Origin of the sequence: Micromonospora sp. NPDC047812 (assembly GCF_040704175.1) — a bacterium.
GTDB lineage: Bacteria > Actinomycetota > Actinomycetes > Mycobacteriales > Micromonosporaceae > Micromonospora.
Map to the genome: position 1 here is coordinate 1566339 of NZ_JBEYRY010000001.1, position 56488 is coordinate 1622826.

The 56488-nt window shown below is 74.0% G+C and carries 54 protein-coding genes, 1 tRNA gene and 1 pseudogene (2 of these 56 only partly in view); 20 read left to right on the top strand and 36 right to left on the bottom strand.

Translation table 11 applies throughout. The features are described 5' to 3' along the window. The 19 genes and pseudogenes from AB0883_RS07250 to AB0883_RS07340 all read right to left on the bottom strand — a co-directional run. Positions 1 to 331, bottom strand: partial view of a gas vesicle protein K gene (locus AB0883_RS07250; RefSeq protein WP_366640091.1) — the 5' portion only. The gene continues 122 nt to the left of window position 1, outside the view; the window shows 331 of its 453 coding nt (coding positions 1-331); the start codon lies at positions 329 to 331; its stop codon lies beyond the left edge, outside the window. After that, entirely contained in the window at positions 328 to 582 is a 255-nt protein-coding gene (locus AB0883_RS07255; protein WP_366640092.1) for a gas vesicle protein, read from the bottom strand. Before AB0883_RS07255 ends, AB0883_RS07250 begins: the two co-directional genes overlap by 4 nt. Next, a complete protein-coding gene (locus AB0883_RS07260) occupies positions 579 to 1418 on the bottom strand; it encodes a GvpL/GvpF family gas vesicle protein (RefSeq protein WP_366640094.1) in 840 nt (279 codons plus the stop codon). The genes AB0883_RS07255 and AB0883_RS07260 overlap by 4 nt, the downstream gene beginning before the upstream one ends. Next, complete coding sequence (gvpJ, locus tag AB0883_RS07265; protein ID WP_366640096.1) at positions 1402 to 1770, bottom strand: gas vesicle protein GvpJ; 369 nt, start codon at positions 1768 to 1770, stop codon at positions 1402 to 1404. Before gvpJ (AB0883_RS07265) ends, AB0883_RS07260 begins: the two co-directional genes overlap by 17 nt. A gap of 1 nt (position 1771) precedes the next feature. Continuing rightward, positions 1772 to 2119, bottom strand: a complete 348-nt coding sequence (locus tag AB0883_RS07270; protein ID WP_366640098.1) for a gas vesicle protein — start codon at positions 2117 to 2119, stop codon at positions 1772 to 1774. After that, complete coding sequence (locus AB0883_RS07275) at positions 2079 to 2558, bottom strand: gas vesicle protein GvpG (RefSeq protein WP_366640100.1); 480 nt, start codon at positions 2556 to 2558, stop codon at positions 2079 to 2081. Before AB0883_RS07275 ends, AB0883_RS07270 begins: the two co-directional genes overlap by 41 nt. Positions 2559 to 2561: 3 nt before the next feature. Then, positions 2562 to 3317: a GvpL/GvpF family gas vesicle protein gene (locus AB0883_RS07280; protein WP_366640102.1), complete on the bottom strand. Its 756-nt coding sequence runs from the start codon at positions 3315 to 3317 to the stop codon at positions 2562 to 2564. A gap of 212 nt (positions 3318 to 3529) precedes the next feature. Beyond that, a pseudogene (gene gvpJ, locus AB0883_RS07285) lies at positions 3530 to 3745 on the bottom strand (gas vesicle protein GvpJ); the annotation flags it as partial. Then, positions 3742 to 4971 carry an SRPBCC family protein gene (locus AB0883_RS07290; protein ID WP_366640336.1) on the bottom strand — a complete coding sequence of 410 codons (1230 nt, stop codon included), beginning with the start codon at positions 4969 to 4971 and terminating at the stop codon, positions 3742 to 3744. The gene AB0883_RS07290 and the pseudogene gvpJ (AB0883_RS07285), both read right to left, overlap by 4 nt. Positions 4972 to 4973: 2 nt before the next feature. Continuing rightward, positions 4974 to 5438 carry a hypothetical protein gene (locus AB0883_RS07295; RefSeq protein ID WP_366640103.1) on the bottom strand — a complete coding sequence of 155 codons (465 nt, stop codon included), beginning with the start codon at positions 5436 to 5438 and terminating at the stop codon, positions 4974 to 4976. 274 nt (positions 5439 to 5712) lie between these two features. After that, complete coding sequence (locus AB0883_RS07300; RefSeq protein ID WP_366640105.1) at positions 5713 to 6222, bottom strand: GNAT family N-acetyltransferase; 510 nt, start codon at positions 6220 to 6222, stop codon at positions 5713 to 5715. Between the two features lie 253 nt (positions 6223 to 6475). Then, the gene (locus AB0883_RS07305; RefSeq protein ID WP_366640106.1) at positions 6476 to 7372 is read right to left on the bottom strand and encodes a hypothetical protein; all 897 of its coding nucleotides are present in this window, start codon (positions 7370 to 7372) and stop codon (positions 6476 to 6478) included. Continuing rightward, positions 7341 to 8102 (bottom strand): DUF3618 domain-containing protein, encoded by a 762-nt coding sequence (locus AB0883_RS07310; protein ID WP_366640108.1) that lies wholly within the window; start codon positions 8100 to 8102, stop codon positions 7341 to 7343. The genes AB0883_RS07305 and AB0883_RS07310 overlap by 32 nt, the downstream gene beginning before the upstream one ends. 22 nt (positions 8103 to 8124) lie before the next feature. Then, the gene (locus AB0883_RS07315; RefSeq protein WP_366640110.1) at positions 8125 to 8517 is read right to left on the bottom strand and encodes a phage holin family protein; all 393 of its coding nucleotides are present in this window, start codon (positions 8515 to 8517) and stop codon (positions 8125 to 8127) included. Next, the gene (locus tag AB0883_RS07320) at positions 8514 to 9248 is read right to left on the bottom strand and encodes a hypothetical protein (RefSeq protein WP_366640111.1); all 735 of its coding nucleotides are present in this window, start codon (positions 9246 to 9248) and stop codon (positions 8514 to 8516) included. Before AB0883_RS07320 ends, AB0883_RS07315 begins: the two co-directional genes overlap by 4 nt. Before the next feature lie 234 nt (positions 9249 to 9482). After that, positions 9483 to 10013 carry a DUF3263 domain-containing protein gene (locus tag AB0883_RS07325; protein ID WP_366640112.1) on the bottom strand — a complete coding sequence of 177 codons (531 nt, stop codon included), beginning with the start codon at positions 10011 to 10013 and terminating at the stop codon, positions 9483 to 9485. 239 nt (positions 10014 to 10252) lie between these two features. Then, positions 10253 to 11269, bottom strand: a complete 1017-nt coding sequence (locus AB0883_RS07330; RefSeq protein WP_366640113.1) for an ABC transporter permease subunit — start codon at positions 11267 to 11269, stop codon at positions 10253 to 10255. Continuing rightward, positions 11266 to 12276: an ATP-binding cassette domain-containing protein gene (locus AB0883_RS07335; protein ID WP_366640115.1), complete on the bottom strand. Its 1011-nt coding sequence runs from the start codon at positions 12274 to 12276 to the stop codon at positions 11266 to 11268. Before AB0883_RS07335 ends, AB0883_RS07330 begins: the two co-directional genes overlap by 4 nt. Positions 12277 to 12445: 169 nt before the next feature. Continuing rightward, positions 12446 to 13231 (bottom strand): DeoR/GlpR family DNA-binding transcription regulator, encoded by a 786-nt coding sequence (locus AB0883_RS07340; protein ID WP_091626905.1) that lies wholly within the window; start codon positions 13229 to 13231, stop codon positions 12446 to 12448. Positions 13232 to 13425: 194 nt separating this feature from the next. Between AB0883_RS07340 and AB0883_RS07345 the strand changes: the two genes are divergently transcribed. From AB0883_RS07345 to nagA, 3 genes are read left to right on the top strand one after another with little or no spacing between them, the layout of a single operon-like run. Then, positions 13426 to 14355 carry an SIS domain-containing protein gene (locus AB0883_RS07345; RefSeq protein ID WP_366640116.1) on the top strand — a complete coding sequence of 310 codons (930 nt, stop codon included), beginning with the start codon at positions 13426 to 13428 and terminating at the stop codon, positions 14353 to 14355. Continuing rightward, on the top strand, positions 14352 to 15272 hold the full coding sequence (locus tag AB0883_RS07350; protein ID WP_366640118.1) for an ROK family protein: 921 nt from the start codon (positions 14352 to 14354) through the stop codon (positions 15270 to 15272). Before AB0883_RS07345 ends, AB0883_RS07350 begins: the two co-directional genes overlap by 4 nt. Then, the gene (gene nagA / locus AB0883_RS07355) at positions 15272 to 16381 is read left to right on the top strand and encodes an N-acetylglucosamine-6-phosphate deacetylase (RefSeq protein WP_366640120.1); all 1110 of its coding nucleotides are present in this window, start codon (positions 15272 to 15274) and stop codon (positions 16379 to 16381) included. Before AB0883_RS07350 ends, nagA begins: the two co-directional genes overlap by 1 nt. Positions 16382 to 16408: 27 nt before the next feature. On the opposite strand, the gene AB0883_RS07360 is transcribed toward nagA, so the two are convergent. Further along, entirely contained in the window at positions 16409 to 17620 is a 1212-nt protein-coding gene (locus AB0883_RS07360) for a DUF4032 domain-containing protein (protein ID WP_366640121.1), read from the bottom strand. A gap of 113 nt (positions 17621 to 17733) precedes the next feature. Between AB0883_RS07360 and AB0883_RS07365 the strand changes: the two genes are divergently transcribed. Together AB0883_RS07365 and AB0883_RS07370 are read left to right on the top strand one after the other, a co-directional pair. Next, on the top strand, positions 17734 to 18501 hold the full coding sequence (locus AB0883_RS07365; protein ID WP_366640123.1) for a phosphatase PAP2 family protein: 768 nt from the start codon (positions 17734 to 17736) through the stop codon (positions 18499 to 18501). Positions 18502 to 18510: 9 nt separating this feature from the next. Continuing rightward, the gene (locus AB0883_RS07370; protein ID WP_366640124.1) at positions 18511 to 19749 is read left to right on the top strand and encodes an APC family permease; all 1239 of its coding nucleotides are present in this window, start codon (positions 18511 to 18513) and stop codon (positions 19747 to 19749) included. 40 nt (positions 19750 to 19789) lie between these two features. On the opposite strand, the gene AB0883_RS07375 is transcribed toward AB0883_RS07370, so the two are convergent. Continuing rightward, a complete protein-coding gene (locus AB0883_RS07375) occupies positions 19790 to 21580 on the bottom strand; it encodes an NAD-binding protein (protein ID WP_366640126.1) in 1791 nt (596 codons plus the stop codon). Positions 21581 to 21671: 91 nt separating this feature from the next. On the opposite strand from AB0883_RS07375, the gene AB0883_RS07380 reads away from it, so the two are divergent. The 4 genes from AB0883_RS07380 to AB0883_RS07395 all read left to right on the top strand — a co-directional run bounded on the left by AB0883_RS07380 (position 21672) and on the right by AB0883_RS07395 (position 25720). After that, positions 21672 to 22163 (top strand): MSMEG_6728 family protein, encoded by a 492-nt coding sequence (locus AB0883_RS07380; RefSeq protein ID WP_366640128.1) that lies wholly within the window; start codon positions 21672 to 21674, stop codon positions 22161 to 22163. A gap of 89 nt (positions 22164 to 22252) precedes the next feature. Continuing rightward, positions 22253 to 23785, top strand: a complete 1533-nt coding sequence (locus AB0883_RS07385) for an FAD-dependent oxidoreductase (RefSeq protein ID WP_366640129.1) — start codon at positions 22253 to 22255, stop codon at positions 23783 to 23785. Between the two features lie 49 nt (positions 23786 to 23834). Continuing rightward, complete coding sequence (locus AB0883_RS07390; protein ID WP_366640131.1) at positions 23835 to 25037, top strand: hypothetical protein; 1203 nt, start codon at positions 23835 to 23837, stop codon at positions 25035 to 25037. A gap of 239 nt (positions 25038 to 25276) precedes the next feature. Then, positions 25277 to 25720: an HNH endonuclease gene (locus AB0883_RS07395; protein ID WP_121401520.1), complete on the top strand. Its 444-nt coding sequence runs from the start codon at positions 25277 to 25279 to the stop codon at positions 25718 to 25720. Between the two features lie 72 nt (positions 25721 to 25792). On the opposite strand, the gene AB0883_RS07400 is transcribed toward AB0883_RS07395, so the two are convergent. Beyond that, positions 25793 to 26566 carry an enoyl-CoA hydratase/isomerase family protein gene (locus AB0883_RS07400; protein WP_366640132.1) on the bottom strand — a complete coding sequence of 258 codons (774 nt, stop codon included), beginning with the start codon at positions 26564 to 26566 and terminating at the stop codon, positions 25793 to 25795. 119 nt (positions 26567 to 26685) lie between these two features. Further along, positions 26686 to 29079: a M4 family metallopeptidase gene (locus tag AB0883_RS07405; RefSeq protein WP_366640134.1), complete on the bottom strand. Its 2394-nt coding sequence runs from the start codon at positions 29077 to 29079 to the stop codon at positions 26686 to 26688. 182 nt (positions 29080 to 29261) lie between these two features. Here AB0883_RS07405 and AB0883_RS07410 point away from each other — a divergent pair, with 182 nt between their 5' ends. Continuing rightward, complete coding sequence (locus AB0883_RS07410; RefSeq protein WP_366640135.1) at positions 29262 to 29753, top strand: protealysin inhibitor emfourin; 492 nt, start codon at positions 29262 to 29264, stop codon at positions 29751 to 29753. Between the two features lie 191 nt (positions 29754 to 29944). Here AB0883_RS07410 and AB0883_RS07415 read toward each other — a convergent pair whose 3' ends face one another. From AB0883_RS07415 to AB0883_RS07425, 3 genes are all read right to left on the bottom strand, one after another. Beyond that, positions 29945 to 30364 carry a VOC family protein gene (locus AB0883_RS07415; RefSeq protein ID WP_121401524.1) on the bottom strand — a complete coding sequence of 140 codons (420 nt, stop codon included), beginning with the start codon at positions 30362 to 30364 and terminating at the stop codon, positions 29945 to 29947. Positions 30365 to 30374: 10 nt separating this feature from the next. After that, positions 30375 to 30821, bottom strand: coding sequence for an AraC family transcriptional regulator (locus tag AB0883_RS07420; protein WP_366640136.1), 447 nt, complete (start codon positions 30819 to 30821; stop codon positions 30375 to 30377). A gap of 241 nt (positions 30822 to 31062) precedes the next feature. After that, positions 31063 to 31139: transfer RNA gene (locus tag AB0883_RS07425), tRNA-Thr, on the bottom strand. A gap of 332 nt (positions 31140 to 31471) precedes the next feature. Here AB0883_RS07425 and ugpC point away from each other — a divergent pair. Further along, entirely contained in the window at positions 31472 to 32563 is a 1092-nt protein-coding gene (gene ugpC / locus AB0883_RS07430) for a sn-glycerol-3-phosphate ABC transporter ATP-binding protein UgpC (RefSeq protein WP_121401528.1), read from the top strand. Positions 32564 to 32685: 122 nt separating this feature from the next. Here the strand turns inward: ugpC and rlmB are convergent, their stop codons facing one another. Both rlmB and cysS read right to left on the bottom strand, forming a co-directional pair. After that, on the bottom strand, positions 32686 to 33819 hold the full coding sequence (gene rlmB, locus AB0883_RS07435) for a 23S rRNA (guanosine(2251)-2'-O)-methyltransferase RlmB (protein ID WP_366640138.1): 1134 nt from the start codon (positions 33817 to 33819) through the stop codon (positions 32686 to 32688). Beyond that, a complete protein-coding gene (gene cysS / locus AB0883_RS07440; RefSeq protein ID WP_366640139.1) occupies positions 33819 to 35234 on the bottom strand; it encodes a cysteine--tRNA ligase in 1416 nt (471 codons plus the stop codon). The genes rlmB and cysS overlap by 1 nt, the downstream gene beginning before the upstream one ends. A gap of 63 nt (positions 35235 to 35297) precedes the next feature. Between cysS and AB0883_RS07445 the strand changes: the two genes are divergently transcribed. Continuing rightward, positions 35298 to 35945 (top strand): helix-turn-helix domain-containing protein, encoded by a 648-nt coding sequence (locus AB0883_RS07445; RefSeq protein ID WP_121401531.1) that lies wholly within the window; start codon positions 35298 to 35300, stop codon positions 35943 to 35945. A gap of 209 nt (positions 35946 to 36154) precedes the next feature. Beyond that, the gene (locus tag AB0883_RS07450) at positions 36155 to 37330 is read left to right on the top strand and encodes a hypothetical protein (protein ID WP_366640141.1); all 1176 of its coding nucleotides are present in this window, start codon (positions 36155 to 36157) and stop codon (positions 37328 to 37330) included. A 98-nt stretch (positions 37331 to 37428) separates the two neighbouring features. Here the strand turns inward: AB0883_RS07450 and AB0883_RS07455 are convergent, their stop codons facing one another. Both AB0883_RS07455 and AB0883_RS07460 read right to left on the bottom strand, forming a co-directional pair. Further along, entirely contained in the window at positions 37429 to 39117 is a 1689-nt protein-coding gene (locus tag AB0883_RS07455; protein ID WP_366640142.1) for a S8 family serine peptidase, read from the bottom strand. A 136-nt stretch (positions 39118 to 39253) separates the two neighbouring features. Beyond that, complete coding sequence (locus tag AB0883_RS07460; protein WP_366640143.1) at positions 39254 to 40219, bottom strand: EamA family transporter; 966 nt, start codon at positions 40217 to 40219, stop codon at positions 39254 to 39256. 75 nt (positions 40220 to 40294) lie between these two features. On the opposite strand from AB0883_RS07460, the gene AB0883_RS07465 reads away from it, so the two are divergent. After that, complete coding sequence (locus AB0883_RS07465) at positions 40295 to 40840, top strand: CGNR zinc finger domain-containing protein (RefSeq protein WP_366640144.1); 546 nt, start codon at positions 40295 to 40297, stop codon at positions 40838 to 40840. 458 nt (positions 40841 to 41298) lie between these two features. Here the strand turns inward: AB0883_RS07465 and AB0883_RS07470 are convergent, their stop codons facing one another. Further along, positions 41299 to 42708 (bottom strand): class II fumarate hydratase, encoded by a 1410-nt coding sequence (locus tag AB0883_RS07470; protein WP_366640145.1) that lies wholly within the window; start codon positions 42706 to 42708, stop codon positions 41299 to 41301. Positions 42709 to 42819: 111 nt separating this feature from the next. Here AB0883_RS07470 and AB0883_RS07475 point away from each other — a divergent pair, with 111 nt between their 5' ends. After that, a complete protein-coding gene (locus AB0883_RS07475; RefSeq protein WP_366640147.1) occupies positions 42820 to 45261 on the top strand; it encodes a hypothetical protein in 2442 nt (813 codons plus the stop codon). 165 nt (positions 45262 to 45426) lie between these two features. Continuing rightward, entirely contained in the window at positions 45427 to 47274 is a 1848-nt protein-coding gene (locus AB0883_RS07480) for a hypothetical protein (RefSeq protein ID WP_366640149.1), read from the top strand. Between the two features lie 60 nt (positions 47275 to 47334). Here AB0883_RS07480 and AB0883_RS07485 read toward each other — a convergent pair whose 3' ends face one another. The 3 genes from AB0883_RS07485 to AB0883_RS07495 all read right to left on the bottom strand — a co-directional run bounded on the left by AB0883_RS07485 (position 47335) and on the right by AB0883_RS07495 (position 51089). Further along, complete coding sequence (locus AB0883_RS07485; RefSeq protein WP_366640151.1) at positions 47335 to 49002, bottom strand: fumarate hydratase; 1668 nt, start codon at positions 49000 to 49002, stop codon at positions 47335 to 47337. A gap of 67 nt (positions 49003 to 49069) precedes the next feature. After that, positions 49070 to 50494, bottom strand: a complete 1425-nt coding sequence (locus AB0883_RS07490) for a PQQ-binding-like beta-propeller repeat protein (protein ID WP_366640153.1) — start codon at positions 50492 to 50494, stop codon at positions 49070 to 49072. Positions 50495 to 50600: 106 nt separating this feature from the next. Beyond that, the gene (locus tag AB0883_RS07495; protein WP_366640154.1) at positions 50601 to 51089 is read right to left on the bottom strand and encodes an Lrp/AsnC family transcriptional regulator; all 489 of its coding nucleotides are present in this window, start codon (positions 51087 to 51089) and stop codon (positions 50601 to 50603) included. Between the two features lie 149 nt (positions 51090 to 51238). Between AB0883_RS07495 and hppD the strand changes: the two genes are divergently transcribed. From hppD to hisC, 4 genes are read left to right on the top strand one after another with little or no spacing between them, the layout of a single operon-like run. Continuing rightward, positions 51239 to 52444, top strand: coding sequence for a 4-hydroxyphenylpyruvate dioxygenase (gene hppD / locus AB0883_RS07500; RefSeq protein WP_366640155.1), 1206 nt, complete (start codon positions 51239 to 51241; stop codon positions 52442 to 52444). An 11-nt stretch (positions 52445 to 52455) separates the two neighbouring features. Further along, positions 52456 to 53181 (top strand): RDD family protein, encoded by a 726-nt coding sequence (locus tag AB0883_RS07505; protein ID WP_366640156.1) that lies wholly within the window; start codon positions 52456 to 52458, stop codon positions 53179 to 53181. Positions 53182 to 53203: 22 nt separating this feature from the next. After that, positions 53204 to 54208, top strand: coding sequence for an RDD family protein (locus tag AB0883_RS07510; RefSeq protein WP_366640158.1), 1005 nt, complete (start codon positions 53204 to 53206; stop codon positions 54206 to 54208). Next, entirely contained in the window at positions 54205 to 55308 is a 1104-nt protein-coding gene (hisC, locus tag AB0883_RS07515) for a histidinol-phosphate transaminase (protein WP_121401543.1), read from the top strand. Before AB0883_RS07510 ends, hisC begins: the two co-directional genes overlap by 4 nt. 50 nt (positions 55309 to 55358) lie before the next feature. On the opposite strand, the gene AB0883_RS07520 is transcribed toward hisC, so the two are convergent. Continuing rightward, complete coding sequence (locus AB0883_RS07520; protein ID WP_366640160.1) at positions 55359 to 56363, bottom strand: hypothetical protein; 1005 nt, start codon at positions 56361 to 56363, stop codon at positions 55359 to 55361. 109 nt (positions 56364 to 56472) lie between these two features. Beyond that, positions 56473 to 56488, bottom strand: the final stretch of a protein-coding gene (locus AB0883_RS07525) for a hypothetical protein (protein ID WP_366640161.1). Its footprint extends 527 nt past the window's final position; 16 of the gene's 543 nt are visible here — the last part of the coding sequence; its start codon lies off the right edge, out of view; it ends in the stop codon at positions 56473 to 56475.

A 56488-nucleotide genomic window follows, 5' to 3' on the forward strand; every position in this document is an offset into this window, starting at 1 on the left:
TCCGTTCGACCTGCTCCTCGGTGAGGTCGCCGAGGTCGACCCGGCGCAGCGCCTGTCGCTCCATGAGCTGCCGCAGCAGCTCGATCACGGTGAGCACGAGGCTGGCCAGCCCCCGCTCGACGGAGTCCCGGTCGACGGCCAGCCGGCGGTCCAGCGGCGTCACCCGGGGCGGCTGCCAGCGGGTGTCGCCGAGCGCGGCGGCGAGTTCGGCCGCCTCGTCCCGGCGGGTGCCACCGCCGCCCGCCCGGCCCACGCCCGCCGTCCCGACCCCGTCGCCCGGGCCGTCCGCGTGCCTGCCCGGGCCGACCGCGCGGTCGCCGGGGGCGGTCATGCCGACGTTCCCGCCGGCCAGGGGACCTCGGCCGGGGCGGCGTCCCGCAGCTCCGGCGGGGCGAGCGCGCCGACGGAGGCGACCAGTGCCCGCAGGGAGATCCGGACGAGGTCGACGTCGGCGATGGCGATGGTGATGTCGCCGCTGATCACCACGCCGGTGGCGAGGACCCGGTCGAGCAGGTCGACCAGGGCCACCGGCCGGTAGGCCAGCGGGTCGTCGGCGCTGCTGGCCGCGAGCGACGTGGTCACCACGCCGGCTCCCGGACGGTGAGCGCCGGCCCGGGGGGCCGTTCCTCGGCGAAGGAGTACGGCGGCCACGGGCCGGTCAGCTCCAGCCGGATCTCCGGGTGCCGCCCGGCGAGCGCGCCGACCAGTTGGCGGAATCCGGCGACCGATCCGTGCCCGACCAGGTACGCCCCGTTGAGCACCATGGCGGTGGGGGCCCCGGAGAGCCGGCGGTCCTGCGGCGGGTGCCGTCGGGCGGCCGTCGTGTGCCCGGCCAATGCCCCGTGCACGGCGGAGGCGGCGTCGGCGGCGATCCGCTGCCCCTCCTCGCGGGCGGTGAGCTGGGCCCGGCGCCGCCGCAGGTACGCCGCCCCGGCCCCGCCCGAACCGGCGGGTGCCGCCGGACGGGGCGTCGCGCCCGGCACGACGTAGCCCTTGACGCCCCACTCGTCGTGGCCGGCGAGCCGCTCCAGGACGGCGGTCAGCTCGACCCGGCGGGCGGTGAGCTGGCCCGCCACCCGGGCGTCGTCGTGGTGGACGGTGGCGAGCCGGGCGGGCACCACGGCACCGCCGCGGGACAGGGCCGCGACCACCGCGTGGTGCGTCCGGGCCGCCCGCTCCAGCCAGGCCAGGTCCTCCAGGTTGCGGCGCAGCGCCTCCTCGCCGTACTCGGCCAGCGGCGCGGCGCTGACGACGGCGACCAGGCCCGCGGCCCGCACCGCGCGCACCGGAGCGCCGTCCATCCCGGCGGTCGTGGCGAGCAGGGCCGGGTCGACGTCCCGCGCCACGCCGTGCAGCCACACCCCGACGCCGAGGCTCGCCGGCCCGGTGGCGGGTACGAGGTCAGCCGTCGAACTCATCGCGCTCCTCCCTGCGGGCGGCCTCCCGGGCGACCCGGGGACGGCGTTCCGCCTCCACCTGCTCCGGGTCCCGGGGGCCGGGCTCCACCGGCGGCCTCGCCCGGGAGCTGAGCCACGGGTCGTGCTCCCACCAGTCGATGCCGATCTGCCGGGCCGTGTCGACCGAGGCGATGACCAGTCGCAGCTTGAGCGTCAGCAGCTCGATGTCGAGCAGGCTGACCCGGATGTCGCCGGCGATCACGATGCCCCGGTCGAGCACGCGTTCCAGGATGTCGCCGAGATTGGCCGGCTCGTGCCCGGCGGGCAGGACCTGGCCGGAGTTCTGCACCACCGGCGGCGGCTGCACGCTCACCTCAACCCACCTCGCCCTTCCCGCGCTGGTAGCGCCGCACCCGCCGGTAGCCGAGCAGGCCGCCCTCCAGGTCCAGCTCCACCTCGTAGAGGCCGAGCAGGTCGGTGGAGCTGGGGATCCGCCGGTCCTCGATGACCTCCACCCCGATCAGCCAGCCGTCCCGCGACGACTTCAGCGAGGTGGTCCCCACCGGATCCCGGCCGGTCAACTCGACGATCTGCCGCATCCCCTCGCGCGCCGCCTCGGCGGCCGAGATCGGTTCGAGGTACTCCTCCTCGTCGTCGTACCGGTCGTCGACGGGTTCACTCCTACGCGCCCGACCGCCGTCGCCGCGGATCAGATCCACCACCGCGCTCACCTCCCTCGCCGCCGCCGCGCGACACCCGCCGCGCCCGTTCCGTACCGGCCTGCCGAGCCCGTTCCGTGGCGCCCTGCCGCGCCCGGCCCGTGCCGGCCTGCCGAGCCCGTTCCGTGCCGGGCTGCTGCCCGGTCCCGCCGTTCTCCCGACGGGACGCGGGGCCGTTCCGGGCCGGGGTCCGGCCCCGGGCCGGCGCCGGCCGTCGGGCACCGCCGGTCAGCCGCTCCAGCACCTGCTGCTGTCCCCGGTCCCGTTCCGCGGCGCTGATCTCGCCGGCGGCCGCCGCCGCGTCCAGCGCCTCCAGTTCACGCCGGACGTCGACGGGGTTGTGCTGCCGCGACTCCGCCTCCCGGGCGATGACCTTCACCACCGCGGTCAGCCCCCGCACGGGCGCGTACGGCAGGGTCAGCAGCGTCCACAGGATGTCCACCGGTCACCCCGTCAACTGGTGGGCGCTGACGAAGTCGTACGGCGCGAGCGGGCCGAGCAGGCGCATCCGGATCAGCTCGCGGCGCTGCTCGGCGTACTCCTCGACCGCCGAGACGAACTGGTCCTCCCGGTCCCGGTCGACCAGGAAGGCGGCGTTCGACGCGTCCAGCTCGTTGCTGGGCGGCCGGGGCGCGCTCGCCACGACGAGCGGACCGAGGGTGTCGACCAGTTGCCGGTTCTCCGCCTCCCGGCGCAGCTCCACCGCCTGGCTGATGATCTCGCCCAGCCGGATCCGCTGCGGGCGGGTGGCCGCCTCCGGCTGCCCACGCACCTGGTCCGCCAGCTCGGCGGCGGCGGGATTCTCCGCCAGCACCGCCGCGATCAGGTTCGCCTCGTCGTAGCGCCCGTGCACCGTGTACTGGATCCGGCCCTCGAACTCGTCGAGGGCGGCGGCGAACCGGTCGTGGTGCGCGTCCAGCAGGTCGGCGACCGCGTCGGACCCGGTGACGACCGTGCCGAAGCGCACCGGCAGCACCGGCGCCACGGCCGCCGTACCGTCCACCAGTTCCTGGTACGCGGTCAGGTCCGCCGGCCGGCCGATCGGCTCGGTCAGGCTCACCTCGCTGACCAGCGCGGCCAGGTCGCCGTGCCGGACCGCCGCCACCTCTCCGGGCGGGTCGCCGACCCCGGCGGCGTCCGGGGTCGGCTCCACGTCGGAGGGCACGATGCCGTAGATGAACATTCCGGTCTCCTCGGCCATGTTCAGCGCTCCTCGTCCCGGCGCCGCCGGGGCCGGTCACGGTCCCGGTCGTCCGAGCCCAGCTCGTCGACGGCGTCCTTGACCGCGCCGCCGATCGCGCCCACCGTCCTGCCGATCCCGGACGCCGCCTTGCCTGCGCCGACCGCCCCGGAGGCTCCCTCGATGAGGTCCGGCAGCCCCTTCTGGTTCTTCGGCGTGATGTCGAACCGGTCGACCGCCTCGGCGAAGCGCAGATAGGTCTCCACGCTGGCGATGACGATCCGGGCGTTGATCTCCAGTAGCTGGATGCCGACCACGGCGACCGAGACCTGGGCGTCGATCACCACGCCCTTGTCCAGCACGGTCTCCACCACGTCGGCCAGGCCGGAGCCCGCACCGCCGCGTTCCAGGGCGCCGCCGGCCTGACCCTCACTCGTCGCGAGCGTCACTCCCGCTCCTCCCGTCGACGGCGCACCACGGGTCGCCGGGGTGCCTCCGGTGACCGGCGGGCGCGGGGCTCCTCGCGGGAACGGGGCTCCTCGCGGGGCTGCGGACGGCGGGCCCGCTCCGGGGCACGGCGGCGCGGCGGGGGCTGCTCCTCCTCCGGCTCCTCGTCCTCGTACTCGTCGTAGTCGCCCTCGTCGTACTCGTCCTCGTACTCCTCGTCCTCGGCCGGGCGACGGCGCTGGGGCGGTCGGCGGCGGCCACGCTCGGCGGGCCGACGCTCCTCGCGCGGCTCCTCCTCGGCCTCCTCCTCGGGCTCGGGCTCACGCCGCCCGCGCGGCGCGCGCTCCTCCCGCCCCTCGCCCTCCCGCTGCTGCTCGCGCTCCTCCTGCTCCTCGCGCAGCGCGGTCTCGTGGTCGCGGACCACCTGCGAGTCCTCGATCTCGCCGCGCCAGCCCTGCACCGATTCCGGATCGAGGACGGTCTGGGTCATCACGTGCCGGACGAAGTGCTTCAGCTCCAGCCGGACGCGGCGGCCCTGGGCCCGCCACAGGTTGCCGGTGTGCTCGAAGAGACCCTGCGGGTGGTACTCCAGCACCACCAGGATCCGGGTCAGGTCGGGCGACAGCTCGTGGAAGCTGACCGTGCCGTCGACGGAGCCCTTCTCGCCCTTGGAGCGCCAGTGGATCAGCTTGTCCGGGATCTGCCGGACGATCGTGGACTCCCAGGTGCGGTGCGACCAGAAGACCTGCGCCTTCCAGGTCAGCTTCTCGTCCGACTCGGTGTCGACGTTCTCGACCTTCTTCATGAAGCTCGGGAAGTCGCCGAACTGGGTCCACTGGTCGTACGCGACCCGGACCGGCACGCCGACCTCGATCGCCTCCACGATGTTGGTGACCTTGAGCTTCTTGCCGCCGCCCTTGCCACGCTTGCCGCCCTTGCCGAGCGCCGACATGACCTTCTCCTTACCGCCGGCCAGTCCGGCATGGACCATCGCCTTCACCGGTGAACCGCCCTCGGCGAGCTTCTGCGTGCCGGTGGCGGCGGCGATCAGGCCGGGACCGCCGCCCTGCTTCGCGTAGTCGCTGAGCCGGCCGGTCGCGCCCGTGATCCGCTCGGTCACCACCTGCATCGCGCGTTCGCCGATGGCGTTGGCCAGGTTGCGCGCCTCGCCGGCGAGTTGGCCCCGGAGCTTGTTCCCGAGGCCGCCGGGGTTCGTCGTGTCCGGCATGGTCACCGCCCCCGCTGCTCGTTGTCGGCGTCGGCGTCGCGGCCCTGCTGCCCGCCGTCGGCGTCGCGGCCCTGCTGCCCGCCGTCGGCGTCGCGCTTCTGCTGCCCGGCGTCCGTGTTCCGGTCCGGCCGGTCGCCGTCGTCGGGGGTGCCGGCCCCGCCCTTGCGGCGCAGCGCGTCGGCCGAGCCGCGCAGCTTGCCGCTGACGGCATCGATGCCGCTGCCGGCGGCGGCGGTCGCGGCCGCCTTGGAGGCGGCGGCGAGCGGGCCGCCGAGGCGGCCGACGTTGCTCAGGTGGGGGGACTTCTGAAGCAGGTTGCCGCCCGCCTTCAGCAGTCCGCCGGGCTCCCGACTGGCCCGACCGGCCGCGACCGCGGCGGCCAGGGTGAGAGCGGTACGCAGCTTGCGCCGGCGGCCCAGCAGGTAGCCGAAGCCGACCGCGAGCCCGATTCGTGCTCCGCTGTTCATCAGTTCTCCTCCGCTCCCCGGAGCGCCGGACACCTGACGGCAATGGTCGAAAGAATGGCCGCCGGGGATCAGCACGCGCCGGACCGCACATCAGGTGTCCCGTTTAATCGGACCCGACGGGCAGTACCCGTTGACCTATCGGCGAAACACTCCGCCGATTCTGCCGGACCATTCACAGGGACCGGAGCAGCTTCTTGGCGATCCGCGCAAAGCGGACAGCCAGGCAGCGCCGAGCAGGAAGAACGTCAGAAAGGAAAGAATTGGGGAATGGGCGTCACAGGGCCGGCAGCGTCGAATCGAGGCATATCTCGGCGTGCACCCTGCCGCCACTCTCGTGCAATTTTGCGCCGCACTTCTCGAGCACGGAAACGGCGCCGTGGTTGTCGGCGGTGGTCTCCGCGACCACCAGTCGCATTCCGGCCGCCGCCGCCTCGTTCAACAGTTCACGCAGGGCGACCGCGCCGATTCCCTGACCCCGGGCGGAGCGGCCCAGCCACATCCCGGTCTCGACCGTGCCCGGCTCGTCGCGGCGGGTCATCCGGATCATGCCGACCACCTCGCCGCCGGCCAGGATCGCGTACATGCAGGTGCCGGTCGGGCCGTCCAGACCCCCGAAGCTCGCCCGGTGGAACTCCCGGAACGCCTCCCGCCGGGCGCACGACCACCCCGCAGGGGCCTCCACCGGCGGCATCACGTCGCCGGGCTCCGCTTCCGCAGCCGCTACGGAGAGCAACGGTTCCAGATTCTGCTCGTCCACCGGCTCCAGCCGCACCGTTCCCGCCACGTGCCGCAGTCTGCCGGCCCCACCGGCCCAAGTCCACCCCATCGGGCCCCGACTGGCGGTCCGGCGGAAGGTACCGGCCGGTCGGACCGCATCGTGTTCCGCCTCACGCTCCGCTGTCGACCGCCCGTCCGGCCAGGGCAACGGGCCGGGCGGGAGGCGTGCGGGTCCCGCTCGTCGGTGGCCCCGACGCGGCGACTACCCGCCGAGGCCGAGCAGCCGCCTCGTGCGGCGGACCCGCCCACCCGGAGGCCGGTCAGGGCGTCTCGGCGTCGAACTCGCAGAGCACCACGGAGGCGTCGTCGGCCGGCTTGTGCCGGCGCAACCGGTCCGGGTGGTCACGCTCGGCGACGCGTACCCGGTCGATCAGCGCGCCCGGGCCCTCGGCGGTCGCCACGTCCAGCAGCCCCGCCCAGTCGAGGACACCGAACTGCTCCACCAGGGACGCGCCGTCACTGAGCAGCGCCGCCCGGCGTACCGCGCCCGGCCCCCGCAGCGGCAGGGTCCCGGTCACCGCGTGGAACGCCGCGTCCGGGTCGGCGGCCGCCACCCAGTAACCGTGGGTACGGTTCATCCGCGCCCGCTGCGTCTCGACCGCCTGCCGGAACCGGGCGCCCCGGTCGACGCCTCCGGCCGGCAGGGCCGCGACCATGGCCCGCAGCTCCGCCGTCGCGGCGTCCAGCCGGTCGTCGGTGACCACGGCGACCCGACCGCCGGCGTCGAGCACCAGCGGGCTGTCGCAGAGCACCAGGTGGTCGACGTGGTCGCCGCCGTCGCGGAGCAGACAGACCGTGCTCGACGGGGTGCCCGGGTGGTCCAGGTCGCACTCGTCGCCGTGGTCGGCCCGCACCGCGAGGATCGCCGCCGCCAGGTTGCTCATCAGGGTCGCCGTCGGGCGGACCGCCTCCGCCAGCCCGAGCCGGGCCGCGAGGTGCCGGACGTACCAGGCGGTGCCGTGCACGCAGCCCGTGTCGAACCCCTCCGGCACGGTGGCGCCGTCCAGCACGCCGACCAGCGGCCCGAACCGGAAGACCAGGTCCTCGTTGACCGCCCGGCCGGGGGGCGGCGCGGACGCGGAGCGTACCCGCATCGTCCGCGCCGCCCCGACCACCCGGGTCGCCTCAGCGGCGACGGAGGTCGTCGGCGGCCTCATGCGCCTGCCCCTGCATCTGGTGGGCGGCCGACCGGCCCTCGTCCCGGACGGCGGATGCGCCACTGACGGCCGTGGAACCGACCGCCCGGGCCGCCTGCTGCGCCGGCTCGCGCAGGTTGTGGCCCATCTCGCGGCCCATCTCGCGGCCGACCTGGCCGGCCTGCTCCCGCAGGTGTCCGGCCTGCGCCCGCAGCTGGTCCGCGTGCTCGCCGACCATGTCCCTGGCCTGCCCGGCCCACTGCCGTTCGGGGCGGCTGGGCGGAATCAGCGACGAGAGCAGCAGCCCGGCGCCGAAGGCGATCAGGCCGGCCGCGAGGGGGTTGCCCTGCGCCTGCTGGCGGGACTGCTGCCCGAGCGAGCGGGCCTCCTCCCGCACCGACCCGGCCATGTGCGACACCTGGTCCCGGGACTGCTCCCCGAACCCCCGCACCGACCCGGCCATGTGCGACATCTGGTCCCGGGACTGCTCCCCGAGCCCCCGCGCCGAATCAGCCGCGTGCGAGATCCGCTGACCTGTCGCGTGCGACATCCGCTGTGCGGTGCCGTGCCCGTCCGACTGCACGCCCATCACCTTCTCCCTGGCCCGGGTGAACGCGCCGCGGGCCTGCCCGACGCGCTCACCGGCGATCCGCCGCGGATTGACCTTGTCGGCCAGCGCGTCGACGTCGCTGCTCAGTTCGTTTCGGGTGTTCTCGATCTCCGACCGGATCCGGTCCGGATCGTTGGACATGATCTGCTCCCTCCCGGCTGGTTCACCGGCCTCGCATCGCGTCCGGTATCTCCCGCGCGGTCTGTTGCGTGCGGGGCAGCACCGAGCGGAGCTGCGCCATCTCCTTGCGCGCCCTGCTGAGCAGGCCACCCGTGACGGCGGCCCAGATGACGGCCACGATCAGCGCCGCCCAGCCCTGGTCCATCACGTTGGACAGCCCCCACCACAGCGCGTACGACACGAACAGCACCGTCAGGAAACCGGCCAGCGCCGCCCCGCCGAACATGCCGCCGACCTTGCCGGCCCGACCCGCCTCCTCGCGCAGCTCCGCCTTGGCCAGTTCGACCTCCTTGCGGACCAGCGTGGAGAAGTCCCGGGTCACCTCGACCAGCAGGTCGCCGACCGACTGCGTCCGTTCCTTCTCGGGGGCGCTCACGGCGCCACCCCGCCGGGGATGTCCGGCCCCTGCCGACCGGGCGGCGAGGCGTTGCGCACCCGGGCCGTCCCGGTGTACGCCTCCTCCGGCAGGTACGGCGCCTCGACACTCCGCTCGTACGGCTGCGGCCCGGCCGTGGTGGCCGCGGCGGCCGGCCCGGTGGGCGCGGTGCCCGGCCCGGTGGGCGCGGCGGTCGGCGGGGTCGACGGCCGGCCGGCGCCCCGCGCCCCGTCGCCGGAGGCGGTCAGGTTCCGGGTGAGTCGCCCGACCAGCATGCCGGCCAGGGCCGCGCCGGCCAGGAAGGTGCCCGGGTGCCGGCGCGCGTACGACCGCACGTCGTCGAGCATCGCCCCGGGTTCGCGCTCGTCGAGCCAGCCGGCCGCCTGCTGGGCGGCGTCCGCCGCACGGCGGACCGCCTGGCCGGCCATCCCGGAGTCCTCGCTCCGCTCCGCCATCGAGCTGAGTTCGCGCCCGATGCCGCGCAGCCCTTCGGCGGCCCGGTGCTGCTGTGCCCGGGCCTGGTCACGCAACTGCGTGCCGGCCTCGCCGGTCAGGTGGTGCGCCTGCCGCCGGGCTTCCGACGCCACGTGTCCGCCCTGTTCGGCGGCCGTGTGCGCGACGTGTCCGCCCACCTGGGCCGTCTGGTGCCCGACCCGGGACGCCTCCTGCCGGGCCTGCTGTGCGGTGCCGGTCGCACCGTCCGGTGGCCGGCTCGGGTTGATCTGCGTCATCGCCCGCTCCCTCCGTCGGCCCCGGGCCGCAGGGTCACGGCCCGGAACGTGAACCGGCCGCGAGACGCGGCCCGGAACGACACCCGCGTACCCGCACGGATCGCCGACATTCCGTGCCGGCGGCGGGGGTAGGAGCGGGTGGTCCGCTTGGGTGCGACGGCACGCCGGCGGCACCGGACCGGGCGGTCGAAACGGGGTGGGGAGGCTGGGACCGGTCGCGGGGTGCGACAGCGGTCAGCGGCGGCGGTTGCGGGCCCGGGAGGATCGCAACCGGCGCAGCCGCCCCACCAGCACCGGTTCGGCGGCGAGGGCGGCCGGGTTGTCGAGCAGCGCGTTGAGCAACTGGTAGTAGCGGGTGGCCGAGAGGCCGAAGGTGTCCCGGATGGCCTGTTCCTTGGCGCCGGCGTGCCGCCACCACTGCTGCTCGAAGGCGAGGATGCCGCGTTCACGCTCGGTGAGGCCGTCCTCCGGCCGGGCGTCCGCCGGGGCGGGGTGGATGGCCGGGTCCGGCGAGGCGTCGGCGTCGGCCTCGCGGGGCGGGGCGCCGGCCTCGCGGGGTGCCGCCACGGCGACGTCCGGCTCCGGCGCCGAGCGGGGCTGCGGGACCGTCGGCGTTCCGGGGCCCGGACCGGTACGCGGCTGGGGAACGACGCTGCCGGCGTCCCGCGCCTCCCCGGTGGGGTCCCCGACGCTCGCGCCGGTCTCGCCGGGCCGGCCCGTCACGGGCGGCTCGGTGGCGGCCGGGGCGGCGTCGGCGGGCTGCATGGCGCTCCTCGTGGGGCTGGCGGGCGGCACACCACGACGCCGACCGGTGGGGGGACACCAGCCTAACCAGGGCCGACCCGGTTCGCATCGGGCGACGGTGCCGGAACGTGACCGCTCCGGTTCACGTCGTGTCCGTCGCGCGGACCCACCGGACCCGCCCGGAGTCGTCATCCCCGCCGGGGCGGGGGGGGGGCGGTGCGACCGGGGCCGGGGAGAGCCGCCGGCCGCACCGCCCGCGGTCAGGAGATGTCCCGCCGGCGCATCGCCCAGAGGGCCGCGCCGAGGATCACCACGAAGCCGACCGCCATCATCACCGAGGACTGCTGCCAGGTGATGTCGAGCGTGTCCGGTTTGCACTCACCGAAGTAGGTCGCCTGGCAGGCGTTCCAGTCCTCCAGCGTGACCTTCTTCTGCATCCACGCCACGGCGTAGGTGGGCAGCAGCCAGGCCTCGGCGAAGCGCACGCCGGCCATCGCCAGCAGGATGCCGAGGCCGAACTGGCCGACGACCATCAGGGCGATCACCCCGCCCAGGGCCATCGCGGTGTGCCGCCCCAGCGAGGCGAGCGCGAAGCCGATGGTCGCGGTGACCAGCGCGAGCACCAGCCCGCGCAGCCCGGTCAGGGCGAAGGACTGCCATGCCCCGGACGTCATCTTCGCCGTGCTGCCACGGAAGGTGGCGACCAGCCAGAAGCTGCCGAACCAGAGCGCCGTCGTGGGCACCGCCAGGGCGACCAGCCCGGTGAGCAGCGCCGCCAGCTTCGTCAGCAGTACGGTCAGCCGCTTCGGCCGCCACAGCAGCAGGTTCATCATGCCGCCGGTGTTCCACTCGGCCCCGACGAAGGAGGCGCCGACGACGAACCCGACCAGCGCCAGGATCGCCGCGAGCGGCAGCAGCGTGTCGCCGAAGTTCTCCCGGAAGTCGAAGGTGGAGGGCAGGAACCACTGCGCCTCGATCGCCTCCCGGGGCGGCGGCTGGATGGTCGCGCAGTCCTCCGGGAACTGCTCGGCCTGGGCCGTTCCGGCGGCCTTCGCCTTCTCGCACTCCGCGCGGTACTGCGCGTTGTGGCGGACGTCCTGCTGCCACTGCTGCTCGGCGGCGCGCTCGGCCTTCGCCAGCGCGGCGGCGTCGATCTTCTCGTTGGTGAGGAAGACCCCGATCACCACCAGCGCGAGCACCAGCAGGCCCAGCAGGCTCATCCAGCGGGTGAAGCGCCGCTTGGTGAGCCGGCGCAGCTCCGTACGGTAGAGGCTCACGCGCCCCACCCTCCTCCGGCGGCGCCGGGCTGCCCCGCGTCACCGACCTTCGTGGACTGGTCGACCTGCCGGTGCTGGCCGGGTACCGGCGCGGTGGCGGTCAGTTCGAGGAAGACGCTCTCCAGGTCGACGGCGATCGGGGCCAGCTCGCTGACGTAGAGGCCCTGCTCGGCGAGGAGCCGGGTCACCGTGGCCGGCTTGTCGACCCCCGCGAGCATCAGATGGTCGGGCTGACCGGTCACCCGGATCCCGGCGCGGGTCAGCGCGTCCGCGGCGATCGGCAGGTCGGTGACCGCCTCCAGCCGCACCCGGACCGCCCCCGAGGAGTGCTGGGCGAGCACCTGCTCCACCGGCCCGAAGGCCACCCGCCGGCCCAGCGAGATGATCGTCACGGAGTCGCAGATCAGCTGGATCTCGCCGAGGATGTGGCTGGACAGCACCACGGTCATCCCCGACTCGGCGAGGCTGCGCGTCAGGGTGCGCATCTCCCGGATGCCGCCCGGGTCGAGGCCGTTGGCCGGCTCGTCGAGGATCAGCAGCTTGGGGTTCTTCAGCAGGGCCGAGGCGACCGCGAGCCGCTGCTTCATGCCGAGCGAGTAGGTCTTGACCCGCTCGCCGGCACGGTCGCGCAGCCCGACCAGTTCCAGCACCTCGTCCACGCGCTGCTGCGGCACGTCGCCGGCGCCGGCGAGCAGGGACAGGGTGTCGCGGGCGGTGAAGTGCGGGAAGAACTGCGGGCTCTCGACGATCGCGCCGACCTGGCCGGCGACGGCGGGCAGCGCCGCCGGCACCTCGTGGCCGAGGACCGTCATCCGGCCGCCGTCGGGCCGGATGAGGCCGAGCAGCGTACGCAGCGTGGTGGTCTTGCCCGACCCGTTGGGGCCGAGGAAGCCGTGCACCTGCCCCTCTTCGACCCGCATGTCGAAGCCGTCGAGCGCGTTGCGGGTGCCGCGCCGACGGCTCTTGTACGTCTTGCGGAGACCTTCGATCTCCAGGACAGCTGGCAAGCTGCACCTCCCCCGATGGGTGTATGACACGCGACACCATACGCGGTATGCAGAAGGCCGCAATACCCGGTATGCATGCGACGCGCCGAACAGGTGAGCGGGACGGCTCCGTCCACGGGCCAGCCCGTCGGCAGAGGCGCCCCCGCAGGAGGGCGCCCCCGACCTCACCTCAGGCGCAGATGACCGTCACCCCGGCGGCGCGGAACGCCTCCACCACCTCCGGGTTGGCCCCGGAGTCGGTGACCAGCGTCTCCACCCGGTCCACCGGGCAGATCCGGGCGAAGGCGTGACCGCCCAACTTGGACGAGTCCGCGATGATCACGACCCGCTTGGCGCGGGCCACCATCAGGTTGTTCATCGCCGCCTCGCCCTCGTGGTGGGCGGCGGCGCCGAGCTGCGGGTCGATCGCGTCCACCCCGAGCAGGGCGACGTCCAGGGTGACCTCGCGCAGCAGCGCCCCGCCCAGCGGGCCGACCAGCTCGAACGACTTCGGGCGGACCACGCCGCCGGCCACCACGACCTTCATCCGGGAGCGGACCAGCAGCTCGTTGGCGATGTTCAGCGCGTTGGTGACCACGGTGAGCTGGGCGCCCTCGGCGCTGGTGTTCAGGTCGGGCCGGACGGCGAGGGCCCGCGCCACCTCCGTGCTGGTCGTGCCGCCGTTCAGGCCCACCACGGTGCCCGGCGAGACCAGCGCCGCGGCGGCGGCGCCGATCCGCTGCTTCTCCGCCGAGTGCTTGGCGGTCTTGTAGCGCAGCGGCAGGTCGTACGAGACGCCGTTGGCGACCGCGCCGCCCCGGGTCCGGGTGATCATCTGCTGCTGGGCGAGCTGGTCGAAGTCGCGCCTGATGGTGGCCTGGGAGACGTCCAGCCGCTCGGCCGCCTCCTCGACGCTGACCCGGCCGTTGTCGGTCAGCATCTCGAGCAGGGCGTTCCATCTGGCGTACCGGTCCACCCGGGCCCTCCAGTTACTGCGCGGTCGGTGATTGATTGCGTGCACAGTAGTGCGCGAAACTGCGAGGGCGCAAAACCCTGGCTTGCGCGATGTCAGGGCTGGTTGCCACAACCAGCCGCTTTCGCGCAGAATAACGCGCGAAAGGCGGCTCTAACGAGCCGTATTGCGCACCGCTCCCCTGCGTAGGAGTTCTCATGTCGTACGTCGACGCCGAGATCGCGAGCCAGCCCGACTGCTGGCGGGAGGCGGCGCGACTCGCCGCCACCGTGACGAACCACCTCCCCCGCCCCGGGGAGCGGGTCGCCGTCGTGGGCTGCGGCACGTCGTGGTTCATGGCGATGGCGTACGCGGCCCGCCGCGAGCACCTCGGCCAGGGTGAGACCGACGCCTTCCAGGCCTCCGAGTTCCCGACCGGCCGGCGCTACGACCGGCTCGTGGCGATCACCCGCTCCGGCACCACCACCGAGGTCACCGAGCTGATCGCCGCCCTGCGCGGGCGGGTGCCGACCACCGTCCTGGTCGGCGACCCCGACTCCCCCGCCGTCGCGCTGGCCGACGCGGCGGTGACCATGCCCTTCGCCGACGAGCGCTCGGTGGTGCAGACCCGCTTCGCGACCACCGCACTGGCCCTGCTCCGCGCCCACCTCGGCGACAACATCGACGCGCTCGCCGCCGACGCGGAGGTGGCCGTGCGCGCCCCGCTGCCGATCGACCCGACCCGCATCGAGCAGGCCACCTTCCTCGGTCGCGGGTGGACGGTCGGGTTGGCCCAGGAGGCCGCCCTGAAGTGCCGCGAGGCGGCCACCTTCTGGGCCGAGGCGTACCCGGCGATGGACTACCGGCACGGGCCGATCTCGATCGCCGCGCCGGGCCGGCTGGTCTGGGCGTTCGGCGAGCTGCCCGAGGGGCTGCCGGCGGACGTGGCGGCGACGGGCGCGGCGTTCGTGCACAGCCGCACCCACGGCTGCCGCACGGTCCTGGGCAGTTGGGCCGCCGGCCGTACGCCGGTCGACCCGATGGCCGACCTGATCCTGGCGCAGCGGTTCGCCGTCGCGCTCGCCACCAGCCGGGGCCTCGACCCCGACGCGCCCCGGCACCTGACCCGTTCCGTGGTCCTCGCGTGAGCCCAGCCGACGTCGTCGTCGCGCTGGACGTCGGCGGCACCGGGATGAAGTGCGCCCTGGTCCGGGCGGACGGCGTCGTGCTGCACACCGAGCGGCACCCCACCGACGCCGGGCGCGGCCCGGACGCCGTGGTGGACACCGTCCTGGGGGTCGCCGAAGGGCTGGCCGGCAAGGCCCGCGCCGACGGGCTCGACCCGGTCGCCGTCGGCATCGCGGTGCCCGGGGTGATCGACGAGGAGCGTGGGATCGCCGTCTGGTCGGCGAACGTGGGCTTCCGGGACGTACCGCTGCGGGACCTCGCCCACGAGCGGCTCGGGCTGCCCACGGCGCTCGGCCACGACGTGCGCGCCGGCGGCCTGGCCGAGGCGCGGCTCGGCGCGGGCCGCGAGGCCGGGCACGTCCTCTTCGTCGCGATCGGCACGGGCATCGCCGCCGCCCACGTGGTCGACGGCACAGCCGCCACCGGCGCGCACGGCGCCGCCGGGGAGATCGGCCACATCCTCGTACGCCCCGGCGGGCCGCGCTGCGGCTGCGGCCGACCCGGCTGCCTGGAGGCGGTGTCCTCCGCCTCCGCGATCGGGCGGCGCTACTCGGAGCTGGCGGCCGTACCGGCGACCGCCGCCGAGGTCGCCGACCGGGCGGCGGCCGGCGAGCCGCTGGCGGTGGACGTCTGGCGGGAGGCCGTCGAGGCGCTCGCCGACGGGCTCGCCACCGGTCAGGCCCTCTACGACGTGGAGGCCGTCGTGCTCGGCGGCGGCCTCACGCGGGCCGGCGCGCGGCTGCTCGACCCGCTCCGGGCCGCGCTGCACGAGCGGATGACGTTCCATCGGGAGCCGCGCCTGGTCGCGGCGGCCCTCGGCGACGAGGCCGGCTGCCTCGGCGCCGCCCTGCTCGCCCTCGACAGTCTGGAGAAGTGATGGCTCTTCGGGTGAACGGCAAGGTGGTGACCCCGACCGGCGTGATCCGGCAGGGCTGCGTGGAGGTGGACGAGGGCCGGATCCGGGCGGTGGCCGAGTACCCGTCGGTGCGCGACGGGCACTGGATCGTGCCCGGCTTCGTCGACATGCACACGCACGGCGGCGGCGGGCACACCTTCACCACCGGCGACGCCGGGCAGGCCCGGCAGGCCGCCGACTTCCACCTGCGGCACGGCACGACCACCCTGCTGGCCAGCCTCGTCAGCTCGCCCTTCGTGCTCATGCGCTCGGCCACCGAGGCGTTCGCCCCGCTGGTCGCCGAGGGGGTGCTGGCCGGGATCCACTTCGAGGGGCCGTACCTCTCCTCCGCCCGCTGCGGCGCGCAGAACCCCGAGTACCTGCGCGACCCGTCCACCGACGAGCTGGCCGAGCTGATCGAGCTGGGCGGCGGGGCGGTCCGGATGGTCACCCTCGCCCCCGAGCGGGACGGCGCGCTGGAGGCCATCAAGCTGCTCACGGCGCACCGGGTGGTCGCCGCGGTCGGCCACACCGACGCCACGTACGACGAGACGCGCGCCGCCGTCGCGGCGGGCGCGAGCGTCGGCACCCACCTGTTCAACGGCATGCGGCCGGTGCACCACCGCGAACCCGGCCCGGTGGTGGCCCTGCTGGACGCCCCGAACGTGGTCTGCGAGCTGGTCGCCGACGGCGTGCACCTGCACGACGGGATGCTGGCCTTCGCCACGTCGACGGCGGGCCCCGAGCGGGCCGCCCTGATCACCGACGCGATGGCCGCCGCCGGCATGGCCGACGGCGAGTACGACCTGGGCGGCCAGACGGTCACGGTGGCGGACGGCGTGGCCCGGCTGGCCCGCGACGGCGCGATCGCGGGCAGCACCCTGACCATGGACGCCGCGCTGCGGCACGCGGTGGGCGCCGGCATCCCGATCGCGGACGCCGTGCGGATGGCGTCCACCACACCGGCCCGCGCGATCGGCCTCGGCGACCAGCTGGGCGCGCTCCAGGTCGGGCTCCGGGCCGACCTGGTGGTGCTCGACGACGACCTCAACGTGGTCCGGGTGATGCGCGGCGGCTCCTGGCTGGAGTGACGCCGCCGGATCGCCGCCGGTCCGGGGTCAGCCGGAGGTGGGGACCTCGACGCCGAGCACCGCCTGCTCGTCGGGGCGGTGCACCAGCACGTCGGCGAGGAAAGACTGGACGGCCGGGGCCATTCCGACGTCCCGGCCGGCCCGCTCGGAGAGCAGCCACTTGTGCTCGATGATCTGCGCGAAGAGTTCCTGCGGCTCCAGCTTGCGGCGCAGGTGCGCGGGCACGGCCCGGACCACCGGCTCGAAGACCTCGGTGAGCCAGCGGTGCGCGGCCTGCTGCTCGTCGGTCAGGTAGCTCTCGGCCCGGTACGCGTCGAGGTCGTTGAGCAGCCGGCGGGCCTGGTTCTCCTCGGCGTCCAGGCCGGTCAGGCGGAGCAGCCGCCGGGTGTGGTAGCCGGCGTCGACCACCTTCGGCCGGATCAGGTACCGCCCGTTGTCGATCGTGGACATGGCCACCTCGGCGACGTCGAAGCCCAGCTCGTTGAGGCGGCGGATCCGCCCCTCGATGTCGTGCCGGGCCTCCCGCTCGATCTGCTGCTCGTAGGTGATCTCGTGCCACAGCCGCTCGTAGCGCTGCACGACCTCCTCGCAGACCACCTCCGGGTCGATCGACTCGTGCAGCAGCCCGGCGGCCTGGAGGTCGAGCGCCTCGCCGAAGATGTTGACCCGGGCGATCTCCAGGTCCTCGCCGCGCTGGCCGTTGGAGAGGGAGTGGTGCAGCGCCCCGGTCTCGGCGTCCACCAGGTACGCGGCGAACGCCCCCGCGTCCCGCCGGAACAGCGTGTTCGACAGCGAGCAGTCGCCCCAGAAGAAGCCCGTCAGGTGCATCCGGACGATCAGGGCGGCCAACGCGTCGAGCAGCCGGCCCATCGTCTCCGGGCGCAGGGTGTGCGAGAAGAGCGCCCGGTAGGGCAGCGAGAACTGCAGGTGCCGGGTGATCAGCACCGACTCGAGGGGTTCCCCGTCGTCGGTCTGCCGGTCGGCGACGATCGCCACCGCCTCGACCGACGGGAAGTCGATCCGCTCCAGGGCGCGGAGCAGGTCGTACTCCCGCTCGGCGATCCGCTCGCGGGTCTCCTTGAACGCGTAGACGTACTCACCCAGCCGGACGAAGCGGACGATGTGCCGGGAGATGCCCTGGGGCAGCGCCACCAGGTGTTGCGCAGGCCACTCCTCCAGCGGGGTCGACCAGGGGAGGTCGAGCAGCGCCGGGTCCACGAGGGCCGAGGTGATCCGCACGGGCACAAGTCTGACGGGTTCCCCCCGCCGAGCGCCTCCCTTCGTGGCTCGGCACACAGCCGGCCCCGGCCCGTCCCGGTCCGGCACGGAGCGGGGCCGGTAGCGTGGTCGGCGTGCGGGAGACCACGACGGTACGGGGAAAGGCGCAGCTCCGGCCGGTCCGGCCGGCCGGCTGGTGGTTCGACGCGCTGCTGCTCACCGCCCTGGTCGGGATGACCGTGGCCCTCGCCGACGAGCGGCTCTTCGGCATCGACCGGGCGGTCGCCGACTGGTCGCAGGCGCACCGGCCGACGGCCGCGCACTGGACGGCGGTGGTCCTCAACTACCTCGGCCAGGGCACCCCGTTGACGTTGATCGCCCTGGGGCTCGGGGTGCTGCTCGCGGTGCGGCTGAGATCCGTCCGCCCGGTGCTGCCGCCGGTGCTCGCCTTCGCCCTCAGCTACCTGACCATCGGCCCACTCAAGGTGTGGACCGCCCGACCCGCGCCCAGCGCGAGCATCAAGGAACCCTTCCTGCCCGCCGAGCAGACCCTCCCGCTGTTCCAGGACGAGCTGCCGCTTCGGTTCGCCCAGTCCTACCCCTCCGGCCACGTCGCGAACGCGATCCTCTGGTACGGGGTCATCGCGCTGCTGCTCGCCCCGCTGCTGCGCACGTACGGCCGGACCGTACCGCCCCGGCTGGTCACCGTGGTCCGGGTCGTGCCGCCGGTGGTGGTGCTCTGCACCACCACCTACCTGGGCTGGCACTGGCTGACCGACTCGGTCGCCGGGTTGCTGCTGGGGCTTCTCCTCGACCGGCTGCTGCACCGGGTGCCCTGGGACGACCTGCCGTTGCCGGGAGCGCTGCGGGACTGGAACCGTCCGTTCATCTCCGCCCTCTAGGGTCCCGTCGTGGATCGACTGGCGCGCCGGCTGGGCGTACGGGATGCGGTGGTCATCGGCCTGGGATCGATGCTCGGCGCGGGCGTCTTCGTGGTCTTCGCGCCCGCCGCGGCGGCGGCCGGCGGGGCCGGCCTGTTGGCGGCCCTCGCGCTGGCCGGCTTCGTCGCCTTCTGCAACGCGACCAGTTCGGCCCGGCTCGCGGCACGCTACCCGGAGTCCGGCGGCACCTACGTGTACGGGCGGGAGCGTCTCGGCCCCTTCGCCGGGTTCCTGGCCGGCTGGGGCTTCGTGGTCGGCAAGACGGCGAGCTGCGCGGCGATGGCGCTGACCATCGGGGCGTACCTCTGGCCGGGACAGGCCCGGCTCGTCGCCGTCGGCGCGGTGGCGGCGGTGACCGCCGTGAACCTGCGCGGCATCGGCAGGACCGCGACCGCGACGAAGGTGCTGGTCGCCGTGGTGCTGGCGGTGCTGGCCCTGGTCACGGTGGCCGGCGCGGCCGGCGGCGACTTCTCGCTCGACCGGTTCGGCGACCTCGACGCCGGCGGGCGGGGCGTGCTCACGGCCGCCGGGCTGCTCTTCTTCGCCTTCGCCGGGTACGCCCGGATCGCCACCCTCGGCGAGGAGGTGCGCGACCCGGAGCGGACCATCCCCCGGGCGGTCCCGCTGGCCCTCGGCGTGGTGCTGGCGGTCTACCTGGTGCTGGCGGTCGTGACGGTCGGCGTGCTCGGGGCCGACCGGCTGGCCGCGTCCGCCGCTCCCCTGGCCGACGTGGTGACGGCCGCCGGACTGCCCGGCCTGGCGTGGCTGGTGCGGGCCGGGGCGACCGTGGCGGTGACCGGGGTGCTGCTCTCCCTGCTCGCCGGGGTGGGGCGCACCGCGCTGGCGATGGCCCGCCGCCACGACCTGCCGGGGGCGCTGGCCGCCGTGCACCCGGTGCACCGGGTGCCGCACCGGGCGGAGCTGGCCGTGGCCGCCGTGGTGGTGGCGATCGTGCTGCTGGGCGACGTGCGCGACGCGATCGGCTTCTCCAGCTGCACGGTGCTGGTCTACTACGCAGTCACCAACGCCGCCGCGCTGACGCTGGGCCGAGACCCGGGCCGGCGGCTGCCGGTGCGGGCACTGGCCGTGCTGGGGCTGGCCGGCTGCCTGCTGCTCGCGGTCAACCTGCCGCCGGCCAGCGTGCTCGCCGGCGCCGCCGTGCTCGCCGCCGGCGCCCTCTGGTACGCCCTGCGCCCCCACCGGCCCTGACGCCGCTCCCGGGGCGCGCAGCACGGCGGACCAGGCGCCGTCACTCCTCCGACTGGCGGGGCGTGGGCGTGACCGGTTCCTCCGGCGGGGGTGGCGCGGCCTCGCGGAGCAGGGCGTTCAGGCCGGCCCGGCGGGCCACCACCGTCAGCCGGTCGCCCGCGACGATCACCAGCCGCGCGTCGGGCGCCCAGTCGAGGCGCTGGCCGGCCCGGGCGTGCGCCAGCAGGCGTACGCTCTCGGCCCGTCCGACGGCGGCGAGCGGCCTGCCGTCGAGCGCCGACCCGGCGGCGACGCTGACCTCGGTGACCAGCAGCGCGTGCCGGCCGACCGGGATGGTGGCGATCACCGCGCGGTCCAGCAGCGCGGCGGCGAACGACGGTGCCGCGAGGTAGGACACGCTGCGCGAGACGCCGATGCCGAACGCCTGCTGGATGCGTTCGGCGAAGTGGCCGTCGAAGAGCCGCAGCACCACCTGGAGTTCCGGGTTGACGGCCCGGCCGATGAGCGCTGCCTGGAGGTTGGTCTCGTCGTCGGTGGAGACCACCACCAGCGCCTGGCAGCCGCCCACGGACGCCGACTGGAGGGTCTCCTCCAGCGCGGCGTCGCCCACGATCAGCGGTACGCCGAGCCGCCGGGCCAGCGCCCCACCGCGCGGCTCGGCCAGCTTGTCGATCGCCACCACCTCGACGCCGAAGTCGCAGAGCTGCGCCATCACCCGGGTGCCGACGTTGCCCAGCCCGACCACCACCACGTGCCCGGAGCGCTCGGGCTGGATGCGGCCGGAGTGCAGGGCCAGCCGGGCGTTGACGATGCCGTCGACCACCACGGCGGTGATCAGCGGGATCAGCGCCAGCCCGGCCAGGTTGAGCACCACCTGCATGACCTGCTCGGCGGCCGACTTGTCGGGGTTGGGGTCCTGCCCGGTCAGCGTGGTGACCAGCGTGAGGTAGAGCGAGTCCCCCCAGTCCTTTTCGTGCGCGGCGTAGCCGTTGAGCCAGCCGAGCACCCCGATCACCGCCAGCAGCACGATCACCGCCACGCCGATCTTGCGGGTGGCGAAGCTGCGTACGGCGCGCAGCAGCACCGTCAGGGGGCGACGTCGCCGGCGGGCCCGCCTCAGCCGGCGGGCGGCCAGCTCCGTCCCGGGCGGCGTCCCCGTGGCCTCGGCGATCACCAGGTCGGCCGCGCGCTCGTCGGCGGGCAGCAGCCGGACCTGCTGCTGGTCGCGGGTGTCGGCGACCCCGCAGACCACGTCGGTCGGGCGTACGTCGTCGCGGCGGGCCACGTAGAGGGTGCGCCCGCCGTGCCGGAAGTGGGTGGGGGCGACCTCGCCGAGCGCGGCGGCCACGAAGGCGGGGGCGGCCATGGAGGCGTCGGAGAGCACCGCCGAGTCGGGGAAGATCTGCCGCACCCCGTTGGCCAGGCTGGTGTTGAACATCCGCACCACCAGGCGCAGCCGGGGCTCGACCTCCTGCGCGCACAGCGCGGCGTGCATGTTGCCGACGTCGTCCTGGTGCAGCAGGGCCAGCCCGTCGGCGCCGGCCAGCCCGGCGCGGCGGAAGGTCACCTCGTCCAGCCGGTCGGCGCGGACGACCTCGACGCCCTGGAGGTCGCGCCCGTCGGGCTCGTCCGAGCGCGGTCGCTCGGGCACGACCAGGGTGATCCGGACGCGGCCGGCCTGGAGTTCGGTGGCGAGCAGGGCCCGCACCACCCAGTAGGCGAGGGCGTCGCGACCGCAGATCACGTAGTGCGCCCGCGCGTCGCCGTTGACCCGGAGCCGCCGGCCGGCACGCCGCGCACGATCCAGCAGGGGCTCCGCCATGTGCCGCATCGTAGTCAGCCGGTCGCGGCGGGCGCAGCCCCGTGATCATGAACGCTGGTCGCGTCGGCATGTCCCCTCCGGGGACGGGTAGAGCACTGGCATGCAGACGTTCCTGCCGTACCCGGACTTCCTGGCCAGCGCCCGGACGCTGGACCAGAAACGGCTGGGCAAGCAGCGGGTGGAGACCATCCAGGTGCTGCGCGGGCTGACGTGGCCCACGTACGGCTGGCGCAACCACCCGGCGGTGAAGATGTGGGCCGGGTACGAGGAGGCCCTCACCCGGTACGGGCTGGACGTCTGCGCGGTCTGGTGCGAGCCCGGCCGGGCCGACACCTGCGCGGCCACGATGACCACCGACCTCGCCGCCGCCTGCGGCCTGACCCGGGTCCGCACCCAGGCCGAGCTGGCCGAGGCCGGGGAGCTGCCGCCCTGGCTGGGCCGCGACGACCTGCACCTGAGCCACCGCTCGTCGCTGCTACGCAAGGACCCCGGGCACTACGGCCCGATCTTCGGCGACGACGTCCCGACCGACCTGGAGTACGTCTGGCCCGCCTCGGACCGGCAGCGGCGCTGCCTGCCGCCGCCGGCGTGAGTCGGGGCGCGTGCGGCGCCCGCGGTCGGGGAACGTTCCTCCTGACGGGTCACCGGGCAGACTGGAGACCATCCGGCGGGAAGGTGCACATGGCGCTGTCGAAGGTGGTCGGTCGGCTCATCGGCGTACGCGAGCACGAGGTGGACCCGGGCGGTGGCGGCGCCCCGCGCGTGCCGGGCCCGGTCGAGGCGGTGGTGGTCGGCGGCGGGATCGCCGGCATGTCGGCGGCGGTGGTGCTGGCGGAGCGCGGGGTGACGGTGACCGTGCTGGAGGCCGCGCCGACGCTCGGCGGCCGGCTCGGGGCCTGGCCGGAGACGCTCGCCGGCGGCACCCGGCAGACGAACGAGCACGGCTTCCACGCGTTCTTCCGGCAGTACTACAACTGGCGGTCGATCCTGCGCCGCGCCGACCCGGGCCTCGGCTTCCTCAAGCCGGTTCCCGGCTACCCGATCCTGAGCGATCGGTGGCCCACCGAGGAGTTCGGCAGGCTGCCGCCCGCCCCGCCGGCGAACCTGCTGGCGCTGCTGCTGCGCAGCCCCAGCCTGCGCCTGGGCGACCTGCGCGGAATGGACCGGGACGCGGCGCTGCCGCTGCTCACCTACGACCCGGGGCGCACCTACGCCGAGTTCGACGACACGACCGCCGACGCGCTGCTCACCTCGCTGCGGCTGCCCGACCGGGCCCGCGCGATGCTCTTCGAGGTCTTCTCCCACTCGTTCTTCAACCACGAGGCGGAGATGTCGGCGGCGGAGATGATCGCCCAGTTCCACTTCTACCTGCTGGGCAACCCGGAGGGGCTGGCCTTTGACTGCCCGGACGAGGACTACGCGACGGCGATCTGGGAGCCGCTGACGCGGCACGTGCAGAAGCACGGCGGCCGGGTGGTGACGGACGCTGCCGCCACCGCCGTGACCCGCGCCGGCGGCGGCTGGCGGGTGACGACCGCCGACGGCACGTCGTACCCCGCCCGGCACGTGGTGCTCGCCGTCGACCCGCCCGCCCTCGCCGCGCTGGTCGCGGCCTCGCCCGGCCTGGCCGAGCACGCGCCCCGGCTGGCGGCGCGGATGCCCGCGTTCGGCCGGCCCGGACCGCCGTACGCGGTGGCGCGCTACTGGTGCGACGGGGACGTCTCCGCCGACCGGGCGGTGTTCAGCGGGGTGTCCCGGCAGCCCACCCTGGACTCGGTGACCCTCTACCACCGGCTGGAGAACGAGTCCCGCCGCTGGGCGGAGCGCACCGGTGGCTCGATCGTGGAGCTGCACGCGTACGCCTGCGAGGCGGGTGTGCCGGCCGAGGAGCTGGCCGAGCGGATGCGGGCCGAGCTGACGGCGCTCTGGCCGGAGGCGGCCCGGCTGCGGGTCCGCGAGCTGCGCGCCCGGGTGGAGGCGCAGGCGCCGGCGTTCACGCCCGGCAGCCACGCCTGGCGGCCGGGGGTACGCACCGACGCCGACGGGCTCTACCTGGCCGGCGACGGCATCCGGACGGACTTCCCGAGCGCGCTGATGGAGCGGTCGGCGGCGACCGGGATCATCGCGGCCAACCACGTCCTGCGGGCCGAGGGCGGCGCGGCCGAGCCGGTGCGCTCGATCCGGCCCCGGGGCCTGCTCGCCGGCCGGGGATGAGCAAAGCGGACAAATGGGCCTCCCGGCTGTCCTAGGCTGTTCCTCTGGGATGAGCCGGGAGGTCAGCGGGATGTCGCCGCGCACGGACGACGACCCGCTCGTCGCCGACGTGCCGCGGGACGACGCGTACCCGCTGGTCCGGGACGAGCGGGCCTGCGTCGTGACCGCCCTGCGGCTCGGCTGGTGGATGGCGGACGCCTACCACCACGCGCGGACCGCCGAGCTGCTCGACCCCGACCGGCCGGCGGGCGCACCGCCGAAGCTGTCCAACCTGACCGAGATGTCGGGGCGGCGGCGGATGCACATGTACCTGGACGGCGTGGAGGTCGCGCTCACCCAGATCGCCGAGCTGACCCGGCGCGTCGGCCCGCTGCCCGCCACCGCCGACGCGCGGGGCCGGGTGGCCGACGGGTCCGCCGACGCCCTGCTGCTCGCCCTCGACGACCTGAACGTGGAGCTGCTGCGCTGGACGATGGCCACCAACCAGCGGGTGGGGCTGGCGTACCGGCTGGGCCGCTCGCTGGCCGACACCGTCCGGTACGGCGAGGGCGTGCGCAACGGCGACGCCGGGCAGGTGGCCCAGCGCTTCGGCGGGCGGCAGTTCGAGATCGGCCGTTGGCTGGGCGAGCTGGCCAGCGTGCTGCCCCCGTACTCGGCCGCGGTGGTCCGCCACTCACTGTCGACGTGGGCGTCGGCGGTCACCAGGGCGGGCATGGGCGACCCGACCGAGGCGGGGCTGCCCGAGCTGGCCCGCGAGCTGCGCAACCAGGGCGAGCTGTGGCAGGGCGTGCTCACCGGCGGGCTGCACCCGAGGGACCTGCTCGACGAGGAGGACTACGCCATCGTCGCCCGGAACCTGATCGTCCGGGACCGGAAGCTGGTGGTGCAGGCCGTCCGGGGGATCTTCTGGCCGGTGCTCGTACCGCTGCTCGCGGTGCTGTTCGCCGTGGTGGGGGTGAGCGCGCTCGCCGCCGCCGGGTCGCCGGTGACGCGGGCCGCCGTGGCCCTGCTCGGGCTGGGCGCCGGGCTGGCCGCGATCTGGCGCACCGTCTCGGGGCCGGCGCTCGCGGTCGCCGGGGAGGTCAACCGGCCGCTGCTGGAGAGCGAGCTGACCGCCCGGATGGCCGTACGCATCGACCGGCCGCTGGCCGCCGCGCGGGCCGCCGGCCGGGCCCGCCGGCAGCGCCGCCCCGACGAGCCGGGGCCTCGATCGAAATCCGTTGCCCCTCTCTCCCCCGCCGACCTACCGTGATCACGCAAGGTCAACCACCGCCGCGGGAGCTGGTCATGTCGATGTCGCACGTCACCTGCGTGCCGTCGTGCCTGCCCACGCGCCCGGCGAACGGCGGTCACCGCGCCGAAGACCCCGGGGGCGGCCGGCCCGACTGACGCGTGCCCGCACGACGTCGAGCCGCCCGTCCGCATCCGGACCGGGCGGCTCTTTCGCGCTCCGGCCCGCCCAGCTCGTCACCGTCACGAAGGGAGACACCGGTGGACGCCGTCCTCGTCGTCAACGCCGACCTCGGCCCGCTGCACCGGGTCACCGTCCAGCACGCGATCCGGATGCTCTGCCGGCGGGTCGCCGAGATCCACGAGGCCGAGCCGGACCGGGTGATCGGGGTGTTCCCGGTGCCCCGGGTGGTGCGCCTGGTCCGCTACGTGGTGACCCGGTGGCGGTTCAGCGCCGGACCGGCCTGGTCCCGGGCGGGCGTGCTGCGCCGCGACGGGCGCTGCTGCGCGTACTGCGGGGGGCCGGCCGGCACCATCGACCACGTCCTGCCCCGCTCGCGCGGCGGCCGGAACACCTGGCGGAACACGACCGCCGCCTGCTACGGGTGCAACCAGCGCAAGGGCGACCGGACGCCGGCCGAGGCGGGCATGCCGCTGCGCCGCGAGCCGGCGGTCCCGAGCTGGGCGTCGCTGGCCGGGCGGTGACGGACCGGCCGGCGGGAACGGGGGCCGCGTCGGGGGTACGCCTCCGGCGCGGCGCCCGCCGGCCCCCGGCGGTCAGTGCCGGGCGGGCGGGGTCCAGCCGAAGCGGGCCGGGCGGCGCTCGTGGAAGGCGGCGACGCCCTCGCGGGCCTCGCCGCTGGCCCGGACCTGCCCGTGCCACCAGGCGATCCGGTCCTCGTCCGCCCGCCCGTCGACGATCTCCTTGGCGGCGGCGACGCTCAGCTGGGACCGGGCGACCATGGCGGCGGTGAGCTGGTCCACCCGGGCGGCGAGCCCGTCGCCCGGCAGCACCTCGTCGACCAGGCCCACCCGCAGCGCCCGCTCGGCGTCGACCAGCTCGGCGGTGAAGAGCAGGTGCTTGGCCGCGGCCGGGCCGACCAGCCGGGCCAGCCGGCGGGTGGTCGGCGCCGGGTACACCAGGCCCAGCCGCGCCGGCGGCACGCCGAACCGCGCATCGGTGGTGGCGACCCGCAGGTCGCAGGCGACGGCGAGCTGACAGCCGCCGCCCACGCACGCGCCCCGGACGGCGGCGACGGTGGGCTTGGCGAAGGCGGCGAGCCGCTCCTCGGCGGCCACCGCGATGCTGGCGTCACCGGCGTCCAGCAGCTCGTCCAGGTCGCCCAGGTCCGCGCCGGCGCAGAAGGTGTCCCCCGCGCCGGTGAGCACCAGCGCCCGGACGGCCGGGTCGGCCTCCAGCCCGTCGAGCAGCTCCGGCAGCCGCCGCCACATGGCGGTGGTCATCGCGTTGCGCCGCGCCGGGTTCCGGATCACCACCGTCGCCACCGGCCCGGTCATCTCGACGAGGAGTTCCGCGTCCGCCACCGTCACCACCCCTTCGACGTCCCGCCCGGCCGCCGGGACCGGCGACGCGTGCGGCGACCATAACGGCGCCGGCCCGACGACCACCCTGGCGGGGTGGTCGCCGGGCCGGCGACGGTACGGCTACGTCAGGAGACGTTGAGGGCGGTGTCGTCCACGACGAAGGACGTCTGGAGCGACGCGTCCTCGACGCCGGTGAACCGCAGGGTCACGGTCTGCCCCTTGTACGCGGCCAGCGAGAACGACTTCTGGCTGTATCCCGTGGCCTTGTTCAGGTTCGAGTACGTGGCGAGGGTCGCCAGCACCGTCCCGGAGGAGTTGAGCACCTGCACCCGCAGCGTGTCGTACGCGGTGCCGGTGGTGGTCTCCGCCGTGTCGATGTGCAGCCAGAAGCTGAAGTTGTACGACGTGCACCCGGCCGGCAGGCTCACCGACTGGGAGAGCGTCTCGGTGCGGGTGCTCCCGTACCCGTTCATCCACGCGTTCCACGTGCCGGTGCGGGCCGGCTGCGAGGTGCCGTGCTGGCCGATCACGCCCGAGGTCTGCGCCCAGGTGGTGGCCCCGGACTCGAAGCCCGGGTTGCCGAGCTTCTGACCCGGGCTGGTGCAGCCGCCCCCGGTGCCGTTCACGGTCAGCGTGTAGGTGGCGCTGCGGGTGACCGAGCCGGCGCCGTTCACGGTGACCGTGTAGGTGCCCGGCGGCGTGGCGGCCGTGGTGGCGACGGTGAGGGTCGAGGAGCCGCCCGAGGTCACCGAGGCCGGGCTGAACGAGGCGGTCGCCCCGCTCGGCAGGCCGGCGGCCGACAGCGTCACGGTCTGCGCCGAGCCGCTGGTGGTGGCGGTGGCCACGGTGGTGGAGACCGAGCCGCCCGGGTTCACCGCGCCGGAGGTCGGCGAGAGCGAGACCGAGAAGTCGTTGCCGGTCGAGCACGGCGCGTCGTTGCCGGCCACGTTCACCGCGGTCCAGGCCGCCTGGACAGTCCGGTACTCGGTGGAGCAGCTGCCGTACAGGTCGGTCGCGGCGCGCAGGCTGTACGCCCGGGCGGTGTTGGCCGGGTTGCTGGTGTTGACGTACGAGGTGTTGGAGGTGAAGTACGTGTCCAGCGCCCGCCACCAGATCTTCTCGGCCTTGGCGCGGCCGATACCCGTCACCGCCGGGGCGGAGCCGCAGATCGGCGAGGTGCCGTACGGGGTGGCCCCGGTGCCCTCGGCGAGGTTGAAGAAGAAGTGGTTGGCCACGCCGGACGAGTAGTGCACGTCCTTGTTCTTCGTGGAGGTGGACCAGCAGCTGTCGCCCGAGCCGTCCAGGGCCGGGTTGTACATGTAGCGCAGCGGCGTGCCGTCACCGTTGATGTTGATCTTCTCGCCGACCTGGTAGTCGCCCGGGTCGGCGGGGCTGTTGGCGTAGAACTCGACCATGTTGCCGAAGATGTCGCTGGTGGCCTCGTTGAGGCCGCCGGACTCGCCGGAGTAGGTCAGGCCGCCGGGGACCACGTTCTCGGTGACGCCGTGGCTCATCTCGTGGGCGGCCACGTCGATGGAGACCAGCGGCCGGGAGTTGCCGCTGCCGTCGCCGTACGTCATCCGGGAGCCGTCCCAGAAGGCGTTGACGTAGTTGTTGCCGTAGTGCACCCGGCTGGGCACGCCCCGGCCGTCGCCGAAGATGCCGTTGCGCCCGTGCACGTTCTTGAAGTAGTCGAAGGTCCTGGCGGCGCCGTAGTGCGCGTCCACGGCGGCGGACTGCCGGTTGGAGGCGGCGCCGGTGCCCCAGGTGTTGTCGGCGTCGGTGAAGGTGGTGCACGTCGACGTGCCGTTGTTCATGTCGCACGTGGAGCCGTTGCCGCGCAGCGGGTCGATCATCTGGTACGTGCTGCCGGAGAGCGTGGTGTCCACCGTGACGGCGCCCGAGTAGACGCTGTTGCCCGTGCCGGCCACGGCCTCGATCTCGTCGTACGAGCCGACGACCTTGCCCGTGATGGCGTCGGTGACGACGTGGAACCGCGACGGCGTCTGCCCGTCCGGGTGCCAGCCGGTGACGACGGTCTCCCAGGCGAGCCGGCCCTTGCCGGAGCTGGCGTCGACGAAGAGCTCCGGGGTGCCCACGGCGGTGAGCGTGCCGGAGAACTCGGCGCGGGCGGCCTTCTTCGCCGCGGCGGCGGGGACCTTCGCCGTGGTGGGCAGGGTCAGCGGGGCGTCCAGGCCGACCGAGGAGCCGGCGTAGCCGCCGCTCGGGGTCGTGTGGATGACGAAGTCACCGCCGTACACCCGCAGGCCCTGGTAGGTCCGGGTGTAGCGGGTGTGCGCGGCGCCGTCGGCGTCCACCTTGGTGCTGTGCACCTGGTAGGACTCGGCGCCGGTGCCCTGGACGGCGCCGGGATTGGTCCGCAGGACGCTCGCCGCGGCGGCGGCGGGCCCGCCCGGGGCGGGGGCGGTGGGGGGTGCCGCGAGCGCCGGGGTGGCGACGACGGTCAGCAGGCCGCTGGTGAGCAGGGCCGTACCGACGGCGGCGAGGGGTCTCTTCACGTGCCCTCCTGAACGGGGGTATGCGCGACAGGGATAGTCACGCATGTAGATATAACGATGTGAAGACCCAAAAGAGAAGGGGTGATCGGAATTCCGCCCGGGACACTGACCGTTCGGTGGAACCGGGCCGGCGGGAACCGCACCGCCGCGCCGTGCGTCCGAGCGGCATGAGATCAGCTTCGATGGCCGGCATCAAGATCGCGCTGGTGGCGACGGTCCTGTCCGGCTGCGCGACGACCCAGCCGCCGCACCGGGTGCCGCCGCCGAAGAGCCTCCCGGCGGGCCCGTCCGCACCGGCCGCCGCGCCGCCCGCCTCCGCACCGACGGCCCCGGCGGCACGCGTCGTGCTGACCCGGTCGGGCGGCTTCGCCGGGCGCGGCGACACCGTGACGGTGGAGCCCGACGGCCGGTGGAGCGTCGTCGACCGCGCCGGGTCGCGGCGTACCGGCCGGCTCTCCGGCGCGGACCTGGACCGGCTGCGCCGGCTCGTCGCCGACCCGGCCCTCGCCGCCGAGGCCGGCCGCGCGTCGGCCCCCACGGCCTGCCACGACGCCTTCGACTACCGGCTGACCGTCGGGGCCGTGGAGACCGGCTACGTGGACTGCCCGTCCGACGCCGCCCCACCGGAGACGACCCGGGCGGTGGCGGAACTCCTGCTCACCGCCACCGCCTGAGCACCACGACGCCATCCGGTGCCGCGCAGCGCCCGGCCGGTCCGGCGGCGGACGGTGGTCGACCCAGCGCCCGCCGCCGCCCTGCCCGTCAACCGGATCAGAACCGGTAGTCGACCGGCAGCCCGGTGCCGCGCAGCTCGGGCGGCGAGTGGGCGGTGTCGTTGACGGCGACCAGGTCCCCCGCCGCCAGGTCAGCCCCGGGGGAACATCTGGCCGATGCGGATCTTGTTGCCGAACGGGTCGCGGATGCCGAAGTCGATCCCGTACGGGCGCTCCATCGGCTCGTCGGTGATCTCGACGCCCTTGGCGACGAGGTCCTCGTACGTCTTGTGCGCGTCGTCGGTGGTCATGAAGAGGTACCCGCCCAGCGCCCCCTTGGTGAGCAGCTCGCGGACCTGCTCGGCGGTGGCCGGGTCCAGCGCCGGCGGGCCCGGCTTCTCCAGCAGGATCTCGCGCTCCGGGTCGCCGGGCAGGTTCACCGTCAGCCAGCGCATGAAGCCGAGGTCCTGGTCGGTGTTGACCTCCAGGCCGAGCTTGCCGACATAGAAGTCGAGGGCCTCGTCCTGGTCGAGCACGTAGATCTGGGAGCGGCTGATCGCGTTCATCGTCATGCCCGGAACGCTACGGGGCGGGCCTGACCTGCTGCTTATCCAAAACTGATCTCTGCTGTCCGAAGCTGCTGGGCCGGGTCCAGGCCTTGGTGAAGCACACCGGCACGGCGGCGGTCGGCGCCTTGCGCCGGCGGTACTCCGACGGCGGCTCCCCGACGATCTGCCGGAACGTGCGGCTGAACGTGCCCAGGCTGGCGAAGCCGACCGCGTAGCAGACGTCGGTGACGTCGCGGTCGGTGTGCAGCAGCAGGTACATGGCCCGCTCCACCCGCCGCCGCTGAAGATAGCGGTGCGGGGTCTCGCCGAAGGTCGCCCGGAAGGTGCGGATGAAGTGCGCCTCGGAGACGTACGCGATCCGGGCCAGGGCGGGGATGTCCAGCGGCTGGTCGTACGCGCGGTCCATCGCGTCCCGGGCGCGCAGCATGGCCCGGTTCGACTCCTCCGTGGCCCTGCTCACGCCGCCCAGCATAGGCACCGGCCGGGCGCCCGCCGCCGCCCGCCGCTTCACGCCGCTTCACGGCCAACGGTGATCAGGGCGCCATGGACCCAGAAACGACCAGGTAACGTCCGTGGCGTCCTGATCACCTGCGCACCCGCGTCCCACTGCCGAGGCAGCCCGCACGACCTGCGGCACACTGTGGTGCCGCAGCTGATGGCCCATCTCGCGGCGACGGCCGCCACGGAACGCCCGATGGAATTGGAGCCCCCGGCCGGGATCGAACCGGCGACATCTCGCTTACAAGGCGAGTGCTCTGGCCAGCTGAGCTACAGGGGCGTGTGGTGCCGACGTCAGCATAGCGACTGACGTCCGGATTTCCGCCTCGGCAGGCCCCCCGACCACGGGAAACGTCGCCAATCCAACGACGTCCACCGACATCGACGGTCGATTGATGTCCGCCCGTGCCCGAGTGACCGGAATGTCTATGCGGTCCGTCCCATCCCGTGCGCCCCGCCTTGGCAGGTGACGAAAAGCCGTTTACCGTGCAGTGACACGGATGACATCTCGATCATTGAGAGGCTGCCCGTGGGCCGGCGCGTACCCGTGCCGGCCGCTCCTTCACTCGGATCGTCCGGCACGTTCCTGCCGGTGAAAGGAAGCACCCCACCATGGCTACGGTCACCTACTCCAAGGCGTCCCGGATTTACCCGGGCACGGAGCGTCCCGCCGTCAACCAGCTCGACCTGGAGATCGGCGACGGCGAGTTCCTCGTCCTGGTCGGCCCCTCCGGTTGCGGCAAGTCCACCAGCCTGCGCATGCTCGCCGGCCTGGAGGACGTCGACCAGGGCTCGATCCACATCGACGACCGCGACGTCACCCACCTGCCGCCGAAGGCCCGCGACATCGCGATGGTCTTCCAGAACTACGCCCTCTACCCGCACATGACGGTGTACGAGAACATGGCGTTCGCGCTCAAGCTGCGCAAGACCTCGAAGGCCGAGATCGACCGGCGGGTCAAGGAGGCGGCGGCGCTGCTCCAGCTGGAGGAGTACCTGGGCCGCAAGCCGAAGGCCCTCTCCGGCGGTCAGCGCCAGCGGGTGGCCATGGGCCGGGCGATCGTCCGCGAGCCGCAGGTCTTCCTCATGGACGAGCCGCTGTCGAACCTCGACGCGAAGCTGCGTGTGCAGACCCGTACCCAGATCGCGTCGCTGCAGGCGAAGCTGGGCGTCACCACCGTCTACGTCACCCACGACCAGGTCGAGGCCATGACCATGGGCCACCGGGTGGCAGTTATGCTCGACGGCGTGCTCCAGCAGGTGGACACCCCGCGGGCGCTCTACGACACCCCGGCCAACGTCTTCGTCGCCGGCTTCATGGGCTCCCCCGCCATGAACATCAAGACCGTGCCGCTGAGCGAGCGGGGCGCCGCCTTCGCCGACCTGCAGATCCCGCTCACCCGTGAGCAGGTCGAGGCGGCCCGCGCCGACGGCGGCGACAACAAGGTGACCGTCGGCTTCCGCCCCGAGGACTGCGACCTGGTCAGCCCGACCGAGGGCGGCATGCCCGTCGTCGTCGAGCTGGTCGAGGACCTCGGCTCGGACGCCAACATCTACGGCCACGCCGCGCTCGAGGGCAGCAACGAGCGCTTCGTGGTCCGCACCGACCGGCGCACCATGCCGAACATGGGCGACACCGTGTTCGTCAAGCCGCGCGAGGGCCGCAGCCACGTCTTCAACGCGAGCACCGGCAACCGCATCTGACGTACGACGAAATGGGGTGTCCGCCGATCGGCGGGCACCCCCATCGTCCTGTCCGGCCGTAGGCCTCTGAAGACGAAGGGGTGGTCCGCCGTCGGCGGACCACCCCTTGCCGTGTCTGCGGATCAGCCCTCGGCGGCTCGGCGGCGCGCCACCTCGGCGAGGGTGACGGCCGCCGCGACGCTGGCGTTGAGCGACTCGACGTCGGAGACCATCGGGATGCTGACCGTCAGGTCGCAGGTCTCGCCGACCAGCCGGGAGAGCCCCCGCCCCTCGGAGCCGACCACCACGACCAGCGGGCCGACGGCGGCCTCCAGGTCGTAGAGGTCGGTCTCGCCGTCGGCGTCCAGGCCCACGACCAGGAAGCCGGCGTCCTGGCAGGCCTTCAGCGACCGGGTCAGGTTGGTCACCTGGGCGACCGGCACCCGCGCCGCCGCGCCGGCGCTGGTCCGCCAGGCGGTCGCGGTGATCCCGGCCGCCCGCCGCTCCGGTACGAAGACACCCTGCGCGCCGAAGGCGGCGGCGGACCGGATGACCGCGCCGAGGTTGCGCGGGTCGGTCACCCCGTCCAACGCCACCAGCAGCGGGGCGGCCTGCTCCAGCGCCGCCGCGACGAGGTCCTCGAAGGGCTCGTACGCGAACGCCGGCACCTGGAGCCCGATGCCCTGGTGCAGCACGCCGCCGGTCATCCGGTCCAGCTCGGCCCGGCTGACCTCGAGGATCGCGATGCCCCGGTCGGCGGCCGTCCGGACGATCTCGTTGACCCGGTCGTCGGCGTCGATGCCCTGGGCGGTGTAGAGCGCGGTCGCCGGCACCTGGGCGCGCAGCGACTCCAGCACCGGGTTGCGCCCGACCAGCAGCTCCGGCGTGTCCTTCGACGGGTTGGACTTGCGGCCCGGTGCGACCCGGGGGCCGCCGCGACCGGTGGGCCTGGCGCCCCGACCGCCCGCACCGCGCCCGCCGCCGGTCGGTACGCCCCGGCCACCGCCCTTGCCCCAGGTGGTGTCCTTGCTGCCCGGCTGGCCGATCTTCGGGGCGCGGCCCTCCTCGGCCGCCGCCCGGCGCTCCTTGTCCTGCTTCCAGGCGGTGCGCTGGGGCAGCTTCTCGGTGCCCGAGTAGGCCTTGTGCCAGGGCCGCTCGTCGGCGGGCAGGGTCCTGCCCCGCCCGGCGAGGGCGTCCTTGTTCTTGCCACCGGAGCCCTTCGGGGCTCCCGCCTTCGGCGTCAGACGCCGGCCACGGCGCTGCGAGTTGCCGGCCATCAGTCCTGCTCTCCAATAGTCCAACGGGGGCCCTGGGGGGTGTCCTCGACCACCACGCCGGCCTGCTTGAGCTGGTCACGTACGGCGTCGGCGGCGGCCCAGTCCTTGCGGCCGCGGGCCTGTGCGCGCTGCTCCAGGGCCAGCGCGACCAGCGAGTCCACCACGCCGCGCAGGTCGTCCGCGCGGCCGCCACCGGTCCACGCCGGGTCGAGGGGGTCGACCCCGAGGATATCCAGCATGGCGCGCGCCGAGGCCAGCGCCGTGCGGACGGTCACATCGTCGCCGCCGGTCAGCGCGGTGTTGCCGTCGCGGACCACCTCGTGCAGGACGGCGAACGCGGCGGAGGTGTTCAGGTCGTCGTCCATGGCCGCCACGAACGCGCCCGGCAGCTCACCGAGCTGGCCGGCGCCGACGCGCTCGACGGCCCGCTGCACGAAACCCTCGATCCGGCGGTACGCGACGGCGGCCTCGCGCAGCGCGTCCTCCGAGTAGTCGATCCGGGACCGGTAGTGCGCGGCGGCGTAGTAGTAACGCAGCTCCACCGGGCGCACCCCGAGGGAGTCGACGTACGTCAGGTCGAGGGCGTTGCCGAGCGACTTGCCCATCTTGGCGCCGCCGATGCTGAGCAGCCCGTGGTGCACCCAGTAGCGGGCGAACGGCAGGCCGGCGGCCTGCGACTGGGCGATCTCGTTCTCGTGGTGGGGGAAGGTGAGGTCCAACCCCCCGCCGTGGATGTCGAACTCGGCGCCGAGGTAGCGCCAGCACATCGCCGAGCACTCGATGTGCCAGCCCGGCCGGCCCCGCCCCCACGGCGACGGCCAGTAGGCGTCCGCCGGCTCGTCGGGCTTGGCGCCCTTCCAGAGCGCGAAGTCGCGCGGGTCGCGCTTGCCCCGGTCGGGCGCGTCCCCGGCCGACTGCATCGCGTCCGGCGACTGCCCCGACAGGGAGCCGTACGCCGGCCACGAGCAGACGTCGAAGTAGACGTCGCCGGAGTCGTCGGTGGCCGGGTAGGCGTGCCCGTCGGCGATCAGCTTGGCGATCAACTCGTGCATCTCCGGGATGTGCCCGGTGGCCCGCGGCTCGTACGTCGGGGGCAGCACGTTGAGCGCCCGGTAGGAATCGGCGAGGATCAGCTCGTTGGCGTACGCGATCGACCAGAACGGCCGGCCCTGCTCCATCGCCTTGACCAGGATCTTGTCGTCGATGTCGGTCACGTTGCGGATGAAGTTGACCTCGTAGCCGGCGGCGAGCAGCCAGCGGCGCAGCACGTCGTAGTTGACGCCGGAGCGAAGGTGACCGATGTGCGGCGGGGCCTGGAGGGTGAGACCACACAGGTAGACCCCCACCTTGCCGGCTTCCCGCGGGACGAAGTCCCGCACCGATCGGGTGGCGGTGTCATACAGGCGTAGCGTCACCGTACAAGGGTAGCCGTCCCACGCGTTCCGGGGTTGTCCGGAGCCGGGTCGTACGCTGCTGGCGTGGAGACGACGGCGCGGGGCGGGGAGACGGCGCAGACGCTGGACCGAGGGCTGCGCCTGCTGCACCTGGTCGCCGACGCGCCGGGCGGGCTGACCGTCACCGAGGCGGCGAACCGGTTGGGCGTCGGCCGGGCGGCGGTGTACCGGCTGGTCGGCGCGCTCGCCGCGCACGGCATGCTGCGCCGCGACGGCGAGGGCCGCCTGCGCCTCGGCGCCGGCGTGCTGCACCTGGCCCGGCGGGCCCAGCCGCTGCTCGCCGAGGGGGCGCTGCCCGCGCTGCGCCGCCTCGCCGAGCAGGCCGGCGCGACCGCCCATCTGACGGTGGTCGAGGGCGGCGAGGGGGTCGCGCTCGCCGTGGTCGAGCCGAGCTGGACGTCGTTCCACGTCGCGTACCGGACGGGGGCACGGCACCCGCTGGAGCGCGGGGCGGCCGGGCGGGCCATCCTCGCCGGCCGGACGGGCGCCGCCGGCCCGGTGAGCACCGCCGGGGAGCTCCAGTCCGGCGCGTACGGGGTGGCCGCCCCGGTGCTCGGCGTGCCGGGCCTGGAGGCGAGCGTCGGGGTGGTGGCGCTGGCCCCGCTGGACGCCGAGGTGGTCGGCGCGCAGGTCCTCGCCGCCGCCACCGCCATCGCCACCGCCCTCTCCTGAGCCACCGCGTTCCTTCCCCGAGCCGCCGTCCCGAGTCGCCGCCCTCCCCGGGTCGTCGCCCTCCCCGGGTCGTCGCCCCGCAGGTCCGGGGCGGCCCCCTACCACATCAGGCGACCGCCGTGCCGGTTGTCCACAGTCGGCACTCCTCGGGGCGACCCGGTTGTCCACAGAGCTGTCGGACGGGGCCGGACGGCGGGCACGCTGCCCACATGCCACCTCCACCGCACCGGCCCGGCGTACTGGCCTGGCAGGTCTTCCGCGGCTCAGACGCCATCCGACAGGGGCTGGTCACCGAGCACCAGCTGCGCAGCTCGGCCTGGCTGCGCCTGCGCCACGACGTCTACGCCGACGCCCGGCTGGACCGGGACCACGCCCTGGCCTGCCGGGCCGCCGCCCTGCGGCTGCCGCCCGAGGCGGTCGTCGCCGGCCCCTCGGCGGCCTACCTGCACGGCGTCGAGCACGCCGCCTCCTTCGCCGACGACGTGCACGTCCTCGTCCCCAGGACGATGCGCCTCGGCCCACAGCGGGGCCTGCGCGTGCACTCCACGGGCCCGGCCACGCCGTCGTCGTGCGCGTCCGCGCGATCCCGAAGGGCGGGCGACGGTCCGGGCGTGCCGGGCCGACCACCCGCCGACCGCCGGCACATCGCGGCCCGCGCGCCCGCCGAGGGCCCGGGCACGGCGGCCCGCCCGCCCGCAGAACGCCGCAACATCGCGGCCCGCGCGCCCGCCGAGGGCCCGAGCACGGCGGCCTGCCCGGCCGCCGAGCGCCGCAACATCGCGGCCCGTCCCTTCGCCACCGGCCGGACCAGCGCGGTCCTTCCGCCCCCGGGCGGCCTGCTGGTGGCGGATCTGCGGACCGCCGGCGTGCCGGCCCGCACGGATCCGACCTCGGCGGCCTGGGAGACGGCCGTCTGGTTGGAACCGCTCCGTGCGGTCGGCATCGTCGACTCGTTGCTCCGGCAAAGGCTGACCAGCCGCGAGGCCCTCGGCGCGGTCGCCGACCGCAACGCCGAGCGGCCCGGCGGTCGCCGGGCGCGCTGGGTGTTCGAGTTGGCGGATCCGGGCGCCCGGTCGCCGGCCGAGTCCGAGTTGCGGGTGCGGCTGGTGCTGGCCGGGCTGCCGCGCCCCGCCGCCCGGCACCCGGTCCGGGTCGCCTCCGGGCTGGTCCTGCACGCCGACCTGGCGTGGCCGGCGTACCGCGTCGCCGTCGCCCAGGACGGGCGGCACGCCGAGGCCGGCAGCGGGCACCTCGACCGGATCGCCGGACTGGTCGGTGCCGGCTGGCTCGTGCTGCCCGTGACCGGCAGGCGACTGCGCCAGGACTTCCCCGGCGTCCTGCGCGAGGTTCGCGCCGCGCTCGGGGCCCGGGGCTGGCGCCAGTGACCGGGACGCTCCCGCCACCGTCCGGCGGATCGGCCGCCCACCGCCGGACATGCGAGGGGCCCGGCCGAACGAGTCGGCCGGGCCCCTGCCGTCCGCCGTTACGGGCGGGCGTTGGGCTTGAGCGGGGTCTTCACCGCCGCGTACGCGTCGACGATGCCGTAACCGTAGAAGCCGTTGAAGTTCAGCCCTCCGGCGCAGTACGCGTCGAACTCGGCGTCCCGGCCCTCGTTGGCGTACGACTGCAGGCGCGGCTCCGGGCAGGCGTGCTCGGCCGCCGTCCGGTAGAGGTGCTGCTCCACCAGCTTCGGCGCCATCCCGAAGCCGCCGTGCCGCTCCTTCTTGCCGTGCTTGCTGACGATCAGCGCGGCGACGCCGGAGGCGTGCGGGGCCGCCATCGAGGTGCCCTGCAGGTAGGTGTAGTAGCCGCACTCACCGTTGGCCTTGCACTGCTTGAAGACCGTCTCCTCGAACCCGGCGACGATGTTGCCGTCGGCGTCGACCGAGCCCTCCTCCTGGAGCACCTTCTTCGGGTACGTCGAGAGGATCATGTTGGCGTCGGTGCGGTAGGTGTCCGTGCCGAAGCCGTCGCGGAACCAGCCGCCGGGCGCCGCCACCGCGGTCTGCTCGGTGCCGTAGTTCGAGAAGTCCGACTTCTTGCCCGACGGCCCGACCGCCGACACGCTGATCACGTTGGGGCCCTCGGTGGGCAGGTCCCAGCAGCTGTCGTTGTCGATCTCGCGCGGGTAGGGCGCGGTGTCGCCGTAGTCCGGGCTCGACACGTCGGTGCGCGGGGCACCCAGGTCCTCGTGGTTGTTGCCCAGCGCGCCCACCAGGGTGACGCCCCGGTCGTGGGCGAAGTTCAGCGCCCGCTTCATGGCCTTGATGGTGGCCCGCTGCTCGGCCTGGTCCTCCGGGGAGTCGGCCGGGTTGGCGGTGCAGTTGTAGAGCCACGGGTCGACGTAGAAGGACATGTTGACCACGTCCAGGCCGACCTTGCCGGCGTGCAGCAGGCTGTTGACCACGGGCTCCAGGAAGAAGTAGCCGGAGTCCTGGCCGCCCTTCAGCTCGACCAGGGAGACGTTCGGGGCGACGCCGGAGAGGCCGAAGCCGTTGGCGGCGGCGCCGATCGTGCCGGCCACGTGGGTGCCGTGCCCGCCGTCGTCGGTGCCGACCGGGTCGAGGCAGCTCGCCACCTCGCACGGGCCGTCGACGTCCACCATGTCGGGGGCGAAGTTGCGGGACAGCGACCAGTTGAAGTTCGGCGCGATGTCGGGGTTGCTGGCGTCGACGCCGGTGTCCAGCACGCCGACGGTGACCCGGCGGTCGCCCGGCTCGACCTTGCGCGCCTGGTCCGCCCGGATCATCTCCAGGCCCCAGAGCTTCTCGTCGAGCGGGTCCATCTTCTTGCCGCGCTTGGCGCCCGTGCCCTTGGCCGCGGCGGCGGCCAGCAGGTGCTCCTGCTCGACCCGGTCCAGCTTGGGCTTGCGGCCGATGGCCTTCTGCTCGGTGGCGCCGATCAGCGCGGTCGCGGCGGTGGCCTTGGCCGCGAAGTCGGCCCGGTCGCTGGTCACCCGGAACATGCCGACGTCGTCGGAACGGGAGACCACTATGCCGCCGGCCGACCGGATGGCGGCGATCGCGGCGTCCGCCGAGACGCCGTCCTCGGCAACGACGGTGAAGGTACGGGCACTGCTCGGCTCGGCACTGGCCGGCACGCTCATACCTGTCACCGCAAGTGCCAGCGCGGTCGCGGACGCGACAGCACCGGCGGTGAAGCGCTTGCTCACCACATCGGATCCTCTCGTTGAGGGACGTGGCAGCCATCAGACATCACCGGTGCGCATTCCGCCAGGGCAGCGTCGGCTATGGCGGGAATCTCGTTTTCATCCGCAGTGCGGGCGGCAGGCCGGACCACCCCAGCCGTCACGGCAGGGCGGGCTCGGTGGCGCGCGGCTCCGGGCGGTCCCCGGCACGGGGAGCGCGCAGCTCGTCAACGCGTACCAGCGCGACGCCGGCGACGATCAGGGCGCCGCCGAGCAACTGGACCACGGTGGGCAGTTCGCCCAGCACCAGCCAGGCGATCAGCACGGCGAACATCACCTCGGTCAGCCCGACGAACGACGACAGCCGGGCGCCGAGGATCCGGGTGCCGGCGATCCCGGCGAGGTACGCGACGACGGCGGCGACCAGCGACAGGCCGACCACCGGCACCAGCCAGCTGGTGCGCTGCCCGGCGAAGGTGACCTCGCCGAAGGCCGCGCGCAGCGGCAGCGCGCCGACCGCGCCGAGCAGCAGCAGGACGGCGGCCCCGACGGCCATGCCGCCGCTGGCCAAAGCCACCGAGGGCAGCTCCTCGTCGACCCGCCCGGCGAGCACGAAGTAGCCGGCGAGGCCGACGGCCGCCCCGAGCCCCCAGAGCACGCCCACCGGGTCGAGCCGGCCGGCGCCCGTCAGGTCCAGGACGAAGAACAGTCCGGCGAGGGCCGCCACCGAGCCGGCGACGGTCAGCCGGCGGGGACGCTGCCCGTGGACCAGCCACATCCAGCCCACCACCAGGACGATGCCGAGGTACTCCAGCAGCAGCGCGACGCCGACCGGCAGGTAGCGGACCGCGTTGAAGAAGCAGACCTGGGCCGTGGCGACCCCGAGCAGCCCGAACACGCCGATCGCGGCGAGGTTGCGGCGCAGCACGTCCCACCTGCCGCGCAGGGAGAGCACGGCAGGGAGCGCCACGACCAGCGCGGCGATACCGACCCGGGCGGCCACGGCCGCTTCGGCCGACCAGCCGGCGTCGATGAGGGACCGGGCGAACGTGCCCGACGTGGCGAAGGTGACGGCAGAGAGGAGGGCGAAGCCGAGACCGAGCCCGGCGGCGGGTGGTTGACGCATCGATCCACTCCCACTGTCATTAGTAAACTGCCACTATGCTCGTGACGCTATGCGGCCACCCCGACAGGAGTCAAGTTGCTATTCACCCATGACACGGAATGCTCCCTGACTGCCATGGCCGCGCTGGTCAACACCGACGGCCGCGCCGGTGAGGGCCTGCCCGACGTCGCCGCCCTGGACGCGTTCTTCGTCGCCCACACCTACAGCGGGCGGCACGAGCACACCGAGGGCGAACTGCGGGCGGTACGCGACCTGCGACCCCGGCTGCGCCGCGTCTGGTACGCCGACACCGAGGGGATCGTCGCCATCGTCAACGGGCTGCTGCGCGAGAACGCCGCGCTGCCGCAGCTCATCACGCACGACGACGAGCCGTACCACATCCACGCCGTGCCGCGCGACGCGCCGCTGGCGACCAGGATGGCCGTCGAGGCCGCGATGGCGCTGGCGGATCTCGTACGCACCGGGGAACTGCGACGGCTGCGGATCTGCGACCACCCGGACTGCGAGAACGTGCTCGTCGACCTGTCGAAGAACCGGTCCCGCCGGTTCTGCGACGCGGGCTGCGGCAACCGCGCCGCCGTCACCGCCTACCGCGCCCGCAAGGCGGCCGACGGGCGCTGAACCGAAGGTGGGAAACCGCCAGCGACACGCCCCGCCCCGGAACCGGCCCTCGACCCCGGCCCCGACCCTCGGCCCCCGGCCCCCGGCCTTCGACCCCGGCCCCCGGCCCCCGGCCTTCGACCCCGGCCCTCGACCCCCGCCCCCGGCCCCGTTCCCCGGCCCCGGTCCCGGCCTTTGGAGCTGATGTCGCAGACGACTCACGCCAGATCGACAGCCGGCATCGAAGGCGAGACCACACGGACGGACACCACGCGCGGGCGAGGCGAGGGCGAGGCGCGGGCGACGCGTGGGCCGTGATGTCGTAGACGATTCAGCTCCAAAGGGCTCGCGCAGCATGGCCCGCTGGGCATCGAGGCGGCCGCCGGCTCGCCTCGGCCAGCCCCGCCGACGTCGCCTCCCGGAGCGCCGCCGGCATGCCGAGCCTTACCGGGCCGGACCAGCCGGCGGCACCGCACGGCTCAGGGGTGGGTCATCCGGAGCAGGTCGAGCGCCTCGTCGAGCTGGGTCTCGGTCAGCTTGCCCGAGTCGACGTGCCCCCGGGCGACGACCACCTCGCGGATCGAGATCTGCTTGGCCAGCGCCTCCTTGGCGATCGAGGCGGCCTCGTCGTACCCGAGGTGACGGTTGAGCGGGGTGACGATCGACGGCGAGCCCTCCGCGTACGCCAGGCAGACCTCGGCGTCCGCGACCAGGCCGACCACCAGGCGGTCGGCGAAGAGCCGGCTCGACGCGGCGAGCAGGCGGACCGACTCCAGCAGGTTGCGGCCCATCACGGGGAGCATGACGTTCAGCTCGAAGTCGCCCTGGGAGCCGGCGAACCCGACGGCGGCGTCGTTGCCGATGACCTGGGCGCAGACCTGCCGCATCGCCTCGGCGACGACCGGGTTCACCTTGCCCGGCATGATCGACGAGCCGGGCTGGAGGTCGGGGATGCGCAGCTCGCGCAGTCCGGCGCGGGGGCCCGACCCCATCCAGCGGATGTCGTTGGCGATCTTGTAGAGACCGACGGCGATCGTGCGCAGCTGCCCGGACGTCTCCACCAGCGCGTCCCGGGCGCCCTGCGCCTCGAAGTGGTTACGCGCCTCGGTCAGCGGCAGCCCGGTCGAGCCGCGCAGCTTCTCGATGACCTTCGCGGCGAAGCCGAGCGGGGTGTTGATGCCGGTGCCCACCGCCGTGCCGCCCAGCGGCAGCTCGGCCAGCCGGGGCAGCGCCCCCTCCAGCCGCTCGATGCCGTAGCGGACCTGGGCGGCGTAGCCGCCGAACTCCTGCCCGAGGGTCACCGGGGTGGCGTCCATCAGGTGGGTACGCCCGGCCTTCACCACGGTCTCGAACTCCGTCGCCTTGCCCTCCAGGGCCTCCGTCAGGTGGGCCAGCGCGGGCAGCAGGTCCCGCGCGACCGCCTCGGTGGCGGCCAGGTGGATCGAGGACGGGAAGACGTCGTTGCTGGACTGCGACGCGTTCACGTCGTCGTTCGGGTGCACGTCCCGGCCCAGTTCCCGGCTCGCCAGCGTCGCGATGACCTCGTTGGTGTTCATGTTCGACGACGTGCCGGAACCGGTCTGGAACACGTCGATCGGGAACTGGTCGTCGTAGCCGCCGTCGGCCACGTGCGCGGCGGCGGCGGCGATCGCCGCCGCCACGTTCGCGTCGATCACGCCCAGCTCGCCGTTGACCTCGGCCGCCGCGCCCTTGATCTGGGCCAGCGCCCGGATCTGGGCCGGCTCGATGCCCCGGCCGGAGATCGGGAAGTTCTGCACCGCGCGCTGGGTCTGCGCCCGCCACAGCGCCTCGGCGGGCACCTCCACCTCGCCCATCGAGTCGCGTTCGATCCGGTAGCCCGTCGCCTCTGGAGTCGTCACGCGTACCATCCTGCCGCCTCGACGAAGGACTCGCAGATGATCGCTCAGTCCAGCCCAGCCGAAAGTCTGGCGCCCGGCGCCGACTCATTGATTTAAGATCGCGAAAATTCTGCCTCTTCGATGGAGGGCTCCAACTTGCACGACAACGGGGGTTCCGCCGGCGTGCCCGGCCCACGCCACCGGCGCGTTCCGCGCCGACTCCTGGCCACCGGCGTCGCCACCCTGCTCGCCGCGACCGGCGCGCTGGCCGTCACCGCACAGCCCGCCTCGGCCGGCCTCACCTTCCTCCACCCCACCAGCGTCGCCGTCACGGACGCCGAGCGACCCACCGGCACCTTCCCCTCCACCGACGGCACCGTGCCGGTCGGCACCTGGAACGACGCCGACGGCGGCAACCACACCTCCCGGGCGTACTTCACCTTCGACCTGACCCGGTACCACGGGCAGCGCATCATCAGCGCCCGCGCCATCACCGGCGAAAAGACGGTCAACGACTGCGACAAGCCGCGACAGCTGGAGCTGTGGCGGACCGACTCCCCCGCCACCCCGCCGACCTGGAAGAACGCCCCCACCGCCCGGGCGAAGATCGCCGATCTGAGCCTGCCGGAGGCGCCCTGCCCCTGGAGCTACCTCTCCAGGCTGATCACCGAGACCGTCGCCACCGCGGTCACCGGGCAGCAGGACACCCTGACCCTCATGATCCGGGTCGGCGACGCGGAGGAGTCCCTCCACTACGGGCGGCGGATCACCAACCTCGGCCTCTCGCTGGAGCACAACGCCACTCCGGACACGCCCGGCAAGCTGAGTGTCAGCGGCGTCGCCTGCACGGACGCCGCCTTCGTCGGCACCACCACGCCCGAGCTCCAGGCTGAGCTGACCGACCCGGACGTCAACGAGACCGGCGGCAGCGACCAGGTGACGGCGACCTTCGCCTGGTGGCCGGTGGACCGGCCCACCGCGCGGACCGAGTACACGTGGCCCAGCTCGATGCATGCGCCCGCCCGGTTCCGGTACGTCGTGCCGCAGGGACAGCTGGTCGACGGCGGACACTACGCCTTCGCCGTCCGCGCGACCGACCAGTACGGGGACACCTCGCCCTGGTCGCCGGAGTGCCGGTTCACGGTCGACACCCGCAAGCCGGCGGAGCCGACGGTCGTCTCGACGGACTTCCCGCGCTACCCGGAACAGTCCGTCGTCGGGCCGAACGTCCCCGGCAGCTTCGCCCTGGGCGCCAACGGCTCCGACGACGTCGTCCGCTACCAGTACTGGGGTTACGACGGATCCGGGCAGGTCGCCGCCGACGGGCTCGGCGGCGGCGCCACCTTCACCTACACCCCGAAGCGTTCCGGTCCGCACCGCATCGAGGTGTACAGCGTGGACCGGACCGGCAACCGGTCCGCCACGGTCGGCTACGAGTTCTGGGTCCGGGACACCGCGCCCCGGGTCACGGACGGCAATCCGGAGGGTCGGCTGGGCCAGCCGCGGGAGATCACCTTCTCGCCGGTGATGGCGGACGTGACCGAGTACGTGTGGTGGTTCAACGGTGAGGAGCGCACCGTCGCGGCCGACGCCGACGGCGTCGCCACGGTGACGGTGATCCCGACTGAGATCCAGAACACGCTGCGGGTGCAAAGCCGCACCAGCGGCGGCGTGCCCTCCGGCGACGCGCAGTACGCCTTCCACGTCCGGACCTCACCCTTCGTCACCTCCCCGAGCTGGCCGGACAACGGGTGGCCCGGTACGCCGGCAGGCACCGAGGGAACCTTCGTGTTCCGGCCGGCCATGGACGATGTCGTCGAGTACGTCTACAGCTTCGACGGCGGCGACCCGCAGACCGTGGCGGCCGGCCCGGACGGCAGCGCGACGATCAAGTACACCCCGCGCGACGTGTCCAATCAGACCCTCGAGGTGTTCAGCCGGACCGGTGCCGGGGTGCAGTCGGAGTCCACCTACTACTCGTTCCACGCGGCCTCCGTCGCCCCCGACGTGAGTTCGGAGGTGTACCCGCGGAACCTGACCGGTGGCGGGCCCGGGGTCGCAGGGACGTTCACGTTCACCCCGCACGCCGGCACGAGCGGGGTCACCTCGTACGTCTACCAGTTCGCGAACGAGCCGGAGCGGACGGTCGAGGCCGGCGCCGACGGCACCGCCACCATCCAGTGGACTCCGCAGGCCTTCAACATCGAGTACGGCGGCTGGACCCAGCTCGTGGTGCGGGCCAGGACGGCCGGCGGGATCGTCACGGATGCCCAGTACTACTCGTTCCGGGTCGACCCGAAGAGCCCGTTGGTCACCTCGGACGTGTTCGGCCACCAGGGCGGGGTGGTGGTCGGCCAGACCGGCGAGTTCGTGTTCACCAGCCAACTGGCCGGCAGCACCGAGTTCGTCTACTCCATCGACAGCGGCCCGGAACGCACCGTCGCGGTCGGCGCGGACGGCACGGCCCGGGTGACGTGGACGGCGGACTCGCCGTACAGCCACAACATCACCGTCCGGAGCCGGACGGCGGCCGGGGTGGTCTCCGGCGAGGCGTACTACGGCATCTGGATCGACTGGAGCTGACCACGGGAACGTCGAGGGGGCGCCGGGCAGCACGCCCGGCGCCCCCTTCGCGTACGCGGCAGGGACCGACCGGCACACGGGGCCGGTCGAAAGTCGGGCGCCGGCACCGGGACCAGGCACTTAAGATCGTGGAAGTATTCGCACTCCATCGGAGGGTCTTTCACCTTGCAGGAAGAACGGGGTTCCACCGGCGTGCCCGCCGTACGCCGTCGGCGCGCTCCGCGCCGGATCCTCACCACCGGGCTCACCGCACTCCTCACCGCCACCGGGGCGGTCGTCGTCACCGCCCAGCCCGCCGTCGCCGCACCGGCCCGCTGGGTCCCGCCGGCGAGCGTGAGCTACACGGACGCGCGGCAGCAGGGCGCGGCCTTCACCACCACGGAGGCGGGCGTCCCGGTCGGCACCCTGGAGACCGCCGGGGTCAAGCGCACGACCAGGGCCTACCTCACGTTCGACCTGACGCCCTACCGGGGCAAGGAGATCATCGACGCCACGCTGCGCACCGGTGAGTCGGCGGTCGCGGACTGCGACCGGCCGCGCGAGCTGGAGCTGTGGCGCACGGATCCGCCGGCGACCGCGCCGACGTGGGACGACGCGCCGACCGTACGGGAGAAGGTCGGCGACCTCGATCCCACCGCTGGATGCCCGGCGGCCCACCTCGAACTGCCGCTCACGCGGACCGTGCAGCAGGCGGTCGACGCCGGGCGGGACTCGCTCACGCTGATGGTGCGGGTCCCCGGGGACCACGAGGAGAACAAGCACCACGGTCGGCTGCTGCGGACGCCGGGCATCTCGCTGACCGCGAACGCCGCGCCCGACGTGCCGGGCGCCCTCAGCGTCGCCGGGCGGGACTGCGCCGTCGACCACGTGGTCGACACCGCCACGCCGACCCTCACCGCCGAGGTCACCGACCCGGACGCGAACGGGACCGGCCTCGTTGAGCAGGTGACGGCGACCTTCGCGTGGTGGCCGGTCGACCGGCCCGACGAGCGGACGGAGTGGACCTCGGGGGCGTTCTCCGCGCCGCGCCGCTTCCAGTACACGGTGCCGGCCGGCGCGATGGTCGACGGCGGCAGCTACGCCTTCGCGGTCCGCGCGGCCGATCAGCACGCCACCTCCGCCTGGTCGGCGGAGTGCCGGTTCACCGTCGACACCACCAGCCCCGCCCAACCGACGGTCAGCTCCACGGACTACCCGGCCGACGACGGCTGGTACGGCGGTCCCGGCATCCCGGGCCAGTTCACCTTCTCCGCCGGCGGCGACACCGACACGGTGCGATTCCGCTACAGCGTGTCCGGGCAGCCGGCGACCGACGTGGCGGCCGACGTCCCGGGCGGCTCGGCGACCGTCACCCTCACCCCCGACCGGGACGGGCCGAGGACGCTCACCGTCGAGGCGGTGGACCTCGCGGGCAACCGCTCCCCCGCCACGAGCTACGTGTTCTGGGTGCGCACCACCAGCCCGACGATCACCGACGCCAACCCGACGGCCGGGTACGGCCAGCCGCGCACCCTGACGTTCGCGCCCCGGATGGAGGACGTCGTCGAGTACACGTACCGGCTCGACGACGGGCCGGAGCAGACCGTGCCGGCGGCCGCCGACGGCACGGCCACCGTCACGGTCACGCCGACGAAGCCGGGCTACAACACCGTGTACGTCCGCAGCCGCACGGCCGGTGACCTGCCGTCGGGCGAGGGCAGCTACCGGTTCCACCTGGCGACCAGGCCCACGGTCAGCTCCGTCGAGTACCCGATCAACAAGTTCCAGGGTGCGGTCGCCGGCACGCCGGGGACGTTCGTCCTCCAGGCCGGCATGCCCGGGGTGACGGAGTTCGTCTACTCCTTCGACGGCCGTCCGGCGCAGACGGTCGCGGCGGGCGCCGACGGGTCGGCGTCGGTGGGGTACACCCCGACGACCGCCGGGATCCACCGGGTCACCGTCCACACGCGGACCGCCGACGGCATCGTGTCGGAGACCTTCAGCGGCACCTTCTACGCCAGCCGGGCCAGCTGACGCAGGGAGACGACGAGGGGCGCCGGGCCACTGCCCGGCGCCCCTTCGCGTACGCGTGGATCAGCGCCGACCGACCGTCAGCACCGGCTTGGTGACCTCGGCGAAGAAGTCGTTGCCCTTGTCGTCGACCACGATGAAGGCCGGGAAGTCCTCCACCTGGATCTTCCAGACCGCCTCCATGCCCAGCTCCGGGTATTCCAGGACCTCGACGTGCTTGATGCAGTCCTGGGCGAGCCGGGCGGCCGGGCCACCGATCGAGCCGAGGTAGAAGCCGCCGTGCTGCTGGCAGGATCGGGTGACCTGGACGGAACGGTTGCCCTTGGCGAGCATGACCTGCGAGCCGCCCGCGGCCTGGAACTTCTCCACGTACGCGTCCATCCGGCCGGCGGTGGTCGGGCCGAACGAGCCGGACGCGTAGCCCTCCGGCGTCTTGGCCGGGCCGGCGTAGTAGACCGCGTGGTCGCGCAGGTACTGCGGCATCGGCTCACCGGCGTCCAGCCGCTCCGCGATCTTGGCGTGCGCGATGTCGCGGGCCACCACGAGCGGGCCGGTCAGTGACAGCCGGGTCTTCACCGGGTACTTCGACAGCTCCGCGCGGATCTCGTCCATCGGCCGGTTGAGGTCGACGCGGACCACCTCGGACGCGTCGAGCGTCTCGTCGGTGACGTCGGGCAGGTAGCGCGCCGGGTCGGTCTCGAGCCGCTCCAGCCACACGCCCGACGGGGTGATCTTGGCGACCGCCTGCCGGTCGGCCGAGCAGGAGACGGCGATCGCCACCGGGCAGGAGGCGCCGTGCCGGGGCAGCCGGACCACCCGCACGTCGTGGCAGAAGTAGCGCCCGCCGAACTGCGCGCCGATGCCGAAGTTGCGGGTCAGCTCCAGCACCTCCGCCTCCAGCTCCAGGTCCCGGAAGCCGTGCGCGCTCATCGAGCCGGAGGTGGGCAGCGCGTCCAGGTACTTGGCGCTGGCGTACTTGGCGGTCTTCAGGGCGTACTCGGCGGAGGTGCCGCCGATGACGACGGCGAGGTGGTACGGCGGGCAGGCGGCGGTGCCGATCAGCCGCAGCTTCTCCTCCAGGAACTGCATCATCCTCGTGGGGTTCAGCAGCGCCTTGGTCTCCTGGTAGAGGTACGACTTGTTGGCCGAGCCGCCGCCCTTGGCCATGAAGAGGAACTTGTACGCGTCGGGCTGCCCGTCCGGGTCCTCCGCGTAGAGCTCGACCTGGGCCGGCAGGTTGCTGCCGGTGTTGCGCTCCTCCCACATGGTCAGCGGGGCGAGCTGCGAGTAGCGCAGGTTGAGCCGGGTGTAGGCCTGGTAGACGCCGCGCGAGACGGCCTCGGCGTCGCTGCCGTCGGTGAGCACGTGCCGGCCGCGCTTGCCCATCACGATCGCGGTGCCGGTGTCCTGGCACATCGGCAGCACGCCGCCGGCCGCGATGTTGGCGTTGCGGAGCAGGTCGAGCGCGACGAACCGGTCGTTCGGCGAGGCCGCCGGATCGTCGATGATCGACCGCAGCTGGGCCAGGTGCGCGGGGCGCAGGAAGTGCGCGATGTCGTGCATCGCCTCGGCGGTGAGCGCGGTGAGCGCGGTCGGCTCCACGGTGAGGAACCGGCGACCCCCCGGCCCGTTGACGACGTCGACGCCCTCGTCGGTGACCAGGCGGTATTCCGTCTGGTCCGGGCCGGTCGGCAGCAAGGGAGCGTACGAGAACGCGGCGGCACTGCTCATGAGCGGAAAGCCTAGGGCAGAAGAGTCGATCAGTCCCACCCGCCGGGTCGGTCCTGGGACGACGCTCTCACCCGGGGCAGAGCTCCCGCTTCGGGCCGCAGCTGTCCTCCGGCCCGGGGACGCCCGCCGTACCGCCGGGGCCGGGTACGCCGCCGTCGCGCGGCGGGGCGGGGGCGCCCGGCACCCCGCCGAAGCGGACGTAGCCGATCTCCCGCCCCTCGCCGATGACCATGCCCCTCGGGCCGACGGCGAGGGCGTTCGCGGAGGTACGCAGGCTCGCCAGTTCCCGCCCGGTACGCGGGTCCAGCGCCACCAGCCGGGACGGCTTCTCGTCGGCGATCACGGCCGCGTACGGGGTGAGCGCCGCGCCGGCCTTCTCCCCGGTCGGACGGGTCCACCGGACGCGCCCGGCGCCCAGTTCCCGGCCGACCACCGCGCGCTTGTCGGCCGACCGGACCAGGGCGTACCGGTCGTCGACCGCGAGCAGCTTCTCTCCCGCGGAGGTGATCAGCAGCATCCGCCCGTCGTAGCCGTCGAGGACCGCCTCGCGGGCGTCCGGGGCCACTCCGATCAGCACGTTGCGCGCGCCATGCGGGTCCTCCCGCTGCACGCAGCCGGCGTTGTCGGCGGTCCGCAGGTTGATCCCGGCCCGCCGCCACGTCTCCTGGCCGGTCGCCGGGTCGCGGCCGGAGATGGCGAAGTAGCAGGTGCCGTCCTGGGAGCGGGCGGTGATCCGCAGCAGCCGGCCACCGACCACCGACAGCCGCTCGTCGCGGCCGGGCTCGACGTCCTGGAGCACCCGCCCGGTGGCGGTGTCGAGGACGTGCACCCGGCCGTCGATGGGGAAGCCGAGCAGCGGCGGCACGGGTTCCGGGCCGGCCACCTCGTCGTCGATCCGGACGGCGTCGAGCCGGCGGGTGTCGAGCAGCCCCGGGTTGTCGCCGAGCAGCCCGCTGCGCACCCCGGGCACGAAGGCCGTCCAGAGCGGGGCGGTGCCGCGCGCGTCCCAGGCGCTCACCGTGCAGTCGGTGGCCTCGACGCAGCGGGCGTCGAGCAGCATGTTGCGGTACGTCCAGACGGCCACCGCGTCGCCGTTGCGCCGCCGCGTGGCGCCGGTCGTCGGGTCCAGCACCTCGTACCCCTTGACCAGCAGCTTGCCCACGACGACCACCGGGTCCCGGTCGCCGCCGGCCACCGCGGCCCAGTCGGCCTTGCGCTCCCACAGCTGGGCGCCGGTGGCCAGGCTGCGCGCCTCCACGCGGGTGCGCTGCTCGACCACCACGGTGTCGCCGGCGATGGTCACGCTGCGCGGGGTGCCGCCGACGCGCTGCTGCCAGACCACGTCCGGCTCGGAGATCGGCTCGCTGCGGTCGACCCATTCCCACACCCCGGGGAACGGGTTCCACACGCCGGTGGCGGCGAGCGCGACGACCACGACGAGTGCGAGCAGCAGCCCGCCACGCCACCCCCCGAGGCCGCCCGCCTTCGCCACACGCACACGGTAGCGACGACCGCAGCGCCGCCGCTCTCCCGCGCCGCCGTGTCGCCACCCTTTCTCGCGTGCCCGAGGGCGTACGGAAGGGCCTCCGGCCCGCTGCTCAGCGCTGGGCGGCGGAGCGGATCAGAGGGAGGGTGCGGTAGGGGATCTGCTCGGCCAGGGCGATGATCGTCGAGGCACGGCGGATGCCCTCGTACGAGACGATCTGGTCGATCACCCGCTGGAGGTCGGTGTTCGAGCGGGCCACGATCCGGCAGAGCAGGTCGCTGGAGCCGGTGATGGTGTGCGCCTCCAGCACCTCCGGGATCGCGGCCAGATGCGCGGCGACCTTGTCGTGCCCGTGCCGCTGGCTGATCTCCAGGGTGACGAAGCTGGTCACCCCGAACCCGATCGCCGCCGGGGTGATCTCCGGCCCGAACCCCGAGATGACGCGCCGCTCGACGAGCTTGTCCAGCCGGGCCTGCACGGTGCCCCGGGCGACCCCGAGGCGTCGGGAGCACTCCAGCACCCCGATGCGCGGCTCCTCGGCGAGCAGTTCGATCAACCGCGCGTCGAGAGCATCGAGCTGTACAGCTTGACCAGCACTCATGGTGTATCACCCTACTTAATGCGCAACCTGACCAGGCGTTGGCGCGACAGTTGCCCAGTACGGCACTCCACCGCGATCCTCGCCACAGGAACCGGCACACGACCAACGGCGGCGGCCACGGGGCCGACCGGAACTTGAGGGAGACCGCGATGACCCAGGCGATCGACCGACCCCAGGCGACCGACGACGTCGACGTCGACGTGCTCGTCGGCGCCGTGGACCACGACATCAGCCGCGACCCGTTCCCGGTCAAGGGCCTCGACCACGTGCACTTCCTGGTGGGCAACGCCAAGCAGGCCGCGCACTACTACTCCACCGCGTTCGGCATGACCTGCGTGGCGTACCGGGGCCCCGAGCAGGGCTACCGCGACCACGCCCAGTACGTGCTGACCAGCGGCTCGGCCCGGTTCGTGCTGACTGGCGCGGTCCGCCCGGACGCCGAGGGCGCCGAGCACGTCGCGAGGCACAGCGACGGTGTCTCCGACATCGCCCTGGAGGTGCCGGACGTCGACGCCGCGTACGCGCACGCCACCGCGCAGGGCGCCACCGGACTGCTCGAACCGCACGACGTCAGCGACGAGCACGGCACCGTACGGCTGGCCGCCATCGCGGCGTACGGCGACACCCGGCACACCCTCGTCGACCGGTCCCGCTACACCGGCCCGTTCCTGCCCGGCTTCGTGGCCCGCAAGCCGATCGTGGACCGGCAGCCGATGATTGACGCCGGCCTCCAGCCGAAGCGGTTCTTCCAGGCCGTCGACCACGTGGTCGGCAACGTCGAGCTCGGCCGGATGGACGAGTGGGTCGAGTTCTACAAGCGCGTCATGGGCTTCTCGAACATGGCCGAGTTCATCGGCGACGACATCGCCACCGACTACTCGGCGCTGATGAGCAAGGTCGTCGCGAACGGCACCCGCAAGGTGAAGTTCCCGCTCAACGAGCCGGCGATCGCCCGCAAGAAGTCGCAGATCGACGAGTACCTGGAGTTCTACCAGGGCCCGGGCGCCCAGCACATCGCCGTGGCCACCAACGACATCCTGGCCAGCGTCGACGCGATGCGCGCCGCCGGCGTCGAGTTCCTCGACACCCCGGACTCGTACTACGACGACCCGAAGCTGCGCGCCCGGATCGGGAACGTGCGGGTGCCGATCGAGGAGCTGAAGGCCCGCAAGATCCTGGTCGACCGGGACGAGGACGGCTACCTGCTCCAGATCTTCACCAAGCCGGTGCAGGACCGCCCGACGGTCTTCTTCGAGCTGATCGAGCGGCACGGCTCGCTCGGCTTCGGCAAGGGCAACTTCAAGGCGCTCTTCGAGGCCATCGAGCGGGAGCAGGAAGCGCGCGGCAACCTGTAACACTGACGAGCGTGACGCAGCCTCCGACGTACCCGACGCCGCCGGCCGGTGGGCACCCGCCCGCCGCCGGCGGCTTCGCGCCGCCCGCCGGTCCCGCCAACCAGGGGTACGCGGTGCCGCCGCAGCACGTCCCGCCCGGTCAGGTCCCGCCCCCGGGCTGGAGCCCACCGCCCCCGGGGTGGGCGGGGCCGCCCCGCCCCGCTCCGGCGGTCGGACCGGGTGGCCAGCCGCTCGCCAGCTTCGGAGACCGGCTGCTCGCCGCGCTGATCGACGTCGCGCTGAGCACGGCGGTGGCGATGGTCCTCTTCCTGCCGCCGTTCCTGATCCTGTTCTGGAACATGCTGGACGACCTGACCCGGACCAACCCGGACGGCACCCTCGCCGATCCCGACCCCGCGTCGTTCCTGACCGACTTCATGCTGCCGATCCTGCTGCTCGAACTGGGCCTGATGGTGGTCATGCTCGGGCTCTACTGGCTCTACCACGTGGAGTACATGAAGCGCACCGGGCAGACGTACGGCAAGCGGGTGATGAAGCTGCGGGTCGTGCCCCTCGACCCGGCCGCCACGCTGGACCGGCGGATGGCCGGCAAGCGGTACGCCGTGCAGTACGTCGCCGCCATGTTCCTGCCCGGGCTCAGCTACCTCGACGGGCTCTGGCAGTTGTGGGACAAGCCCTGGCAGCAGTGCCTCCACGACAAGTTCGCCGGCACCGTCGTCGTTAAGGTGTCTGCGTGAGCGAGCGCAGCGAGGCCAGGCCATGAGCGTCGAACCGGGCTGGTACGTCGACCCGGCCGATCCGGACACCCGACGCTACTGGGACGGCGAGGGCTGGATCGGCGCGCCGATCCCCGTCGACGCCACCCCGCCCGAGGGGCCGCCGCCGGCCGAGCCACCACCCGCGCCCGCCCCGGCGTCGCCCGCCACCCCGGTCCCCGCGCCGGGCGGCCCCACGGGCGGGCCGCCCCTGCCGGGGCAGCCGCAGCCGGGGCAGCCGCAGCCGGGGCAGCCCTATCCCTGGCAGCCGCCGCAGGGGCACGGCCAACCGCAGGGCCCGCCGCCCGGCTGGCCACCCGGCGGCTGGCCCGGACGACCGCCGGAGCCGCGCCCGCACGGGCTCCCGCTGGCCGGGTTCGGCGCCCGGCTGGTCGCCCGGCTGATCGACTTCACGATCGTCTTCGCGCTGAACGCCGTGGTCAACGGCTGGTTCGTCTGGCGGCTGGTCGAGGAGGTCACGCCGTACTGGCGGGAGGTGTTCCGGCGGGCGATGGCGGGCGACAGCTCCACCGACAACCTGCCGCAGCCCAGCGAGCAGGCCGGCGGCCTCCAGGTCGTCATCCTGCTGATCGCCACCGCGCTCTGGCTCGCGTACGAGGTGCCGACGATGGCCTCGGGCGGGCAGACGTTCGGCAAGCGGCTGGTGGGCGTCAAGGTGGTGCCGATGAGCGCGAACGAACCGCTCGGCTTCGGCCGGGCGCTGCGCCGGTGGAACACCCTCGGCCTGCCCACCCTGCTCTGGTACTGCTGCGGCCTCGGCCTGCTGCTCCAGCTCGTCGACGCGCTCTCCCCGCTCTTCGACCACCCGCTGCGTCAGGCGCTGCACGACAAGCGGGCGCAGACCGTGGTGGTCCAGCTTCCCCGCGGCAACCGCACCACCACGGGCGAGCGCACCACGCCGGACGACCGCACCACCACGCGCGAGCCCACCACCACGGGCGAGCGCACCCCCGACGACCGCACCGACCCCTCGGGAGACACCCCATGACCGACCCTGGACGTCACCAGCCGGCGCTGCGGCTGACCCGCCCCGACCTGGACGCGCTGCCCAACTACGTGCCCGGCCGCAGCCCGGCCGACCTGGCCCGCGAGCTGGGCCTCCCCGAGGCGATCAAGCTGGCCAGCAACGAGGTGCCGTACGGGCCGGTGCCCGGCGTGGTGGAGGCCGTCGCCCAGGCCGTCGCCGGGGTGCACCGCTACCCGGACATGGGCGCGCTCGCGCTGCGCGAGGCGCTGTCCGAGCGGTACGGCGTGGACGTCGACCGGATCGCCACCGGCTGCGGGTCGGTGGCGCTGGCCGAGCACCTCGTCCGGGCCACCTGCCTGCCCGGCGACGAGTTCCTCTACGCGTGGCGCTCCTTCGAGGCGTACCCGATAATCGCGGCGACCAGCGGGGCGACCAGCGTGCGGGTGCCCAACGACGCCGGGCACGGGCACGACCTGGCGGCGATGGCGGCGGCGGTCACCGACCGGACCCGGCTGATCGTGGTCTGCAACCCGAACAACCCCACCGGAACGTCGGTGCGTCGGGCGGAACTGGACCGGTTCCTGGACACGGTCGGCGAGGACGTGCTGGTCGTGATCGACGAGGCGTACCGCGAGTTCGTCACCGACCCGGAGGTGCCGGACGGCCTCACCTACCTCGACCGGCCGAACGTGGCCGTGCTGCGCACGCTCTCCAAGGCCTGGGGCCTGGCCGGCCTGCGGATCGGCTTCCTGGTCGCCCACCCGACGGTGGCGGCGGCCGTGCGCAAGGTCGTGACGCCGTTCTCCAGCAACATGGCCGCGCAGGCGGGCGCGCTCGCCGCGCTGGCGCAGGAGGACGAGGTGCGGCGGCGGTGCGCCCTCGTGGTGGCCGAGCGCGACCGCGTGACGGAGGCGCTGCGCAAGCTCGTCGCCGACGTGCCGGACAGCCAGGCGAACTTCGTCTGGCTGCCGCTGGGCGACCGGGCCGTGGACTTCGGCAAGGCGTGCGAGGCGCGGGGCGTGATCGTCCGGCCGTTCCCCGGCGACGGGGTCCGGGTCACCATCGGCACCCCGGCCGAGAACGACGCCTTCCTGGCGGCGGCGGAGGCCGCGCTGGCCTGAGGCAGGTGCCGGTCCGGTCCGCCATCCCCTCGCGGACCGGACCGGCAGTCTCAGGCCGCCGCCACCGGCTGCCGGACCCGGCGTCGGTACGCGTGGACCGCGAACAGCACCAGGACCAGCCCCGAGGTGGCCAGCCCGCCCGTGAGCACCTGCCCGGAGCGGTCGACGGCGCTGGTGGCCGCCACCGGGACCGGCCCGAAGCCGACCTTGCCGGTGGCGGAGCGCTTCGTCCAGCCGCTGGCCAGGTCGAGCTTCGCCGTCCACGGTCCGTCCGGCAGGCGGCGGTCCAGGGCGACCCGGACGGTGGTCGTGCCGTCCAGCGCGAGGGTGCCCGCCTCCACCTTCACCGGCCCGGCCGAGAGCCCGCCGGGCCCCTCGGTGAGGCGCAGGTCGCCGGCCAGGTCTAGCGCCCGCCTGCCGGTGTTGCGCACCTCGGCGGTGAGCACGGGGCTGCCGTCCTTCTCCCGCCCACCGGTCAGCGGGCCGATCTCGAAGCCGGAGGGCGGCTCGCCGCCCGGCCCGACGGAGAGGTAGACCCGGATCCCGGCCCGGCCGACGTTGCGCACGGTCTGCCCGTCGTCGGCACCGGCGACCTCGGCCCATACGACGGCGTACCGCTCGCCGGCCTCGGCGGCGCGTGGCACCTCAATGGTCACCAGAACCTCGGTCTCCTCGCCCGGTTCCAGGTCCAGTTCCGGGCGGTTGACCGTGATCCAGCTGCTCAGCTCGCTCTCGGTGCGACCGGGCGCGAAGACGAAGCCTTCGCCGGTGACGTCGGCAGCGGCGGCGTAGACCGCGACGGGGCGACGATCCTCGGACTGGTTCTTGACCATGATCCGCCGCTCGATGGTCGTGCCCGGCCGCAGGTGGTCGACGACGTACCTGTGCGCCCGGGTGTCGTCCCGGCGGTTCACCGGGGCGTCGAGCAGCCTGATCCCGACAGCGGACGCCGACCCGACCGGACTCGGGCTGGGCGACGGTTCGCGTGGGCCGTCCCGGCCGGGCGCCTTGACGGCCGGTTGGTCGGTGCCGGGCAGGTCCGGCGCCTGCGCCATCGGTCCGGAGCGGACGGACGGCCCCGAACCGTACGGTGCGGCCGGCGCCGGCGCCGGCGCCCCGAGCGTGCCGAGAAGGGTAAGGGCCAGGGCGACGACGCGGGCCGGGTCACGCCACCGAATGG

Bases quoted from the DNA above. Each gene is read 5' to 3' on its own strand.
- hisC (WP_121401543.1), top strand. From the start codon at position 54,205: ATGACCGACCCTGGACGTCACCAGCCGGCGCTGCGGCTGACCCGCCCC.
- nagA (WP_366640120.1), top strand. From the start codon at position 15,272: ATGGCTCTTCGGGTGAACGGCAAGGTGGTGACCCCGACCGGCGTGATC.
- AB0883_RS07380 (WP_366640128.1), top strand. From the start codon at position 21,672: ATGCAGACGTTCCTGCCGTACCCGGACTTCCTGGCCAGCGCCCGGACG.
- AB0883_RS07460 (WP_366640143.1), bottom strand. From the start codon at position 40,219: ATGCGTCAACCACCCGCCGCCGGGCTCGGTCTCGGCTTCGCCCTCCTC.
- AB0883_RS07495 (WP_366640154.1), bottom strand. From the start codon at position 51,089: ATGAGTGCTGGTCAAGCTGTACAGCTCGATGCTCTCGACGCGCGGTTG.
- AB0883_RS07310 (WP_366640108.1), bottom strand. From the start codon at position 8,102: ATGTCCAACGATCCGGACCGGATCCGGTCGGAGATCGAGAACACCCGA.
- AB0883_RS07485 (WP_366640151.1), bottom strand. From the start codon at position 49,002: ATGAGCAGTGCCGCCGCGTTCTCGTACGCTCCCTTGCTGCCGACCGGC.
- AB0883_RS07325 (WP_366640112.1), bottom strand. From the start codon at position 10,013: ATGCAGCCCGCCGACGCCGCCCCGGCCGCCACCGAGCCGCCCGTGACG.
- AB0883_RS07375 (WP_366640126.1), bottom strand. From the start codon at position 21,580: ATGCGGCACATGGCGGAGCCCCTGCTGGATCGTGCGCGGCGTGCCGGC.
- AB0883_RS07295 (WP_366640103.1), bottom strand. From the start codon at position 5,438: ATGAACAGCGGAGCACGAATCGGGCTCGCGGTCGGCTTCGGCTACCTG.
- AB0883_RS07305 (WP_366640106.1), bottom strand. From the start codon at position 7,372: ATGAGGCCGCCGACGACCTCCGTCGCCGCTGAGGCGACCCGGGTGGTC.
- AB0883_RS07470 (WP_366640145.1), bottom strand. From the start codon at position 42,708: ATGGTACGCGTGACGACTCCAGAGGCGACGGGCTACCGGATCGAACGC.
- AB0883_RS07345 (WP_366640116.1), top strand. From the start codon at position 13,426: ATGTCGTACGTCGACGCCGAGATCGCGAGCCAGCCCGACTGCTGGCGG.
- AB0883_RS07280 (WP_366640102.1), bottom strand. From the start codon at position 3,317: ATGGCCGAGGAGACCGGAATGTTCATCTACGGCATCGTGCCCTCCGAC.
- AB0883_RS07415 (WP_121401524.1), bottom strand. From the start codon at position 30,364: ATGACGATGAACGCGATCAGCCGCTCCCAGATCTACGTGCTCGACCAG.
- AB0883_RS07260 (WP_366640094.1), bottom strand. From the start codon at position 1,418: ATGAGTTCGACGGCTGACCTCGTACCCGCCACCGGGCCGGCGAGCCTC.
- ugpC (WP_121401528.1), top strand. From the start codon at position 31,472: ATGGCTACGGTCACCTACTCCAAGGCGTCCCGGATTTACCCGGGCACG.
- AB0883_RS07390 (WP_366640131.1), top strand. From the start codon at position 23,835: ATGAGCCGGGAGGTCAGCGGGATGTCGCCGCGCACGGACGACGACCCG.
- AB0883_RS07475 (WP_366640147.1), top strand. From the start codon at position 42,820: ATGGAGGGCTCCAACTTGCACGACAACGGGGGTTCCGCCGGCGTGCCC.
- AB0883_RS07410 (WP_366640135.1), top strand. From the start codon at position 29,262: ATGGCCGGCATCAAGATCGCGCTGGTGGCGACGGTCCTGTCCGGCTGC.
- rlmB (WP_366640138.1), bottom strand. From the start codon at position 33,819: ATGGCCGGCAACTCGCAGCGCCGTGGCCGGCGTCTGACGCCGAAGGCG.
- AB0883_RS07520 (WP_366640160.1), bottom strand. From the start codon at position 56,363: ATGGCGCAGGCGCCGGACCTGCCCGGCACCGACCAACCGGCCGTCAAG.
- AB0883_RS07450 (WP_366640141.1), top strand. From the start codon at position 36,155: ATGCCACCTCCACCGCACCGGCCCGGCGTACTGGCCTGGCAGGTCTTC.
- hppD (WP_366640155.1), top strand. From the start codon at position 51,239: ATGACCCAGGCGATCGACCGACCCCAGGCGACCGACGACGTCGACGTC.
- AB0883_RS07510 (WP_366640158.1), top strand. From the start codon at position 53,204: ATGAGCGTCGAACCGGGCTGGTACGTCGACCCGGCCGATCCGGACACC.
- AB0883_RS07320 (WP_366640111.1), bottom strand. From the start codon at position 9,248: ATGACGCAGATCAACCCGAGCCGGCCACCGGACGGTGCGACCGGCACC.
- AB0883_RS07290 (WP_366640336.1), bottom strand. From the start codon at position 4,971: ATGCCGGACACGACGAACCCCGGCGGCCTCGGGAACAAGCTCCGGGGC.
- AB0883_RS07385 (WP_366640129.1), top strand. From the start codon at position 22,253: ATGGCGCTGTCGAAGGTGGTCGGTCGGCTCATCGGCGTACGCGAGCAC.